Source organism: Pseudoalteromonas phenolica (assembly GCF_005886345.1).
GTDB classification, from domain to species: domain Bacteria; phylum Pseudomonadota; class Gammaproteobacteria; order Enterobacterales; family Alteromonadaceae; genus Pseudoalteromonas; species Pseudoalteromonas phenolica_A.
This window is the reverse complement of record NZ_PNEC01000008.1, coordinates 1-57,671: the sequence shown is the minus strand read 5'-3', so window position 1 is coordinate 57,671 and position 57,671 is coordinate 1. Positions and strand designations below refer to the sequence as shown.

The window sequence follows — 57,671 nt, the reverse complement described above, 5'->3', positions numbered from 1 at the left end:
TCTAAAACACCGGGCCACCCAGAGTACGGCTATGCACCAGGTGTAGAAACAACAACAGGCCCACTAGGCCAGGGTATCACTAACGCGGTAGGTATGGCGATTGCTGAGAAAGCACTTGCAGCGCAATTCAACCGTGACGAATTTGATATTGTAAACCACTTCACTTACACCTTCTTAGGCGATGGCTGTTTAATGGAAGGTATTTCACATGAAGCTTGTTCATTAGCCGGTACACTAGGTCTTGGTAAGCTTATCGCATTCTGGGATGACAACGGCATCTCAATCGATGGTGAAGTAGAAGGCTGGTTCAGCGATGATACACCGAAACGTTTTGAATCTTACGGCTGGCATGTAATTGCTGATGTAGACGGTCACGATAGCGATGCAATTAAAGCGGCAATCGAAGCGGCTCGTGCAGAAACTGACAAGCCAACACTTATTTGCTGTAAGACAGTAATTGGTTATGGCTCACCAAACAAATCAGGTAGCCACGATTGTCACGGTGCACCATTAGGTGATGAAGAAATTAAAGCAGCACGTGAATTCCTTGGTTGGGATCACGATGCGTTTGAAATCCCTGAAGACATCTACGCGAAGTGGGATGCCTCTTCTCGTGGTCAACAAGCACAAAGCCACTGGTTAGTGAAATTCACAGAGTACCAAATGGCGTACCCTGAACTTGCGGCTGAGTTTGAGCGTCGAATGAAAGGCGAACTACCTACAAACTGGCAAGCTGAAACTGAAAAATACATTGCAGAGCTTCAAGCAAACCCAGCTAATCCTGCGACACGTAAAGCGTCACAAAATGCACTGAATGCATTTGGTCCAATTCTTCCTGAATTTATGGGCGGCTCAGCTGATCTTGCAGGCTCTAACCTGACTCTATGGGAAGGCTCAAAAGGCTTAACGGCTGATGATGCTTCAGGTAACTACATTTTCTACGGTGTACGTGAATTTGGTATGTCAGCAATCATGAACGGTATTGCACTACACAAAGGCTTCGTACCTTATGGTGCAACTTTTTTAATGTTCATGGAGTACGCGCGCAACGCGGTACGTATGGCAGCATTAATGAAGCAGCCAAGCATCTTTGTTTATACTCACGATTCAATTGGTCTGGGTGAAGATGGTCCGACGCACCAACCGGTTGAGCAAATTGCCAGCATGCGCTTAACACCTAACCTAGTAAACTGGCGTCCATGTGACCAAGTTGAGTCTGCAGTTGCTTGGCAGCAAGCGATTGAACGCAAAGATGGCCCAACATCACTTATCTTTACTCGCCAAGGTTTAGAGCAACAAGCACGTGACGAAGCACAAGTTGCTGCAATTAAGCAAGGTGGTTATGTGCTTAGCTGTGACGGTAACCCTGAGCTTATTTTGATTGCTACAGGTTCAGAAGTACAGTTAGCAGTAGATGCTGCGAAAGAGTTACGCTTACAAGGCAAGAAAGTACGTGTTGTGTCTATGCCTTCAACTGATGTATTTGATGCACAGTCAGCTGAATATAAAGAAAGCGTTTTACCAGCTGCAGTAACACGTCGTGTTGCCGTTGAAGCGGGTATTGCTGACTACTGGTTCAAGTATGTTGGCTTAAACGGCGCAGTGGTTGGTATGTCAACATTTGGTGAGTCAGCACCTGCAGGTGAGCTTTTTGAACACTTCGGCTTCACAGTTGACAATGTGGTAGCACAAGCTAACCGTTTATTTGCTTAATCCATAACTAAATTAAATGATTTTAAACCCGCACTTGCTGCGGGTTTTTTTATACCAATCCTCTTAATAGAGAGAGCTATTTTGAGGCAAGGAAAACTAGTCGATAGCGAGGCTAAAATTTTGCAATTTAGTTGTTCTAAATAAGAAATTTTTAACGAAGCTAGCATCAGTTTTAGTCCTTCAAAATGATTTTAGTATTATTGGGGATTGGTATTTAGGAAAAATGATGTCAAAGCTGTACATAAAACTTTTTGCTACTCATGAAGCGCATTTAGATGATTTGGTGACGTGGGAGCAGCAGTCTGACGTGAGTGAATATATCTTAGCCAATTCCAAAGAGCTGCACTTGGTCAGTATGCAAGACCCTGCAATTCAATACTTGTCAGTTTTTCAAAGTGAACAGTTGGTGGGTTTTATTATCCTTGCTTTGGAGCCCAATAACACTATTGAGTTTAGGCGCATAGTGATAGGTCATCGCGGTGCTGGAATAGGGCAGTTGGCTATTCAAGCGATGGAGCAATATTGCCTTGAGCACTTCGCTTGCCAGCGAATTTGGCTAGATGTGTTTGACTTTAATGAAAGAGGGCAACACATCTACCGTAAACTTGGCTACCAAGAGTTTAAGCGCTGTCAGCATGGTGAGCATCAGCTGCTACTCTTCGAAAAGCATTTTTAATTCGCTTTGGCATAATCACTCGGTGATAGACCAAAGTAACGTGTAAATTCGCGACTAAACTGGGTAGCACTTTCATAGCCAACTTGTGCCGCGGCCTGTTTTACTTTGAGCCCTTGATCTTGCAACAACTCTTTGGCTTTAGATAATCTGAGCTTCTTTACGTATTGGATGGGTGAAGATGCGGTTATCTGTTTAAAGTTTCTGTGAAAAGTCGAGGGGCTCATATTTGCCATACTAGCGAGTTGTTCAACATCAAGCTTGTCATCATAGTGATTATGCAGATGCTTGAGTATGCGCTCCATTTTAGACATATGCGTATTATGTGAGACGAGATCAAATAAAGGCGATGCTTGTGGGCCTTGCAATACATAATAAAAGACTTCCCTTATCAAGCCCTTACCAATAACGTCAGATTGTAACTTTGAGCTTAAACAATCAACTAATCGAGTGAGCGTGCAAGATAAAGCGTCGGTATTTTCACTGACGAATAGGCCTTTTGCATTGTTAATTTTATCGCTGCTATTTAGTTTTCCATGTTCATCAAATACCCTTACTAACTCCCCAAGTAAAGGCATATCAAAGTCGATGATTAATGACAGTAACGGTTTGTTGTTTATAAGTTGTGTTTCACACTCTGCAGGTAAAGGCACGGTGAGGACCAAATAATTATCTGGGTTATAAGTATAAATTTGCTCATCGAAAAAGACCCGTTTTTGCCCTTGTAGAACAAAAATAATGCCTTGGCTGTAACACAGTGGCGTTTTTTGTGCGCTTTCACTGCTTTTATAGATACCAACGCCGTTAATAAATGTCTGGTTATAACCTTCAGAGGGTGCTAATAGTTCTAGTTGTGTAATGAGTGATTGCATCGTTCGTTACCAAGTTATTTGATGGATTTATTATACCAAGAGGGAAAGTACTTTTAACTGGATTTATTAAGAGTGAGAGTTTTAGGCATGATATTGATGGTTTAAGTCATTTTAATAAACCTATGAATTGCTATTCTGTACTTAACAAAATACATAGGGGCACATTATGCAAAACTTTGATTTTTACAATCCGACTCGAATCGTATTTGGTCAAGATAGACTGGGCGAACTAGATAAGCTTATTCCAGCATCGGCAAAAGTAATGGTTTTATATGGTGGTGGTAGCGTTAAGCGCTTTGGCACCCTAGAAAAAGTGGTTAGCAATTTAGGTGATCGCGAAGTAATTGAATTTGGTGGTATTGAGCCAAATCCGCAATTTGAGACTTTAATGAAAGCGGTAAAAGTGGTGAAAGAGAACGACATCGACTTTTTACTTGCTGTTGGCGGTGGCTCAGTGATGGATGGCACAAAATTTATCGCTTTAGCAGCGAATGCTGATAAAGATCATCATACATTATTGTTCCACGGCTTTAATCCTGTGCCAGTTGAAAAAGCGGTACCGCTTGGTTGTATTGCGACTTTACCTGCGACTGGCTCTGAAATGAATGCCTTTTCTGTGGTGACCTACAATGAGCAAAAATACCCAATTACATCGCCACTAGTGTATCCACAGTTTTCAGTGCTAGATCCAGACTTTACTTTCTCTTTACCAAAAGAGCAGGTGGCGAATGGCGTAGCAGATGCGTTTGTGCACGTAGTTGAGCAATACCTGACTCAGCCTGTCGGTGCAAAAGTGCAAGACAGATTCTCTGAAGGAATTTTAAGAACCTTAATTGAAGATGGCCCGGTTACTTATCAAAGTGATGATTTAGCGGCTCGTAAGAACTTTATGTGGTCAGCTACATCTGCTCTGAATGGCATTATCGGTGTTGGTGTACCACAGGATTGGTCAACTCACATGATTGGTCATGAACTGACAGCGATGTTCGGTATTGCGCACGGTCGTACACTCGCCATTGTTCTTCCTAGCTTATTAAGAGTACGTAAAGCACATAAACATGACAAGCTAGTACAATTTGCTGAGCGTGTATGGGACATTACAGACGGCACTGAAGACGAGAAGATTAATCAGGCAATAGATAAGACTGAAGCGTTTTTCAACTCATTAGATATTGTTACTGCACTGTCTCACTATGGTATCGATGATGAAGGCATTGATACGGTAGTAGCTAATATGGAAAAAATGGGATTAACTCAATTAAGTGAAACTGGTGATCTAACGTTAGATATCGTTAAAGAGATACTGTTAGCAGCCAAGTAAATTCATTTAATTTAACCTAAGCTTAGGTTAATCCATCTTATAAAAAAGGAGCCGTTTGGCTCCTTTCTAGTTTAAGTATTCATTTTGTACTTTGAATAAAAGATTAAGCTAAATCTTCTTTATCACCTAACCCAGAAGTGAGTTCTTCAAGTAGCTCTTTAATTTCTTCTGTGATTAAGATGAAATCGGCATCTAACTTAATGGCCATATCTTCTTTTGGAATATCTGCATTTTGCTCTTTTAGCGCATCGGCATAGCTTAAGCGTTTTAATGTACCGTCATTTTGCAAAATGAACTTCACACGTTCACGCCAATCAAGCGCTAGTTTAGTAACACGCTTACCATTTTCTAAGTGAGTTTTGATCTCTTCGCTGGCTAAATCATGCTGCTTTAATTTAACTTGCGCACCGTTGTCATCAGGCTCTTGCAGTTCTGCATCTGAGCCAATCGCGAAACCATCAGGGGCATTAAAGTGAGTTAGCCAGTCAGTTAAGAATACATCTAAATCATAGTTAGCAAACGCAGGTACCACAGGCAGTGTGCCTAATGACTTTCTAAGTAGTGCGAGTAACTCTTCGGCTTTATTAAAGCTCGCACTGTTCACAATAACCCAGCCATTTACTTGATCTATAAAAGCAAATTGTAGGCTCGATTTTTTGAACGCTTGAGGAAGCAATGTGCTTAAGATGTTCTCCTTAAGCTCATCTTTTTCTTTTTTCTTAACTGGACGGTTTTCTTCGCGTTCAATTAATTCAATTTTTTCAGCTAGCATATCGTTGATAACTGAAGCAGGAAGCACCTTCTCTTCACGTTTTGCACACACTAAAATACTTTTTTCAGAGAAGTGCGATAAAATTTGCCCGTGTTTGCCAAATGCTTTTGTCCAGCCAAATGTATTCATTTCTTGGCTACCACAAGGGCGGAATACGTCTTGCTCTAAGGCTTTTTCAAAGTCTTCTTGGTTATATGAAACGTCTTGTTTGAATCTGTAACAGATCAGGTTGCTGAACCACATATTGTTATTATCCACTGATTTTAATGTTGGCTATGATAGCAATATTTATTTTGCTTGGGGGATAAAATTAAGCCCCGAATAATCAGGGCTTAAATCAGTTAAAGAAAGCTGTATTTTAATCGAACATACTTGTCGGTTGTTGTAGTGTCTTAGGGAATCGGATCAAATAACTCAAGCCTTTTCCTTCCTCACTGTTTACTTCTATTTCTCCGTTTAATGTCTGTTTTACCAGGTTCAACGTTATATGTGTGCCTAAACCACTACCACCTTGGTCGCGTTTAGTTGTAAAGAAAGGGTCGAATAACTTTTCAAGTTGCGTTTGGCTCACACCACGGCCATTGTCCTTGTAATGAATAACTACATCCTCGTTATCATTTTTAATCTCTATATTAATCTCACCCTGATCAATACCTTCAAATCCATGAATAAGTGAGTTCATAATCAAGTTGGTAAAAATCTGGCTAATTGCACCTGCAGGTAAATTCAATTGAAGGTCTTCAGGACATTCAATATTAATCGCATGCTTGGTTTTCTTTAATTTGGGATGCAACGAGCGAATAACCTCAGCAAGATATTGCTTCAAATTGATATTGCGGACAGCCTCACTGGCTTGGTCTACCGCAATCTGCTTAAAGCTAGCAACCAGCTCAGAGGCTCTATCTAAGTTTGTAGTCAGTAAACTGGTGCTTTGCTTAGCGTCGTTAATAAACTCTTCAAGCGCTTTTGGAGAAAGTGTTTTGTCTTTATAAGCTGCTTCAATTTGCTCCAAACGTTCTTGCAAAAATGAGGTTGCTGTAACACCAATGCCAACAGGGGTGTTGATATCGTGCGTTATACCCGCTACTAAACCACCTAATGCCGCCATTTTTTCAGACCCAACAAGGCGTTCTTGGGCCATGTTTAATTCATCTAAATAACGCTCAAGTTCTTTTTGTTTAGTCAGCAATTCTTGTTCAGTTTGACGACGTAAGTCGATTTCTTCTGTAAGTGTAAGTTTTTGTTTTTCAAGTTCGTATTTTTGCTGCTGTAAGTCCATCATGGCTTGGCTGAGGTTTGATGTTTTTCGAGCAACTTCTTGCTCTAGCTGCAAATTGTGTTGGTCTAACTTCTCATTACTGATTAATAGTTCTTTTTGCGTGTCATCGAGTTGGTTGCGATAGTCACTGACTTTGTCTATCAGTTTATTGAAAGCCTCCTCCATCACTTTTAACTCATTGCGTTCCGTTGTGCCAATGTCAATGCGCTGTCCATCGATGTCATCATTTAACTCAAATGCTTCAATCTGTTCAGTTAAGTCAGTTAATGGTTCTGTTAGCAGCTTTCTGAAAGCAATTAAAAATAAAATGATTAGGAAAGTGGTCTTTACGACTGCGTTACCAAGTAAGAAATATATAGATAACATAATACGGCTAAGCACAACTTCCCGGCTTGAGAAGAGTGTGACATCACCAACTTGTGTCGCTCGACCTGAAAACTCGAAAATGAGTGGAAAGGTATATCCAAAGAGGCCAGAAGGTGTATCTTCGATGATTGCTTCTTCTTGAACAAGTTGTTGGCTATACAGCTCATGAATATCAAGAGAGCGACCTAGTTGAGAGATAATTTCACCACTATCGTCACGTACGATAATGCCTTCAATCATAGGGATTGCCAGCAGGCCTTCTGCAGTAGTAACGGTTTGCTTGGTGTTTAATTCCCAAATAGCACGCGTTAAACTTCGGCTAAAAGTTTTTTGCAGCATGGTTAACTCGTTCTGAATATAATTTTTAGTATTGATATACTCAGTAACGACCTGACCACATGTGACAAGGAAAGTTAACAAAAAGTAAACCGATAGCACATTCGTAAGTAGCTTTTTTGATAGGCTTTTTTGTAGCATGAATGAAGCTAGGCTCCCTGATTTTGTACAAATAGATATGTCTGTTGTTAAACTTAGCTAATAAAGACGTAAAAATAAATATTTATCTGGCATTATTGTTTACAATGCCATTGTCTGGTTAGATATTATATCGGTCTGATTTAGTGCTTTAAGTATGTCTTAAGATTAATATGTTATAAATAATTTTAAATAAGGTACTATTAGTTGGTTAATTTCGAGTGAATGAGTTTAAAAGATGAGCTTTACTATTTTGGTCTGTGATGATTCAGTAGTTGCCCGTAAACAAGTGGTTCGTTGCTTGTCATCCGCGTTTGATGCAACAATCTTGCAAGCAAAAAATGGTGTTGAAGCATTAGAAGTTTTAAGTAACCACCAAGTTGATTTACTTTGCCTTGATTTAACGATGCCCGAACTCGATGGAGTAGGAGTTTTACAGGCCGTTAAATCTCAAGTTATCGAAACTTTTGTTGTAGTCATATCTGCGGATATTCAACCAGAAATGAAAGCGCGAGTTGAGCAACTCGGTGCAATTTCATTTATAGAAAAACCAGTTAAATCTGATATTTTATTAAACGTCTTACACACTTATGGCCTCAGATAGCTCGTTTTTTTAGCCTAGTCTTTTTACTCCCTCGTTTTCTCTATTTAACTTATAAAAGTTATACTAATGTCTAATTTTTCCTTTCTTTAAATTAAACTTGAGTTTTTTGCATAATAATTTCATGGAAAGACGGTTGCATGGTGTCTGATTTTCGGGCAGTCTAATAATTATGAAAACAATGAATTTAATTACGACCATTATTACAACCACCATCCTAACTGGATAGTGGCATAGGTCGTTGCGCATTAGAAAAAGGCCTGTGTTCACTACGAACACAGGCCTTTTTTCGTTTTTGGAATGAGGAAAAATTATGCGAGTTTTAAAATTTGGCGGCTCTTCGCTCGCCGACTTTGATTGTCTCAAACGGGTCAAGCAATTGATCGAGTCTCAAGCAGGCGAGCAAGCCTTAGTTGTGCTTTCGGCCCCAGGCGGTATGACTGACCAACTTGTTGAGTTAGCTAAGCTTGCTGAGCAAGGTGTTGACTACAGTGTTCAGTGGCAGGCTTTGCTGAATCGCGCAGACAGCTTGAAGCGTGAAGTCGAGCAGTTAGACTCTGTTGTCGCTCATTGGCCAAGCTTTGCTGAGCTAAGTGATAAGCTAGCAGGGGTTAAATTACTTAAGCATTGCCCAGAGCAAGTTAATGCCTTTGTGATCAGCTTTGGGGAACGAGTGAGTGTTGCACTTATGGTTGCCATGCTAGGTCAAAGGGCTACATACCTAGAAGCATTGCAATGTATTGAGACTCAGGGCGGGTATCTTGATGCTGAGGTAAACCTAGTCGCGAGTGAACAGCGTTTTGCTGAAGTTTTAAAGTCGCAACCAGCTGACTTTTATATTATGCCGGGTTTTTCTGGGGTAAATAATCAAGGCGAACTAACAACCCTAGGCCGCAATGGTTCAGACTATTCTGCAGCTGTAGCTGCTGCCTGTTTAAAAGCCGAAGTCTGTCAAATTTGGACAGATGTTGATGGCGTTTATAATGCCGATCCGCGTTTTATTAAAAAAGCCAGCAAGGTAGATAGCTTATCTTATAAAGAGGCGATGGAGCTGTCATATTTTGGCGCTAAAGTTTTGCATCCAAAAACGATCTTACCGTGCGCGAAAGTTGGCGTGCCATGTGAAATTAAAAATACCCATAATCCTGATGCGCCAGGTTCTGTGATCTCAAATGAATGCCTGAGCGACGAAACTGTTAAAGCCATTTCATCGCTAGAGAATTTGGCGATGTTGACGGTGTCAGGCCCCGGCATGAAAGGCAAAGTTGGTATGGCTGCACGTGTTTTTAGTGCGCTTGCCAATGATAATGTTTCTATTGTTTTGATCACGCAGTCATCGTGCGAGTTCAGCATTAGTTTCTGTGTGCATGAAGAAGATTTAAATTTAGCTTTAAGTGCCCTAGAGCAAGCATTTGAACTTGAGTCGCAAGCTGGATTAATTGAACCTGTACAAGTGCAACGTGAACTTGCCATAGTGACTTTGGTAGGTGATAACATGAGAGCACATAAAGGACTTGCTGCTAAGTTCTTTGATTCACTGGCACAAGCTCAAGTTAATATAGTAGCCATTGCTCAAGACTCTACTGAAAGTGCGATTTCTGCGGTGGTCGATGGTGCTCTGTGCAATGACGCAGTGAAAGTCTGTCACGAAAACTTCTTCACTCATGTGCCTTCAATTGATGTGTTTTTATTAGGCTGTGGCTTAGTCGGTCAAGAACTGGTTAAGCAACTTGAAAAACAACAAGATTGGCTGGCAAAGCGCAATGTGAAGCTGAACCTTTATGGTGTGGCTAATTCACGAAAGCTTTTACTAGATGCAAACGGCATCGAATTTGGTGCATGGCAAGCTCAATTGGAGCAACAAACATCAGGTTTCGAACTGGCTAAAGTAGAGCAGTTTGTCAGAGAAAATCACCTTATTAACCCTGTGCTGGTGGATTGTAGCTCGTCACAACAACTAGCAGATCAATATTATGACTTTTTAGATGCGGGTTTCCATGTGGTTGCTGCAAATAAAAAAGCCAATACAGGTAGTTTTGAATACTATCAGTCTTTAAAAAGCTCAGCGCAAAAACGTCAGCGCAAATTCTTATATGAAACAAATGTAGGTGCAGGTCTGCCGGTACTAGACAACTTGCAGCTACTTTTTGGTGCCGGAGACGAGTTATTGTCATTTAACGGTATTCTTTCTGGTTCACTCTCATACATGTTTGGTGTACTTGAAGATGGCTTAAGTTTGTCAGAAGCGACTGCAAAGGCGAAAGCGAATGGCTTTACAGAACCCGATCCGCGAGATGATTTATCAGGAACAGATGTCGCGCGTAAGCTTTTGATCATCGCCCGTGAATCAGGCCTTGAATTAGAGTTATCTGATATTGAAGTTGAAGCGGTTGTTCCTGAGTCATTTGCGCCAGGTACAAGTGTTGATGAGTTTATGGCTAAGCTACCTGAACTTGATGCGCCATTTGCTGACAAGATTCAAAGTGCTGCGAGTGAAGCCAAGGTGTTGCGCTATGTCGGTAGCATCGAAAACGGTAAATGTAAAGTGGGTATAGAAGCGGTTGATAAGCAGCATGCACTTTATGATATTCGTGATGGTGAAAATGCTTTGGCAATTTTAAGTCAATACTATCAACCACGCCCATTTGTTATTCGCGGATATGGCGCGGGTGCTGAGGTGACATCGGCGGGTGTATTTGCAGATATCTTAAAAACACAGTCGCGTTAAGGAGACGTTATGATCAGTTTTTATGCACCCGCGTCTATCGGCAACTTTTGTGTTGGCTTTGACTCTTTAGGCGCTGCGCTTGCGCCAATAAACGGTGAGCTACTGGGTGATGTAGTGAATGTTAAAGCGGCAGAGCAAGACACGTTTATTTGCTCTGGTCCTTATGCCGATAAATTACCGGGGGAGGCCCACGAAAACTTGGCCTATCAGTGCTTAGTGCACTTTCGTGAACATGTTGCACCTAGTATGCCGGCGGTCTATCTCGAGCTTGAGAAGCGGTTACCAATTGGTTCAGGTCTAGGTTCGAGCGCCTGCTCTGTAGTGGCAACTTTTGCTGCTTTGAATGAGTTTGCAAAAACGAATCTTAGTCAAATCGAGCTGATTGAATTAATGGCAGATTTTGAAGCTAAGGTGAGCGGCGCTCGTCACTATGACAACATCACACCTTGTTATTTAGGCGGTTTACAATTGACCGCTGATCTTGTGCCTAACAAAGCCTTATCTGTGCCTGTTAACTCTGAGTGGTACTATGTCGCGGCATACCCGGGCTTTGCGTTAAATACAGCAAAAGCACGTGCAGTACTGCCAAAGCAAAGAAGCACCTCAGAAGCCATTGAATTTGCGCAGCGTTTGTCGAGCTTTTGCCTTCTGATGCAAACTGAGCAATTCGATTTAGCGCTCTCTCTGATGAAAGATGATATGGCAGAGCCGTATCGACACGCTTTAATCGCTGGGTTTGCACAAGCTAAAACAGCGCTATCTGAACTTGGCGCTGAGCTGGTAAGTATTTCAGGTGCAGGTCCCACACTCTTTACTATTTGTAAAACAAAACAAGCGGCAGAGCAGTGTCAAGCTTGGTTAAACGAACACTACATTAATGAACACGGTTTTAGCCATATTTGTAAGCTAGACCAACAAGGCACGCGTGCCATTTCACAAGGAGAATAATCAATGCAACTTGTAAACTTAAAAGATGTCACGCAGCAAGTGTCTTTCACAACCGCTGTTAAAACAGGTCTTGGTCGTAACCAAGGGGTATTTTTTCCAGAGCAACTGAGCAAATTAGAAAATATCGATGCTTTACTTGCAAAGCCATTTGTTGAAAGAAGTGTCGAAGTATTGAGCCACTTAATTGGTGATGAACTACCAAAAGATACGTTAGCCGAGATGGTCGCGCGTGCTTTTAATTTTCCGGCGCCGCTTAAGCAAATTGGCGATAAGCAATATTGCTTAGAATTGTTCCATGGTCCAACCTTGGCGTTTAAAGATTTTGGCGGACGCTTTATGGCTGAATGTATTGGTTTATTTAATCAAGGTGAGCGAGTCACAATTTTAACTGCGACCAGTGGTGACACAGGTGCAGCGGTAGCACATGCTTTTTATAACAAGCCAAATGTTGATGTAGTTATACTTTATCCAGAAGGCAAGATCTCGCTCGCTCAACAAAAGCTATTCACGACTTTAGGTGGAAATATTCACTGTTACGCCGTTGCAGGCAGCTTCGATGATTGCCAAGCATTGGTTAAGCAGGCGTTCTTAGATGATGAAATGAAAGAAAAGCTGGGTTTAAACTCCGCCAACTCTATCAATATCAGCCGTCTAGTTGCACAAGTGTGTTATTACTTTGAAGCAGTTGCTCAATTACCTGCAGAGCAAAGAGGTAAAGTGCATGTTTCTGTACCAAGTGGTAACTTTGGTAATGTGTGTGCAGCTATGATAGCAGCAGCGCTGGGCTTACCTATTGCAAACTTGTCTGCAACTACTAATCAAAATGACACTGTACCTCGTTATATGGCGTCGGGTGAGTGGTCGCCAAATGCCACATTAGAGTCGTTATCAAATGCAATGGATGTGAGTAAACCTAATAACTGGCCTCGCGTTGAGACAATGCTAGAACGCGGTGATTTCGATAAACATGAGTTTTATTCAAGAGGCGTCTCAGAAAGTCGCACGCAAGCGGTAATGAAAGAGATTGCTGCAACGGGTTACGTGATGGAACCGCATACCGCCATTGCACTTGAAGGTCTGACTTTAGATAAAGCGGAGGATGCTGTGGGGATCTGTTTGGCTACGGCTCACCCTGCAAAGTTTAAATCTTCAGTAGAAGAGGTACTTGAGCAAGAGGTTGCAATGCCTAGCGTGCTGCAAGATGCCTTAGATAAAAAGTGTTTAGCTGAGCCTATGCAAGCCGATTATACACAATTAAAAGCGGCCGTTTTTGCTAAATTACTGTAATTATTAATCGCTAAGGGTGAGCCTTTGTAGACTTAAAAAGTTTACCAAACTCACCCTATATAAATAACGCTTATTTATTCCCTTCTTATTTATTTGTTTTTTTAATGTTTAAATAAAAAAATATCATTACATAAACACTGTGAAATAATTTCAATCCCTGTTTAAATATGCTCAAGCCGAAATTATAGGCATCAGACGCATAACTGCGTACAATACAGCTTTTACTACCCTAAACGTGTACCTAGGAGACCCCATGTTAGAACGTAACATGAACATTGCAGATTTTGATCCTGAATTAGCAAATGCGATTGCACTTGAAACGACTCGTCAAGAAGAGCACATCGAGCTTATCGCTTCTGAAAACTACTGTAGCCCACGTGTTTTAGAAGCTCAGGGTTCTCAATTAACTAACAAATATGCTGAAGGTTACCCAGGTAAGCGTTACTACGGTGGTTGTGAGCACGTTGACGTTGTTGAGCAACTGGCTATTGACCGTGCTAACGAGCTTTTCGGTTCTACTTATGCAAACGTACAACCACATGCTGGTTCACAAGCAAACGCGGCAGTATTCCAAGCGCTTCTTCAGCCACACGACACTGTATTAGGTATGAGCCTTGCGCACGGTGGTCACTTAACACATGGTTCTCACGTAAACTTCTCTGGTAAAACGTACAACGCTATCCAGTACGGTCTAAACGAAGAAACGGGTGAGATTGATTACGCACAGGTTGAAGCGTTAGCACTTGAGCACAAGCCAAAAATGATCATCGGTGGTTTCTCAGCATACTCAGGTATCGTTGACTGGGCTAAATTCCGTGAAATCGCTGACAAAGTAGGTGCTTACCTATTAGTTGATATGGCACACGTTGCAGGTCTTGTTGCTGCAGGTGTTTACCCAAGCCCTGTACCACATGCACACGTTGTAACTACGACGACGCACAAAACGCTTGCGGGTCCTCGTGGTGGTCTTATCATCTCAGCTTGTGATGATGAAGACATCTACAAGAAGCTAAACAGCGCAGTATTCCCAGGTGGTCAAGGTGGTCCTCTATGCCACGTTATCGCTGGTAAAGCGGTTGCTTTCAAAGAAGCATTACAGCCAGAATTCAAAACTTACCAAGAGCAAGTTGTTAAGAATGCACAGGCAATGGTTGCTGTTCTACAAGAGCGTGGCTATAAAGTTGTTTCTGGTAAAACAGACAACCACTTATTCTTATTAGACCTAATCGACAAAGTCATCACAGGTAAAGATGCTGATGCGGCACTTGGTCGTGCTAACATCACTGTGAACAAAAACTCAGTACCAAACGACCCACGCTCACCGTTTGTAACGTCTGGTCTTCGTATTGGTTCTCCAGCTATCACGCGTCGTGGCTTCAAAGAAGCTGAGTCAGCAGAGCTTGCTGGTTGGATCTGTGACGTACTAGACAACATCAACGATGAGTCAGTACAAGCAGAAGTAAAAGAGAAAGTAAAAGCTATCTGCGCTAAATTACCAGTTTACGCGTAATTTCGCTCACAAAATCAAAGAATTTTGTTATGATTAAGGCCGCATTTGCGGCCTTTTTTATATTTTTTCACAAGTGATTATCTATGCATTGTCCATTTTGCACCGCTAAAGAAACAAAAGTCATTGATTCCCGTTTAGTCGGCTCAGGCCATCAAGTCCGTCGCCGTAGAGAGTGTGTGTTATGTCATGAGCGCTTTACGACGTTTGAAGGTGCCGAATTAGTCATGCCGCGGGTAATTAAACAAGATGGTTCTCGAGAGCCATTCAATGAAGACAAACTATTAAATGGTCTGCACCGCGCGTTAGAGAAACGCCCAGTGAGTACTGAGCAAATTGAAGAAGTCGTACATCAAATTAAATCGCAAATTCGCGCTACGGGTGAGCGTGAAGTGGCAAGCCATATGATTGGTGAATGCATTATGGAAGCGCTGAAAAAGCTCGATAAAGTGGCCTATGTCCGCTTTGCATCCGTATACCGCTCATTTGAAGATATTAGAGAGTTTGGCGAGGAAATCGCGAGGCTTGGAGATTGATGTTTAGCGAGCAAGATAAAGAATTTATGCAGCAGGCCATCGCGCTTGCTGCTAAAGGTCGTTTTACCACTTCACCTAACCCTAATGTGGGCTGTGTCATCGTAAAAGACGGCGATATAGTAGGTCAGGGTTATCACCAAAAAGCGGGTGAAAGTCATGCCGAAGTACACGCATTAAAGATGGCTGGGGACAAGGCAAGAGGCGCAACCGCTTATGTTACCTTGGAGCCATGTAGCCATTATGGTAGAACCCCGCCCTGCGCAAAAGGTCTAATCGATGCTGGAGTTAGCCGCGTTGTTGCCGCCATGGTCGATCCTAACCCAGAAGTTGCAGGTCGCGGCTTACGTATGTTAGAAGAAGCAGGCATTGAAACCGCATCAAGTTTATTTGAGCAAGAATCAAGAGCACTGAACCCAGGTTTTCTAACTCGAATGGAAACGGGCTTACCTTATATAAGTTGTAAATTGGCTGCGAGTCTAGATGGCAAAACCGCATTAAAAAATGGTGAGAGTAAGTGGATCACCTCAAGTGCAGCCCGTCAAGATGTACAGTTGTTACGTGCTGAGCACTGTGCCGTGTTATCGGGTGCTGATACTGTGCTGTTTGATGATGCCAAATTAAATGTACGACTTTCAGTAGAGCAGCTTAAGCTTGCGGAAGGGTTGTCAGTTCGCCAGCCTATTCGAGTGATCATTGATTCTCAAAACCGTTTGTCTCCAGACTTAGCATTATTCTCAATTAATAGTCCTATTATAATTCTAAGAACAAAAGCAGACACAACACACCAATGGCCTGAACATGTCACAGAGCTGGTGGTTGACTCTATGAATGGTAAGGTTGATATCAAAAAAGCGTTAATGCAATTAACTGCGCATGGTATCAACAGTGTATTCGTTGAAGCTGGCGCGACGCTTGCGGGTAAGTTTCACGAATTAAATCTTATCGATAATTATATTCTTTATTTAGCACCTAAAATCATGGGTCAAGACGCGCGAGGTTTATTTAACGTGTCAGAGTTGACGCAGATGGCAGATGTACAGAGCCTACAATGGCACGATATTAAGCAAATTGGCGATGATATTCGTTTAACAGCACGTAAAGTAGCGCAAAAAGGTTAAGTTTTATGTTTACAGGTATCATTGAAGCAACCGGTAAGTTGACTGAGTTGAAACAAAATCAAGGCGACCTAACGGTTCGTGTAAGTAGCCCAAATTTAGACATAGGCGATGTACAGTTAGGCGATAGCATTGCTACAAATGGCGTGTGTTTAACGGTTGTTGAAAAATTTTCTGATGGTTTTCGTGCCGATGTTTCAAATGAGACCTTGAAATTGACGCAATTTGCTCAATATAAGCTAGGGCAAACAGTTAATTTAGAAAAAGCATTACAGCCTGTTTCACGATTAGGCGGCCACTTAGTCTCAGGTCACATTGATGGCATTGCGACAGTCGTGGCGATTTCACCCAATGCCCGTGCAACCGAATATTGGTTAGAAGCGCCCAGTGAACTGATGAAATATATTCCATACAAAGGTTCAGTAGCCATTGATGGTATCAGCTTAACTGTAAATGAAATTAAAGATTGTCAGTTTAAGCTGACAATTGTGCCGCATACAGCACAAGAGACAACCATTGCTGAATTTAAAGTGGGCAGTAAAATTAACTTAGAAGTGGATCAAATTGCACGTTATTTGGAACGCCTAGTACTTGGAGCTCAAGAACCTGCACCAAGCTCTACTCTCACAATGAACTTATTGGCAAACGCAGGCTTTATTAAGTAGCGAATTAATTAAACAGGTAAATTATGAACTTGAACAGCGCACAAGAGATCATCGAAGACATTAAAGCCGGTAAAATGGTTATCTTGATGGATGATGAAGACCGAGAAAATGAAGGTGACTTAATCATCGCAGCCGAGCATATTTCAGCGGACGCCATAAACTTCATGGCAACCCACGGCCGTGGTTTAATTTGTTTAACTATGACTCAAGAGCGTTGTCAGCAAATTGATTTACCATTAATGGTGAGAAATAACGGCGCGCAATTCTCAACTAACTTCACAATGTCTATCGAGGCGGCAAAAGGCGTCACTACTGGCATTTCTGCCGCTGATCGTGCTCGTACAGTACAGGCAGCAGTGGCTAAAGGTGCAGTGCCAACAGACATCGTGCAGCCAGGTCATATTTTCCCAATTATGGCACAACCTGGTGGGGTATTAACTCGTGCTGGTCATACAGAAGCAGGCTGTGATTTAGCGCGTTTAGCTGGTTTAGAACCCGCTTCAGTCATTGTTGAGATCTTAAACCCAGACGGTACTATGGCGCGTCGTCCTCAGTTAGAAGTGTTTGCCAAAGAGCATGGTTTAAAAATTGGTACTATCGCTGACCTAATTGAATATCGTAATTTAAACGAAACAACTATCGAAAAAGTTGCGCAGTGTAAATTGCCAACTGAGTATGGTGAGTTCGACTTAGTCACTTACAAAGACACCATTGATAACCAGCTTCATTATGCTTTACTCAAAGGTGAAGTTTCAGAAAGTGATGCAACGCTAGTTCGTGTTCACTTACAAAGCACCTTTAATGATGTCTTACTATCAGACAGAGGCGCTGATCGTAGCTGGAGCTTGCATGGTGCGATGAAGCACATCAGCGAAAATAACGGTGTGCTAGTTATTCTAGGTAAACAGGAACAAACTGAAGACATCGAGCACATGGTAAAAGCATTTGCTGCGCAAGATGCGGGCGAAACTGTGAATCAGCGTAAATTCCAAGGTACATCTCGTACCGTTGGTGTTGGCTCGCAGATTTTAGCTGATTTAGGTATTCAAAAAATGCGCCTAATGAGTATGCCGAAAAAATATCATGCACTTTCAGGTTTCCACCTAGAAGTCATTGAATACGTAGAGCCTAAATAATTGAATGAAAAAGCCCGTTGATGACAGCGGGTTTTGTTATTTGGGGTTAACCAAAACTGTGCTATTATGCGCGCCAATTTGGCAATTGCTTATTGCGTATTCGGCGCACTTTGATTGCAAAGTACGAAACATTAAGAAGATTAGGACCATCTAATGAAGATTATTGAAGGTAACAAATACGCTCCTGGCAAAAAATTTGCCATTGTTATTTCACGTTTTAATGATTTTATCGGTAGTAGCTTACTTGAAGGTGCTGTTGACGAGCTAAAGCGTGTTGGTGGTGTTAAAGAAGAAGACATCACTGTGGTATATGTACCAGGTGCCGTTGAGTTACCATTAGCAGCTAAGCGTTTAGCGATGAAAAAAGAGCACGATGCAATCATTGCATTAGGCGTTATCATCCGTGGTGGTACTCCACATTTCGACCTAGTTGCTAACGAGTCAAACAAAGGACTTGCAAGCGTTTCATTAGACTATGATATTCCGGTAGCATTTGGTGTATTAACCACGGAAAGCATTGAGCAAGCCATTGAACGTGCGGGCACTAAAATGGGCAACAAAGGCGGCGAAGCAGCCCTTGGTGCACTAGAAATGGTGAACGTGCTAGAGCAAATTTAAGAGGATCCTCAGTGAAACCAGCAGCAAGACGTAAAGCACGTATATTAGCGCTTCAAGCCGTATACTCTTGGCAATTAAGTGGCAACCCGATTGCCGATATTGAGCAACAAATGTTGATCGAGAATGATGTATCTAAAGTAGACGTAGAATACTTTAAAGATCTTGCTCGCGGTGTTGCAGTAAACGTAAAACAATTAGATGAGCTTGTTAAGCCACATCTTTCTCGCCCGTTTGAAGACTTAGATGAAGTTGAGCGTGCAGTATTACGCTTAAGTGCATACGAACTTAAGTTCCGTGAAGATGTACCTTACAAAGTAGCAATCAATGAAGGCATTGAGCTTGCGAAAATCTTTGGTGCAGAAGACAGCCATAAGTTTGTGAACGGTGTTTTAGACAAAGCAGTTAAAGCAGTTCGCAAATAAAGGCAAACAATTTGGAGAGCCGGCTTAGGCCGGCTTTTTTATGTATGAAGGAATTTGAGTTAATCAATCGATTTTTCACCGGCCGTGGCATTACTCGACGTGATGTAGACTTAGGCATAGGTGATGATTGCGCCCTAGTTACTATCCCCGAAGGCTGCCAATTAGCGGTCACCACAGATACGCTGGTTGAAGGCGTCCATTTCTTTTCTGATATTTCTCCTAAAGCCTTAGGACACCGAATTTTAGCGGTAAACTTAAGTGATTTAGCTGCAATGGGGGCAGAGCCTGCTTGGATATCCATCGGATTGACGCTACCTAATGTTGATGAAACTTGGCTGGAACAGTTCACAGAAGGTATGCACGATATTGCCGAATACTATAACGTGCAACTGATTGGTGGTGACACCACACAAGGTCCATTAACGATTACTGTGTGCGCTAAAGGCATTGTGCCAAAAGGCAAAGCGTTGACGCGAAGTGGTGCTAAAGTAGGTGATTGGTTATATGTGACTGGCGACCTTGGAGATGCTGCTTTGGCAATCGAAGCACGTAAACAAGGGTGGGATCTCAGTGATGAAGACCGCAGTTATGCTCAGAAAAAGTTTGATTATCCAGCCCCCCAAGTTGCAGCAGGCCAGGTTTTACGTGGTTTGGCGAATTCAGCCATTGATATTTCTGACGGTTTGCTGGCTGATTTGAATCATATTCTGACCCACTCAGGTGTTGGTGCGACAATCCATGCTGATAAAGTGCCGCTTTCAACAGCGCTGAAAAATTTACCAGATGAAGAAGTACGTTTAATGCTGGCAATGGCCTATGGCGATGATTATCAGTTGTTGTTTACTGTGCCTGATAGTAATAGAGTAGCAGTAGAAAAGCGCTTGGCAGAATATGGTGTGACACCAACCTGTATCGGGCAAATTAACGCAAATGCAGGCGATGTATCGCTACTTTATAAAGATAAACCTTGGCCATTTCCCGCAACTGGCTTTGAACATTTTAGTTAGGAGTCGGTTTGGCTAAGCAGTACAAATTTGATATTCGTAAACCCCATCAATTTTTTGGTTTGGGTTTTGGTTTAGGACTTGCCCCATTTGCCCCGGGTACATTTGGTACTTTAGGTGCATTACCACTTATTTTCATTACAGCAAGTTATCCATTATGGCTGCAATGTGTTTTTGCAGTTGTGATCAGTGTATTCGGTATTTGGGTTTGCGGACAAACGGCTAAAGATGTTCAAGTTCATGATCATCCTGCAATTGTTTGGGATGAAGTGGCTGGTTTTTACATTACCATGATAGGCGCAGCATTATCTTGGAAAGCACTTTTAGTTGGCTTTATATTATTCAGATTTTTCGATATTGCCAAACCAGGCCCCATTAGAATGTTAGACAAAAAGCTGCATGGTGGCTTCGGGATCATGGCTGATGACATTTTAGCGGGTATTTTTTCGTTGATTTGTGTACAAGCTTTGTTTAAAACTGGGTTCTTAGTAGCTTAATCAATAAAAGATTGTGAGTGTATGATCAAAAAAACCTTGCTAGTGTCTTGGCTGTTTATACTGATGAGTTTTTCAGTATCGGCTGCCATCAATGACTATATTGTGAAGCAATGGAATGTACAAAATGGCTTACCCTCACAATCAATAAAAAGTTTGGTGCAAGACCAACAAGGCTATGTATGGCTTGGCACTCAATTTGGTCTCAGTCGTTTTGATGGTTATCAGTTTCGCAATTTCACAACCCAAAACACACAATTCTTGCAAACCAATGCCATTCATAAGTTACTGTTAGATAGACATGGTAAGTTATGGATTGGAACGAAACGTGGATTACACCGTCTGGATCCTCATACATTAAAAGTGCATTCTTTTAATATCAAAGGGCCAATTTTAGATATTGTTGAGGATAGTCAAGGTGACATCTGGGTTGCAGGTAATGGCTTATTTTACATTGGCAATGACCAACAAGCACAACGTGCATTTGATTCAGCAGAAGACAATAAAAAGTTTCCTGTTAACCGCATTAATCAGATTGTAGGTAGTGTGTCTAAAATCGCCCAAGGTACCGATGGTTTATGGTTGGTAAATGAGCGTAATCTTTTAAAAATTACCAAATCAGCCACCAATCGCAGAGATGTGTTTCGTCTAGAGCTTGGCTTTCGTTTATCTCTCCCAGAACAATTAGCACAGACTATTATTCATGATTTAGCATGGATTGAGGGGCGTTTGTATTTAGCCTCTGAATTAGGTGCTTACTTCTTAGATATCGATCAGGTACTTAGAAAATATACTGAGCTCGGTAACGGTGCTGTCTATAAATTTATGTACGACTCAGATACAGGGTTATGGGTATCTACCTCTAGCAGACTTATGTTCAGAGAAGGTGTGTCTGACTGGCGTTATGTGGAGCCTATTCATGCCGATCAAGCAATTTGGTTTTCTGATATGTTTAAAGACGGCGAAGGGAATATTTGGTTTGCCAGTTTAAACGAAGGCTTGTGGTTTGCACATACTGGCAATATAGCCCGTCATATGATTGACGGGAATAGTCAGCAAGGGATCACTGCAATGACAACAGACAATCAGGGTAGAACTTGGATAGCCGCTAGAAGTGGTGTTGGCTATTTAAATAACCAAGATGCATTTCAGGTTGTTATTGACTCAGAAGAACTCAATAACAGTGCGGTTTATGAGCTTGAGTTTAGCGGTAACAGCCTTTTCATAGGTACTGAGCGTGGGACATTAATTTACGAGCAAGGTGTATTACAGCTATTGCCGTTTCGAGAGCTTCGACAAACTCCTGTATTGGCCATTACACCATCTCAGCGAGGGGGAATTTGGATTGGTACAGGTAGTGGTATATATCGTCTTGAATACTCTGGACTAACTCCTTTTGCCTATAACGATTATTTAGGCAGTCTAGGCAGTAGGTTTGTCACGTATATCAATGATCAGCCAAATGTCGGGTTTATAGGCACCAACAAAGGAGCTTATCAATTTAATCAAAAAGGCATTGAAAAGCTCGGTGGTCAAACGTCTTTAGAGTCCGCTTATGTTACCAGTATTTTATATATTCAAGGTGTGGCGACTTTAGTTGGCTCTTGGAATGATGGGTTATTTTATCGAACTGCAAAGGGCGATTGGTATCAGCTTGATGCCTCAAATGGCTTACCTCATGGTTCAATATCCTCGCTCTATTATGATGAGCAACAGGCATTAATTTGGGTCAGTACCAGAAAAGGGGTATATCGTCTTCCTGCCGCGCAGTTTGCGCATCCTATTTCGAATTTGAAAGTTGAACAGGTGATCAGTCAATTCGATCGTCAGCTAGATGGTAAAGTAGGGCGGTGTTGTTCTGGGTTTGGTGGTGATGCTGTTTTAGAGCAACAAAATTCTATTTGGTATCCAAGCTCACAGGGAATGGTTGAGATCCCGAAGAACGTTGAACTATTCGGTTCTAAAGAGCTAACACCTAAATTAGAAGCAGTACTAACGCAAAATAGAGAACTGATTGCTAGTGAGTTCACCGATTTACTGAATTTAGATACCAGTGAACGCGATATTACCATTAACTACACAGCAATTGACTTTTATGCTCCCACAGGGATTGAGTTTAGATATAGACTGACAGGGAAAGAACAAAGTGAATGGCGTGAAGTGTTTAATCGTCGTGAGGCGATTTACACTAACTTAGCACCGGGAGTTTATAGTTTTGAACTACAAGTAAAACGAAAAGGTGAAGGGTGGCAACAAGCGCGTAGTGTCTCACAACGAATTGAAATCCCTAGGCGATTTGACGAAACAATTTATTTTAGGTTATTGATTGCCTTGGGCTTTGTTTTGCTGTTTTACGTATTCTTTTGGATATTCAGAGCTCAAGAACGCCGCAAACAGCAAGCGCTAGAAAGCTTAGTCGCTGAGCGAACTATGGCATTAAGGCAAGCTAACGATAAGCTTAATGAAGTGAATACGCAAATGAAGTTAGTGAGTCATACAGATGAGTTAACAGGACTGAAAAGCCGTCGTTTCTTGTTTGATCAGTTGCCAAAAGATGTCGAACACTATCAGCGTAATGCACAGTCGCTTCAGCAGCAAAATAAGCGTCTAGTACTACTTATCATAAATGTCGATAACTTTAGTAAAGTGAATGATGCCTATGGCCCTATAGGGGGAGATAGCTGTTTGCAACAGCTTTCAACGTTGCTCAATACTCGGACACAAGGCTCTGATTATGTGGCACGTTGGAGTGGTGATGAGTTTTTATTATTGCTCAGAGATTTTAAACGTGACGCGATTGAAAGCTATATAAAAGAGCTATGCCGTGCTATTGCTGAATGTGATTTCCAATTACCGAATGGTAAGTCAATCAATATGACGGTTTCTATGGGCTGGTCATTTTATCCTCTGCCTTTATTAGGTGGGCAAGTTATCAGTTGGGAGGCCTCTGTTAATTTAGCCGATGTTGCACTTCATCAAGTAAAACAACGTGGTGGCGATGGTGCTGCAACGATTACATTTGATGAACAGTTGGATGCATTTGAGTTTGAGCAAACAAGTAATGTGGAGTCTCAACTACAAACCTTACAGGCTAATGGGCTCGCAGATGTGAAAATTTGGATGCGTTAATTCTAAGTGGTAAGTTTCATTTCATTAAAGATTTTAAAGCATAAAAAAAGGAGCTAAGGCTCCTTTTTTTATGCTTCAGTGTTTATTAAAGTAGCGCCCTAATACGCTGCTCGATTGAATCAGCACATAAGCCCATTTCTGCATGCATTTCGTCTTGCGTACCGTGCTTGATAAATTCATCTGGAATACCAAATAATGACACCGGTGTGTGAATACCTTGTGCGCCGAGGAATTCCATAACAGCACTGCCAGCACCACCGGCTATGGCGTTATCTTCAAGACATACAAAGCGATCATGGGTTTTGCTCAGTTCAACGAGGAGGGCTTCATCAAGCGGTTTTACAAATCGCATATCAACGAGAGTTGCATTTAACTTTTCAGCAGCTTGTTTGGCATTATGAAGTAGTGTGCCAAAACTTAAGATGGCCACTTTCTCACCTTCACGGATCACGTTGCCCTTACCAATTTCAAACGCTTGCATCTGCGTTTCTACATCATTATCACCGGCACTACCACGAGGGTAACGCACCGCAACAGGTTGGTTACACTGGTAGCCAGTGTAAAGCATCTGACGACATTCGTTGGTATCACTTGGTGCCATGATGATCATGTTTGGAATACAGCGCATAAAGCTTAAGTCATATGCACCTTGGTGAGTTTCACCATCAGCGCCAACAATACCTGCACGGTCAATTGCAAATAGCACAGGTAAGTTTTGTAGCGCGACATCGTGAATAAGTTGGTCGTAAGCACGTTGTAAGAAGCTTGAGTAGATAGCAACTACGGGTTTAAGGCCTTCACATGCGAAACCTGCACCTAGGGTAACAGCGTGTTGCTCAGCAATGGCAACATCAAAGTACTGTTCAGGAAACTCTTTTGAGAAACGCACCATACCTGAACCTTCACGCATCGCTGGTGTAATCGCCATAAGCTTAGGATCTTGTGCTGCCATATCACATAACCAATCACCAAATACTTTTGAAAAAGTAGGGGCGCTAGGTTTCGATTTTGGCAAGCTATGCACGCTTGGATCGAACTTTGGCACACCGTGGTAGCCGATAGGGTCGGCTTCAGCTGGTTTGTAACCTTTACCTTTTTGCGTTTTGATGTGCAAAATCTGTGGCCCTTTAAGGTTACGCATATTTCTTAGCGTATCAACGAGCATATTAACGTCGTGACCATCAATTGGACCAATGTAATTTAAACCAAGCTCTTCGAAGAAAGTGCCAGGAATGACCATGCCCTTTAAGTGCTCTTCCATACGACTTGCAAGCTCTTTGACCGTCGGTACACCAGAGAGAATTTTCTTACTGCCTTCACGAATATTGGTATAGAAGCTACCTGAAAGAATACGTGCAAAGTGGTTGTTTAGCGCACCTACATTTTCAGAGATAGACATCTCATTATCATTTAAGATAATTAGCATGTCAGACTTGATATCTCCAGCGTGGTTCATCGCTTCGAATGCCATACCTGCAGTGATCGCACCATCACCTATAACGGCGACAGTTTTACGGCCTTTCCCTTCTTTCTGAGCAGCAATAGACATACCTAATGCCGCTGAAATTGAGGTACTTGAATGGCCCACACTGAAGGTGTCATATTGACTTTCTTCACGAAAAGGAAATGGATGCAACCCATCTTTTTGACGGATCGTATGCATGGCATCGCGACGACCCGTTAAGATTTTGTGTGGGTAAGCTTGATGACCCACATCCCAAATTAATCTATCTTCAGGTGTGTCATATACGTAATGTAAAGCCACTGTCAGCTCGACGGTGCCTAAGCCTGAAGCCAAGTGGCCACTGCTCTGAGAAACCGAATTAAGTAAGTAATCTCTTAATTCGTCGCTCAGCTTACCCAGTTGGGGCTGTGGTAATTGACGTAATTGCGCCGGTTCATCAACCAAGGCGAGTAATGGGTACTTGCTACTGTCCAGTTTCATTCTTTCAACATGTGTCCTACACAAACCTTATTCAATTATATACAAAGGTTTACTTAATTTTTATAAATTTTATTCTGCTCGTCATCAATACGTCATGGTAGAGTATTAGTGATCACGCTCAATTATATATTTTGCCAGTTCTGCTAATACATCGGTATTATGAGGTATTGCATCAAGTGCAAGCAGCGCATCTTCCACTAATTGATGTGCTTTATTCTTTGCACCATCAAGCCCAAGTAATGCAGGGTAGGTTGACTTGTGATTATCTAAGTCAGAGCCTTGAGGTTTACCGAGCACGGCAGTGTCGCCTTCAATATCAAGGATATCGTCTTGAACTTGAAATGCTAACCCTAGTTTTTGCCCATAGGTATCTAAAGCGCTCATTACTTCTTCATCAATATTTGGCGCACAATATGCGCCAAGTTTAATGGCACAATTTAAAAGAGCCCCTGTTTTTAAGCGATGTATACGTTCCAGCTCATCTAAGGTTACACTCATATCGGTCGCTGCAATATCAAGGGCTTGTCCACCCACCATTCCTTGAATACCAGAGGCTTTGGCCAATGTATTTATCATAGCTAACTGCTGCTGGGCAGATACTTGGAAGGTGTGTTCACTTAATAGCTCAAATGCTAAAGTTTGTAGTGCATCACCGGCTAAAATCGCTTGTGCTTCATCAAATGCTATATGACAGGTCGGCTTACCTCTACGTAAATCATCGTCATCCATAGCAGGAAGATCGTCATGTACTAAAGAGTAACTATGAATACACTCAATGGCGGCAGCTGCTACATCTAGGTCAGCTTCATTGGCACCAAATAGGTTACCCACACTATACACAAGAAATGGCCTAAGACGTTTGCCACCATTATTTATACTATAATAAGTGGCCTCTTTTACCGTATTATCCGTGTCTAACGGCTTCGAAAAGTATTCACCTATATAGGTATCTAGCCGACTTTGTGCTGCTCTAATTTGTTCTAATAAATTCACTGTTAGATCTTAATCTAGCTGGTTAGGCATTGCAGTAACGGGTGCTTCAGGGTCATTGCCCATAAGAATCGAAACTTTTTGCTCTGCGTTGCTCAGCTTTTCATTTGAAGCATTGGCAAGTTGTACACCACGTTCAAATTGTTTGAGTGACTGTTCTAAAGTAAGGCTACCTTGTTCCATTGCTTGAACTATGTCTTCAAGTTCTGCCATTGCTTCTTCAAAACTTAAATTTTCAGGTTTTTTTGCAGCCATATTACTTCTTGTTCAGCGATTATTTGTAAGATGGCAATTTTAGGGGGATTACGGACTCAGGTCAAAACTTGTTGTAGAGTTTGTGAGACAATAAAGTTATTTCGAGCAAATTATTCGTTAAGCTCAATTAATTAAGGTGATAATTGAGTTAAGATATTCAATATTTTGCCGATAAAAGTCTTACTGAAAGCTAGACCTTTCAATGTAACATAGGCACAAGGTTTGCAAATATTCGAATTAAGCATGATATTTGTAGTTGCCACTCAAAAAATTGACTTCGAGTGTCATAATAAAAAAGTAATGATAAGTATTCTCTGGAGGGGATAGTGGATTTAGCAACCGTTATCGGAATAGTAGGTGCAATAGGTTTGGTCATCATGGCGATGTTCATGAGTAGTAATGGTGACTTGGCCATGTTTGGTGATGGCCCATCTACCGTCATTGTATTCGGTGGCTCTATTTTCATCGTACTCTCGAACTTTACTATGAGCCAGTTCTTAGGCATAGGTAAAGTCGTTGGTAAGGCCTTCATGTTTAAAATTGAGACTCCGGAAGAGTTGATTGAAAAAGCGGTAGAGCTTGCAGATTCAGCTCGAAAGGGCGGTTTTTTAGCGCTTGAAGAAGCAGAAATCCCTAACGCATTTATGCGTAAAGGAGTTGATATGCTTGTTGATGGTCACGATGCTGATGTTGTTCGCGCGACATTACTTAAAGATATTTCTTTGACAACAACGCGCCATGAATTAGGTGCTAACTTATTTAAATCTTTGGCGGATATCGCACCAGCTATGGGTATGATAGGCACGCTAATTGGTCTTGTTGCTATGTTATCAAACATGGATGACCCAAAAGCGATTGGTCCGGCGATGGCGGTAGCGCTTCTCACAACCTTATACGGAGCATTCCTTGCCAATGTAGTTGCTATTCCAATCCAAGCTAAACTTGAACTTCGTAAAGATGAAGAAGAACAAAACCAACGTTTAATTCTAGATGCTATCTTGGGTATTCAAGATGGTCAAAACCCGAAAGTAATTGAAGGTATTCTTAAAAACTACCTCCCAGAATCAAAACGCGGTAGCGATAAGGAGGAGTAGATGTCAGATGAACAAGAATGTAAATGTCCTCCCCCGGGTTTACCTGCTTGGATGGGAACATTTGCTGACTTAATGTCGTTATTGATGTGTTTCTTCGTACTGCTGCTGGCTTTCTCAGAGATGGATGTATTGAAGTTTAAACAGATTGCTGGTTCTATGAAGTTTGCTTTCGGTGTGCAAAACAAAATTGAAGTAAAAGATATTCCAAAAGGGACAAGCGTCATTGCAATGGAGTTTACTCCAGGTAAACCTGAGCCCACTCCTATTGAGACAATTCAACAGCAAACTGTTGAAATGACACAACAAATGTTGGAGTTCCAAGCTGGTGATGAAGCCTCTGCAGGGGGACGTCAAGAGCAGAGAGGCAATAAGCGGGGTGGCGAATCACAAAGTACCTCGCAAGAGCAATCGATGGAGCAAGCTATTTCAGCTGCAGATCAAGAGCAAGTAAATGAGCTTGTGAAAAAGATCGCTCAGCAAATGGAAAAGCAGATTATGGATGGTGCGATTGAACTTGAGTCATTAGGTCAGCAAATTATTATTCGGATCCAAGAAAATGGTGCTTTCCCCTCTGGTAGCGCATTTCTTCAACCTAAATTCAAACCTATCATTCGTGAAATCGCAGATTTACTCAAAGATGTTCCCGGTGAAATAACCGTTTCAGGCCATACTGATGATTTTCAAGTGACTAACGAGCTTTACTCGAATAATTGGGACTTATCGGCAACACGTGCCGTAGCTGTTGCCAGTGAAATGGTTAAAGCTCAAGGGTTTGATAAGAATCGTATGGTAGTAGTGGGTCACGCGGATACTAGGCCATTGGTTCCGAATGAGAATGATAATGATAGGCGCCGAAACCGCCGTGTCGAAATTTCTATTTTGCAAGGTAAGGCAAAAGAATCCGATCCTATAGAATTGCGTGGTAATTAATTTTGTAGCGCTTTAGTATTATCTTTCTTGATAGATGGTTCATTTTACGCTAATTTGAACTTGGACCAACTATCAAGGAGATACACATATGTCTATGTTAAGTAAATACGCTTATATTCCAGGTAATAATGGCGATGGTGCTGATGATAATGATGAGCCACCTAAGGTGTCATTAGTTTAATCATCCGGACTAGAATGCACTCTTATGTCCTTCGATTTAAACAGCACTTACTTCAATCAGTTTCTTCTATTGATCAGAGATCATGCAACATTATTAACTTTTATTGCTGTGGTGTTGTTTTTAGTTTTAAGAGATGAGAAAGCATTAAGATATGCGGCATTATGTGCCGCATTTTACGTTTTAGGATATTTTTCTTTTCCGGTCGTGAAGCAAGTAGATGCCGATCTCTATGTTATTCGCTACATCTATTGGGCATTCAGTGATCTGGTTTTTATGGCTATTTTAGCTATCTGGGCTCTCAAAGATAAAGCATACTTATGGCAAAGTGTGCTTGCGCAATTGATCATTTTGCCTGCACCAATTATGCAGCTGTTTAGATTAGTAGACAGACACTATCTAGATTTAAGCTACTCAACCTATTTGTATAAAACAATATTACCACTGGTAAATATTTGTACTGTGATACTGTGTTTTCTGCCAGTATTTTTTGTGATTAAAACAAAATTCAAGACACGCTCAACTGCGACTTAATAGCTACAACATTGAAATCTTAGCTATGGGTTAATTTATATCAATACCATCGACGTTAAGTATCACACCTGAGTCAGTCGCAGCGCTCACTTTTCCAGCCAATTTAACAGCCGTTTTATTGCCTTGACTATCAGGTATATATACATCGGTTAGAGCAAACTGGCATTGTTCAATTGCAACCGTTTCTGCCAAACTAACATTCAAACAAGACGTTTTCGTAATATTTCCATTTCTACTTTCTTCACAATAAGCAGGGTTTAGATTCGCACTAAATTGTGAGTCAATTTCGCTTAGCAATACCGTTAATTGAAAGGCATTGTTTTCACAATTAAGCGGTAGTTCTTTTTGATTGTTTACTAACTCGCCTTGTAAAAAACGTTGATCTTCATTGTTTTCATACCAAACAGTTAAGGTGCTTTTAGCAAGCTGTGTCGTCACCGAGCGGGGACTGCCTTGAGCTCGCCAATCGGCTAAAGATGCGAAGTTAGGTAGAGAGAATGATAAGCTTAATTCAGGTGTATATTTTAATTGCTGTCCTGGCTTGATAGAGCTTGTTTCAGCACCTTGCCAAGTTTCTCTGATATCTGCACCGAATATATTGGCTACTTGTTCACATAGAGTTTCTGAGCCTCGATAAGAAGTCTCTGCAAGGCTACTAGAGCGAGTTGTAAAGAAGTTTACTTGTGGTTTTGTCTGAAGCTGTTCACCTTCTATTTGCCAATAAGCTGTATTTATTTCTTGCTTATTTAAATTCCGCTGAGCAGAGAAACTATCACCGCATTGGGCTGTTTGAGTAATGGAGGGAGTAGTTGTGTTGTCTTTTCTTAGAGGCTCACTGCCACCGCCACTACAAGCACTTAAAAAAGACAGCGAAAGTAAAACCAAGTGAGATCTCATAGTCGTCCTTGTGAAGGGTTATCAGGTTTGCGGGATAACCCCAAAAAGTCGTAATTAGCCTAGTGCTGGAATAACACCAAACATCTGCAAACCTTGAGCTGCTATTATGACAACTCCACAGCAAGCCGCAAGACTCAATCCTAAACGGCCGCCTTTAACTTGATAGCCCTCTATTTCTTGTTGCTGTGCGCGCTGTACCCAAACCATCGCAACAGGTAAAAATATCGCCAAAATTACCAGCGCAATTGCGGCATAGCCTAGCGCTGTTATAAACCCTTGAGGATAAAAAAGGGCAAAGCCTAGAGGTGGTAAGAAAGTAATAAATGCTGTTTTTAATCGGGCACTTTTGTTGTCGCCCTGTTTAAAGGTATCGGCAAAAAAGTCAAATAAGCCTAAGCTCACACCCAAGAAAGAAGTAGCAAGAGCAAGATCTGCAAAGATAGTAATAGAAGTACTTACTTGTGGGCTTTGTACTAATTGCGTGACATTACCGATAAAGCCTTGTAACCCCTCGGCTTGTAATAGTTGAGACTGACTCATCATACCTTGGCTGATCAATTGCCAAAATACATAAATAATAAGAGGCACAGACGCACCGAATATCATTACTTTTTTAAGAGAACGAATATCAACACCGACATATTTAACAATAGAAGGAATTGAACCATGAAAACCAAAAGACGTGAATATAACAGGGATTGCTGATATGAGTAAGCCTTGTTCAAGCGGCATTTCAAGAAGGTGTTGGCCTTGCACATAGGGCGTCAATACAAAGAAGAGACTTGCTAATACAAGTACCTTAACTGTAAATAAAACTCGGTTTAATTTATCTACCGTTGACGTGCCCATGGTTACAATCGTTGCAACCAGAATTGCAATTAGAATCGAACCGACTTGAGGAGCAACATTAGTGTCAAAGGCTGCATTTATTTTGCTTTGTAACTGTGAACCCCCTCCAGCTATATATGCTGCACATAAGGCATAGAATAAAAACACCATCGCAAAGTTGGCAACATATTGCCCGCGTTTGCCAAGCAATGTTTTAGCTAGGGTATTTAAGGTTGCATCTGGGTTAGCATATTGATGAAGCTCAAGCATTAAAAGTGCTGTGTAAGTCATCAGAAACCAGGTAAATAAAATTAAAATTAATGACGCGCTAAAACCGATACCTGCTGAAGCAATTGGTAAGGCCAACATACCTGCACCAATTGTCGTTCCTGCGACAATCAGCATACTGCCGATGGTTTTATTCTTAATCACATTTTGCCCCTTTATGTGTGAGAGAGCAGGCAAGATATAACGCAGAGCGAAAAATTGAAACTACTTTGTTATAAATCAAGATACGTGTTTGTAATATATGTTTTACATTACGCTGCAGAGAGCTGAAATTTAGGCATAAAAAACGCGATGTCTCGACATCGCGTTTTTTCTAAAAGTAGTGATTATTTAACTTCTTTACCTGCTGCTTGCTGATCTGCATGATAGCTAGAGCGAACAAACGGGCCACATGCAGCATGTGTAAAGCCAATCTCGTCGGCATAGTCTTTTAATGCATCAAATTCAACTGGTGGCACATAACGCTTTACAGGTAAATGGTGCTTAGAAGGCTGTAAATATTGGCCAACAGTTAACATGTCAACATTGTGCTCACGAAGGTCACGCAACACTTCTTCGATTTCAGAAATCTCTTCACCTAAACCAACCATAAGACCTGATTTGGTTTTAACATTCGGGTGAGCTTCTTTGAAACGACGAAGTAATTCTAAAGACCACTTATAATCGGCACCTGGACGCGCTAGCTTATAAAGGCGTGGTGCAGTTTCTAAGTTATGGTTGAACACATCTGGTGGCGTTTCAGTTAATATTTCTAATGCTTTTTCCATACGGCCACGGAAATCAGGTACTAGGATTTCAATGGTGATTTCAGGATTGTGCTTACGGATTGCCTTAATACAATCAGCAAAGTGTTGTGCGCCACCATCACGTAAATCATCACGATCTACAGAAGTGATAACTACGTACTTCAGCTTCATATCTTTGATGGTTAAAGCCAGTTTTTCCGGCTCTTCAGCATCTGGTTTTAATGGGCGGCCGTGTGCAACATCACAGAAAGGACAACGGCGTGTACAAATTGCACCTAAGATCATGAACGTGGCGGTACCATGATTAAAGCACTCAGATAAGTTAGGGCAAGACGCCTCTTCACATACAGAGTGTAATCCGTGATTGCGCATGGCTTGCTTGATGCCCTCAATACGTTCACTTGATTTCGGTAAACGGATCTTAAGCCACTCGGGTTTTCTAAGCATTTCATCACGCTCAGTTGGCATAACCTTAACTGGGATCAATGCCATTTTTTCAGCATCGCGAAGCTTTACCCCGGGCTCCATTTTTACTGGTTTACTCATTCGTTCTCAAACCCTTTTTTGTGTTCAACATGCTCTGCTTTTAAGCGTTTTTGCATATGTTTAACAAGACCTTGCGCAACTTCATCGAGCTGCGACGGGCCATTTAATTCGCTTGTTTGTACCATGTTCATGCCTGCATAACCGCAAGGGTTGATACGCATGAATGGACTCATGTCCATGTTTACGTTTAATGCAAGTCCATGAAATGAGCAGCCGCGACGAACGCGAAGGCCCAGTGATGCAATTTTACTGTCGTTGACATAAACACCGGGGGCGTCGGCTTTTGCATAAGCATTGATGTCGTACTCTTTGAGTAGGTCGACAATGCACTCTTCAAGCCAAGTAACGAGTTCTCTGACTCCGATTTTTAGACGGCGGAGGTTGAAAAGTACATACATCATTTGCTGACCCGGACCGTGATAAGTGACTTGACCACCTCGGTCAACTTGAATAACAGGTATATCGCCCGGTGCTAATACATGTTCAGCTTTACCTGCTTGCCCTTGAGTAAATACAGGCTCATGCTCAACAAACCAGATTTCATCAGCGCTGTTATCATCGCGGGTGTCAGTGAAGTCTTGCATCTTTTGCCAAATAGGTTCGTAACTACGTAAACCTAATTGACGAACTATCACGGTACTTTGTGTCATTAGTGTCCCTTAAAGTACGTAACGCACGTCTTCAATATTACCAATTTCGGTATAGATTTGCTCGATGTGCTCTTTTGACGTCACTGTTGCTACCAAAGTAACTGACTCATAAGTGCCTTTGCTACTTGGCTTTACTTTAGGCGCATAGTCGCCAGGAGCAATTGTTTGCAGTTTTGCAAGGATCTGATCAGTCAGATTTACATTTGCTAGACCCATAATTTTGAATGTAAATGGGCAAGGGAACTCTAAGTATTCGTCAAACTTAGTATTTTTAACAGGTTGAACCATGAAGGTGTCCTCATTGCAAATGGTGTGTAGCGTTTTTATTTTACACACGCTCAATAATGGCGGGCATTCTATCATTTTTACGGCAAAAAAAAACGCCTCACAAAGGAGGCGTTGCACAGTGTTAAATCAGTTATTGCATAATCTGTAAACGTAAATAGTCATAGATCTTGCTGAAGAAGCTACCCTCTTCAATTTCTTCAAGTGTGACAAGTGGGTATTGAGCAATTTCTTCACCTTCTAACTGCAAGAATAATTTACCAACAGTGGTGCCTTTCGCAAGTGGCGCTTCAAGTGTCTTGTCTAATTCAAAATTAGCCTTTAAGTTTTTACGCTGGCCACGAGGAATTGTAATTGGGGTGTCTTCTAAAATACCCAATGAAACAGTTTCTTTATTACCCATCCAAATACGTTGCTCAGCAAAGCTATCACCTGCTTTATATGGAGTAATTGTTTCAAAGAAACGGAAGCCATAATTTAGTAATTTTTTGCTTTCAACTTTACGTGCACGTTCACTATCAGTGCCCATCACAACAGCAATTAAACGCATATCGTCTTTGGTGGCTGAAGTTACTAGACTGTAGCCAGCTTCTGACGTGTGACCTGTTTTAATACCATCAACGTCAAGACTTGCATCCCATAAAAGAGAGTTACGGTTATATTGTTTTATACCGTTGTAGGTAAAAGACTTTTCTTTGTAAAGCGCATACTCTTCTGGCACGTCACGAATAAGTGCTGCACCTAAAGTCGCCATATCACGAGGTGTGGTGTAGTGTTCGTCAGTATCTAGACCATGACTATTAATAAAGTGCGTGTTAGACATACCTAGCTTCTCGGCATGTGCATTCATTAAATCTGCAAATGCACTTTCACTACCAGCAATATGCTCGGCCATAGCAACACACGCATCATTACCCGATTGAATAATGATACCGTGGTTAAGGTCGTCTACAGTGACTTGTTTACCAACTTCGATAAACATCACTGATGAACCTGGGAAGTTTTTTGCCCACGCTTTTTCACTAATCGTGACTTTATCATCTGGTGAAATATTACCGGCTTCAATTTCGACACCGATCACATAGCTAGTCATCATCTTGGTTAAGCTAGCTGGAGCGAGTTTAGTGTCTGGTTCACCTTCGGCAATGACTTTACCTGTGGTGTAGTCAACTAAGAAATAACCTTTCGCATTGATCTGCGGGGTAGAAGGAAGAATTTGTGCAGAAGCTGAAAACAGTGTAGCAGAGCACACAAGGCCACAAATTTTGGTGAGTAGTTTGGTTTTTAATAAAGTCATTATGTTCTTTTGTCGGTAAAATTAAAATTAGTCAGCTCTTTTCTATTCTAAAGTCGTTGCTCACTGTAAAGCAAGAAGGCGTGGCGAAATTCCCCCGCTTGCAAACTTTTCAGAAGTGTTTGAGCGTGCTCGTCACTCTCTAATGGTCCGAGCCTTAATTTATGAAGCCCACCCTCTTGTGCAATGTTGGTATTGATCTCTAGTTGGGTACCTAATTTGTTCGCTAATTTTTGAATATTGTTTTTATTACTACTAGCAACGACCTGAATATAAGTTAATCTTGGTGCAACTCTATCAAGTGTAATGGCTTCAATCTGAACCTTAGCTGTACCCTGGTTATGATAACCTAGCTTATAGGCTGCGGCATAAGATAAGTCTATGATGCGATCATCGTGAAATGGTCCGCGGTCATTGACTCTGACAATGGCAGATTTACCATTTTCTAAATTGGTTACTTTGACAAAACTGGGTAGTGGCAGTGTTTTGTGCGCTGCGGTCATGTCATACATGTTAAAGATTTCACCGTTTGAGGTATAGTAACCGTGAAACTTTTGTCCATACCACGACGCAATCCCTTCTGCGGTGTAGCCTTTTTCGTCAGACATGGGGTGGTATTGTTTGCCTCTCACCACATAGGGTCTTCCTGCACTAACACTTTTAGGTTCAGCTTTGACTTTGGCATCACGCATTTCGTGCTCAGTTGGAGTACGAACAGGCGCTGTGTCTTGGCGTGTATGATAGCGTGAACTACAGCCAATGATAAAAATGACAAAAAGTGCAAGTAAACCTGCCTTATACAACCTAGTCATGATTTTAATAACATCCTCTTATCTGTCGCTATAGACATTATGATACCGAACCCTGCCATGAGCGTAACCATTGAAGTACCACCGTAACTGATAAGAGGTAAAGGAACGCCAACAACAGGTAATAGCCCTGATACCATGCCGATATTGACAAATACATAAACAAAGAAAGTCAATGTTAAGGCACCTGCGAGTAGTTTGCTGAATGCATCTTGTGCTTTTACAGCAATCAGTAAGCCTCGGCCAATAATAAATAAATAAACACTTAGCAGCAGAACAACACCCATTAAACCAAATTCTTCACTCAATACCGAGAAGATAAAATCTGTGTGTCGCTCAGGTAAAAACTCAAGTTGTGATTGGGTTCCGTGTAACCAGCCTTTACCCTCAACACCGCCAGAGCCAATGGCAATCTTTGATTGGATAATATGATAACCGGCTCCGAGTGGGTCGCTTTCTGGGTCGAGTAAAGTCATCACGCGTTGCTTTTGGTAAGCGCGCATTCCGTAATGCCAAAAAGCAAATACCGCAGGGATCATTAATAACACAGCACCACCAATGAGTCGCCAACTCAAACCCGCGAGAAACAGCACAAAAATACCTGAGCTTGCTATTAATAAAGATGTGCCTAAATCAGGTTGTTCTTTAATTAAAAAAGTCGGTACACACAACAAAACAAAGCCGATAAAGAGATTGAGTAACTTAGGAGGCATACGATGTTGAGAAATATACCAAGCAACCATCATTGGCACTGCAAGTTTCATGACTTCAGATGGTTGAAAGTTAGTGACGCCTAAGTTTAACCAGCGTTTAGCACCATTTATGGTAATGCCAAAGAAAAACACTGCGACCAACATGGCGAGACCAATTAAATACAAGGGAATAACAAGGCGTTTTAATGTAATAGGGGGGATTTGTGCAAATACCAGTAGCGCGACTATGGCACCACCCATGCGGATGGAATGCCTGAGTATCATATCCATATTTTGCCCGCTTGCGCTATAAACTATGGCTAAGCTGCCCAACATCATGCAACATAATGCAATTAATAAAGGTAAATCTAAGTGGACTTTTTGCCAAAAAGTACGCTTGTGACTCAGCACCATTAGTTTGTTCCTTTTTGAAGCGGATTGGCAGTGAAATAGTAATCCATTAGCTGACGTGCAATGGGGGCTGCAATTTTACTGCCGCCACCTTGGTTTTCTACCACGACAGTCACAACGACTCTTGGGTCATTATAAGGCGCAAAACCGGTGTAAATAGCATTATCGCGATGGCGCTCTTTTAGCTTTTCAGCATCGTACTTTTCACCTTGTGCAATGCTAACTATCTGGGCTGTGCCTGTTTTACCTGCAGGATCGTAGTCTGCACCTTTAAAAGCTTTGTGAGCAGTCCCAGTTACTTTGGTTACCGTATTATGCATGGCTTCTAATGCGATACGCCAATGATCTTCATTGTTAAGAATAATAGGTGGACGCTCTTCGGTATACATTGGTGTAATGTCATCATACTGCTTTTTAACTTGTACAAGGTGAGGTTGATAATGCTCTCCTTTGTTAACCATGATGGTAACAGCATTGGCAATTTGCATAGGCGTCGCAGTCCAGTAACCTTGGCCTATACCTACAGAGATGGTGTCCCCTGTCCACCAGTTTTCTTTAAAGCGCTCTTTTTTCCAAGCTACTGTAGGTAATATGGCTGCAGTCTCTTCATGAATATCGATACCAGATAAATCACCAAAGCCAAATTTATTCATAAAGTCACTGATTTTGGTGATCCCCATTTCATTAGCTATATGGTAATAAAAAGTGTCACAAGATTCTTCAATGGCTTTGTATACATCAACATGGCCATGCCCCCAGCGTTGCCAGTCTCGCCATTTATGCTCAACATTAGGTAATTGGAAGAAGCCAGGGTCCCAGATTCGAGTATCTTCTTTTATCACCTCTTCTTCTAATCCTAGAATAGCTAAATGTGGCTTGACCGTTGAAGCAGGTGCATAGCGACCTTGAGTTGTTCTATTGATCAAAGGTCGGTCAGGGTTTAATAAAGCGCGATAGTCTTTACCACTAATGCCATGAACAAACAGATTAGGGTCATAACTTGGGTTAGAATACAGCGCGAGAATACCACCATCTTTTGGATCCATGACCACAATTGCGCCACGCATACCTTCAAGCGCCTTTTTGGCAACTTGTTGCAAACCGATGTCTAATGTTAAAACTAAATCTTGTCCTGGCGTTGGGGCGTCAACACTCAAAGTGCGGATCACTCTGCCTCGGTTATTCACTTCAACACGTTGTGAACCAACAATGCCGTGCAACTCTCTTTCGTAAAATTTCTCGATCCCCAGTTTGCCAATATCATGGGTTGCTCGGTAATTCGTAGCTTCGTCATTGAGTTCAAGTTCAGCCAGTTCTTTTCTGTTTAGTTTGGCGACATAACCCAGAGCGTGGGTGAGGGTGTCAGCATAAGGATAATATCTAGCAAGGCGGGCTTCTATGCTGAAACCAGGAAACTTATGTTGATTAACCGAAAATAAGGCAACTTCCTGTTCATTTAGTCGAGCTTTAATTACACGACTCTTAAAGCGTTGTTTACGGCGAATGTTTTTTAAAAAGGTATTCTGATCTTCTATCGAAATATTGAGTAGCGTACCAATGTCAGCAAGTTGTTCAGCAATATTATCAACTTGCTCAGGGATCACTTCAAGGTTATAAACTGGGCGGTTTTCGGCCAGTAAAACACCATTACGGTCGTAAATTAAACCTCGGTTAGGGGCGACAGGGATAACTTTAATGCGGTTATCATTAGAGCGAGTTTTATATGTATCATGCTCTTTAACTTGAAGGTTATAGGCGTTGCTGAGCAATATTCCGATAAGAATGGTGACAAATACAAAACCAACAAAAGCGCGACGTGCAAACAAGTTTGCCTCAGCAGAATGGTCACGTATTGTTGGTCTTTTATAGATCATTTATTTGGCATTATTCTCTGTGATAGGGATGGTTGTTATTTAAACTCCAACCTCTATACAAACTTTCAGCAACAATAATACGTACCAGAGGATGAGGCAAGGTGAGTGCTGATAATGACCACTTTTGCTCAGAAGCTGCAATACATTCAGGTGCAAGCCCTTCAGGGCCACCAATTAATAAGCTGACATCGCGACCATCTAGCTGCCACTTTTGCATATTGTTGGCTAATTGATGCGTATCCCAAGCTTTACCTGTGACTTCTAGCGTGACAATACGATTACCTTTAGGGATGGCTGCGAGTGTTTTCTCACCTTCTTGCTGCAAAATGCGTTTAATATCTGCATTTTTGCCTCGTTTACCTGCTGGAATTTCAAGTAACTCTAATGCCATATCTTTAGGAAATCGGCGTTGATATTCTTTAAATCCAGTTTCAACCCAAGCTGGCATTTTTGTGCCAACGGCAATCAATTGAATCTTCAAAGTTAGCCCCAAAGTTTCTCTAAGTCATACAAGTCACGAGTTTGATCTTGCATAACATGAACAACCACATCACCCAAATCAACCAATACCCACTCACCCACATCTTGTCCTTCAATGCCTAATAGGTCTTCACCAGCATGACGCGTTTCTTTAGCAACGTGTTCAGCAATAGACTGTACGTGACGTTTTGAGTTACCTGAGCAAATGACCAAATAATCCGTTACAGAGCTCACTTCTTTTACATCTAACTTAACAATGTCACGGGCTTTCATGTCGTCAACTTTGTCTAATGCAAAGTCTAATAATTGTTCAGAATTCAAATCTTGTATCTCTATGCTTAAAAAATAAGGCGCGTATGGTAGCACAGTACATTGGTTTATTCAGCATAGAGCTGATGAGTACGAATGTAATCTATGACCGAAGACGCGAGAAATTGTTCCATAGGTTTTTGATTATTTATTAGTTTTCTGATATCGCTAGATGCGGCATCAAAACTTGGACCGGTTAAAAAATGACAATGACCTGCTTTTTTCGTGAGTAACAGCTCACTTGTCTCAACTTGAGCTTGTTCCACGTAGTTGGCAAGAGCTGGGTTTGGTTTGTAAGCCTCGCCTGGTCGCTGATATACCACGATGTGGCAAAGCTGTGTAATGGCTTGCCATTCATACCAAGACGTTAAACTATTGAATGAGTCCATACCCATCAAAAAAATGATGGATGAATTAGGCTGCTCGCCTCGGTATTCCTGCAGTGTTAACAGTGAATAAGAAGGTCCTTGTCGCTCAAGCTCTCTTTTATCAATAGTGAATGCTCTCTTACCTTGAGTTGCTAACTCGAGCATGTTGAGACGGTGTGTGTCAGTAATCTTAGGCTGTGCTTTGTGTACAGGTATGGCGCATGGTAAGAATCGTAATTCAGACAGCCCTAGCTCTGTAACGCATTGCTCGGCCATGTTTAGATGTCCTAAATGGACGGGATCAAAAGTACCACCGAAAAGTGCAATCATATTGTTTAATCAGTGTGATTTATGGGTAGACCAATTGGAATGTGATAGCAAAAGCTTAGTGCGCAATGAAGTAGTGCTTGATAAGGCGCTGTGAGTTCTCCGCGTTTATAGCCACTGTCTATTTGTGCCAATAACAGACCGATTTGCTCAAGTTGATGCAAAGGTAATCTATCAAGTGCTTGTTGAGTTAAAGGCTGCTGGTTTTTCCAAATATTGTGCTGTTTATAGAGCGCAGTAATATTTTGACCTTGTTGTAAGCCTTGCTTAATTGATACTAAGGTCTGCTGCTGCTTATTCAGCGCCCAAACTAGGGTATTCGGCTCGGTGTTATCTTCAGCTAACTTAACCATCACTTTAGTGATTTTTTTTGCCTGACCAGCAAGGGTTGCATTAGTCAGGTCAAAAATATCAAATTTACTTTGATTAAGCAGGCCCGCCAGGATTTGTTCATCATTGATGGTTTGAGCGGGGTACAGCAGCGCTAATTTTTCTAGCTCTTGATGTGTCGCGAGTAAATTGCCTTCTGTAGCAAGTAAAAGTTGCTTTTTAGCATCTTGTGTTAGCGCGACTTTCAACTGCTTGGCTTGCGAATCAAGCCATCGCTGCAAGTGTTGGCCAGTCAATTCATAACAAGGCACATATACGCCTTGCTTTTCTAAGCCTTTAAACCATGCGCCACGTTGGATTTCTTGACTTGCCTTTTGACCTTTGACTATTAAAACCACATCAGGGTTTGGTTGAGCAGTTAGCTGCTTAAATGCATCACTACCTGCAGTACCGGGTTTTTGCTGGTTCAAGTCAAACTCAATTAGTGTGCGTGCACTAAACAGTGACATACTATTGTATTGTGCAAGTAATTCTTGCCAATCAAAGCCTGGTAACAAACTAAATTTAATGACTTCGTCGAAGCCTTGTTGTTTTGCCGCTTGCTTTATTTGCTGCACACATTGTGCTTCTTGAAAAGGTTCTTCACCTAACACCAAATAGAATGGGGCTAGGCCTTTGCGCAAAGTATCGGGAAGTTGATTAGCGTAACAGCGCATTAGAGTTGTGATAGCTCTCGAATAATTCGTTTGCTCGCCTGATGGCGAAGTTCATCCAGAATAATATCTAACTCTTTTGCTTTAGCTAGAGCATTGTCAGGGTCATCTTGATAGTTGCGATAGATTTCGAAGCCTTTTTCAACTGGGTCGCTACCAGGGCGAGTAACACGGTATGACACTGAATAAGCCAACTCATACTGCGCAACTTGACCATTTTTGAATAAGCTCAAAGTTTGACGAGTTAAAGAGTCTCGATAGAGATGTAATTCTGGTAGCTTTTTTTGGTTGCTACCTAGGTTAATTAAAACTTGTGAGTTAACAAGATCTTTTCTTAACACGGTGAATAGATCTGACTTACTATCATCTGCACTAAGGTGAAGCGCACGAAGTTCAGGTGGTAAGTAAGACGCTTGCTTTAAATGAAAGCCACAGCCAGATAACAAAACACAGGCTAGCAAAAATGCTAGCCCATGCTTAATTGAATGCGTTAAACGCATCTTAGTTTGCAACCACATTAAGTAGTTTACCAGGTACGTAAATCACTTTACGGATCTCTTTGCCTTCGATGAACTTAGACACGTTCTCTTCAGCAAATGCCAGTGCTTCAACTTGTTCTTTCGTTGAGCCGGCAGCAACTGTTAGCTTAGCACGCAGTTTACCATTTACTTGCACAACGATAAGTTTTTCGTCTTCAACAAGTGCAGCTTGGTCAACTTCAGGCCATGTTGCATCTAACACGTCACCTTCGTGACCAAGGTCTTGCCATAATTGATGACACATATGCGGTGCAATCGGTGCAAGCATAATCACGATGGCATTAAGTGCTTCGTTTGCTAACGCAATATCTTGTGCATCTTTAAGCGGTGCTTTTGCAAGCTTGTTAGATAGCTCCATGATAGCAGCAATCGCAGTATTGAACGTTTGACGACGCTTAACATCATCAGTCACTTTTGCAATGGTTTTGTGGATTTCACGACGTAGCACTTTCTGGTTGCTATTAAGTGCCGCAAGGTCAAGCTCAGCAGTGCCTGCAGCATTGACGTCTACTGCGTATTTCCAAACACGTTTAAGGAAACGAAGTGACCCTTCAACACCCGAGTCAGACCATTCTAGAGTTTGCTCTGGTGGCGCTGTGAACATCATGAATAAACGAACTGTATCTGCGCCGTACTGCTTGATAACAGTTTGTGGATCAATACCATTGTTCTTTGATTTAGACATTTTAGACATACCAGCAGACTCTACTGGTTGACCGTCGTCTTTGTGCCACGCTTTAGTGATACGACCTTTATCGTCAGTTTCAGTTTCAACGTCAGTTGGTGAAATCCAAACATCACCGCCTTTTTCGTCTTTACGGAAATAAGTTTCAGCTAATACCATGCCCTGACATAGTAGCCGCTCGAACGGCTCATCTGAGTTCACTAAACCACAGTCACGTAAGAGTTTGTGGAAGAAACGCGAGTAAAGTAGGTGAAGGATCGCGTGCTCGATACCACCAATATATTGGTTTACCGGTAGCCAGTAATTCGCTGCACCAGGCTCTAACATACCTTCGTCATAACGTGGGCTACAGTAACGTGCGTAGTACCATGAAGATTCCATGAAAGTATCGAACGTATCTGTTTCGTGGAATGCAGGTTCTCCGTTCACTGTGGTTTTAGCCCACTCAGGATCTGCTTTAATTGGTGAAGTTACACCGTTCATTACCACGTCTTCTGGTAGACGAACCGGTAGCATATCTTCAGTCGCTGCAAGCTCAGAACCGTCTTCTTTATTTAGCATTGGGATTGGTGAGCCCCAGTAACGCTGGCGGCTAACACCCCAGTCACGAAGACGGAAGTTAACTTTACGCTTACCTGCACCCATGCCTTCTAGTTTGTCAGCAATGGCGTTGAATGCTGCTTTAAATTCAAGACCGTCAAATTCGCCAGAATTAATCAGCGTGCCTTTTTCAGTAAATGCTTCTTTTGAAAGGTCAGCTACAAGTTCAGAACCTTCAGCAGGCGCAATAACTTGTTTGATATCAAGACCGTAAGCTGTCGCAAACTCGTAGTCACGTTGGTCATGACCTGGTACTGCCATAACCGCACCTGAACCATAGTCCATAAGTACAAAGTTTGCGGCCCATACAGGCACTTCTTCACCAGTCAATGGGTGAATGGCTTTAAAGCCTGTGTCGATGCCTTTTTTCTCCATCGTTGCCATATCAGCTTCAGCAACTTTGGTGTTCTTACATTCTTCAACAAATGCAGCAACTTCAGGGTTATTCTTAGCAGCTTCTAACGCAATCGGGTGACCAGCAGCAACACCAACGTAAGTCACACCCATGAAGGTGTCAGGGCGAGTAGTGTAAACAGTGAAAGTTTCACCATTATCAGCACGTTTGAAGTCAATCTCTAAACCTTCAGAGCGACCAATCCAGTTACGCTGCATGGTTTTAACTTGCTCAGGCCAGTGCTCAAGCTTGTCTAAATCATCTAGTAGCTCTTGAGCGTAATCAGTAATCTTGATGAACCACTGAGGAATTTCTTTTTGCTCTACAAGCGCACCTGAACGCCAGCCGCGACCGTCGATAACCTGCTCGTTAGCCAGAACTGTTTGGTCAACTGGATCCCAGTTGACGGTAGACATTTTTTTGTAAACTAAGCCTTTCTCGTAAAGCTTAGTGAAGAACCACTGTTCCCATTTGTAATATTCTGGGTGACATGTTGCAATTTCACGATCCCAGTCGTAACCAAAGCCAAGTTGTTTTAGCTGACCACGCATGTAATCAATGTTTTCGTAAGTCCACTTAGCTGGGGCTGTGTTGTTTTTAATTGCCGCGTTTTCTGCTGGTAGACCAAACGCATCCCAACCCATAGGTTGCATCACGTTTTTACCTTGTAAGCGCTGGAAACGAGATACCACATCACCAATGGTGTAGTTACGCACGTGACCCATATGCAGTCGACCACTTGGGTAAGGGAACATAGAGAGACAGTAGTACTTCTCTTTGTTCTCGTCTTCTACGACTTTAAACGTCTTGTTTTCTTCCCAATATTGTTGGACTTTTGACTCAATGTCTTGCGGGTTATATTGCTCTTGCATCTATGTTTCCAGACTTCTTGCAAATTAATAAAAAATTGTTCGATAGCATACCCCAAAAACTGAGTGAATCACAGCCATAGAGGTGCATTTTGTGGAGCTTAAAAGGCAGCAAAATATCACTTTTTTGCCACTGGACTATAGTTATAGAAAGTTTACTGAAAAATGGAGTCTGCCATGGCGGAGTATAAAAAGTGGTTAGATGATTTTGCTCATTGGCTGAAAGATATAAAAGAGCATGAACTTGAAGACTTAATTAATAAATTTATCGAAAGCCAAGGTAAGCTAAAGGAGCTTGGTGAAGAGAAGGTTAAAAACTATAGTCACTATCTCAAGCGTGATTTACAACATTTAGAAGATGACTATAAAGACACTGGTGATATTGCTTGGCAAGAATTAAAGGCGGGTGTGCTATTTGAGTTGGCACAACTTGAAGACCGCACACAGTTAGAATGGCAGGCACTATTAAAAGATTTTGAGCATGATGGGGTTTACAAAGCAGGTGAATGGATAGCCATGGGGCAATTAGTATGTAAAAATTGTAATCATACTACAGATGTACTTTATGCCTCTGAAATTAAAGCATGTAGCCAATGTGAGCACCAAGAGTTCAGCCGAAAAGCATTGTCTCCATAGTCTAGCCAATTGGGTTAGATAATAAAAAGAAGTTAGGAATGACGAATAAGATAGCACCTTTACCTATTGAGGCCTTAGCGCCAACTGTTTCTCTTGCGCATGTTGAGTCATGCATGCGCAATCCTTATCCTGAAGCGTTGACATTTATTGGTCAGCAACGCGCTCAAAGTGCTTTAGATTTCTCACTGGGTATGGATTTGCCTGGTTATAACACTTTTGTAATGGGCGAAGCGGCATTAGGCCGTTTTACCATGGTAAAAGACAAGTTAGAAGCACACAGTAAAACTAAATCAACGCCAAATGAGTGGTTGTACGTCAATAACTACGACGATCACCGTAAACCTATCGCGCTATTCATGCAGCCAGGTCAGAGCAAAGAGCTTGCTGATGACATGGATGAGTTTTTAGATGAAGTAGCTGATACTTTTCCTGCAGCATTTGATAACCCGGGTTATCAACGCAAAAAAAAGTCCATCGATAAAGAGTTCGATAACAAATATGACGCTGCCATTACCGCAGTGGCAGAGCTTGCCGCTAAAAAAAGTGTGGCATTGATAGAAGAAAGTAATCAGGTGGCCTTTGCGCCTGTGATCGATGGTAAACAATTAGATGATGCAGAATTTGCTGCACTTGATGAGAAGGTGCAAGAACACTTTTTTGATGCCATTGATAAGTTAGAAGATGACCTAATTGAAGCCTTAATTGAGCTACCACGTTGGAAACGTGAGTCATCTGAAAAGCTGAGAAACTTAAAGAAGCAAACGGTTGAAACTGCCACTAAACCTTTACTGAAGAAACTAGAGCTCAAGTATGCCAGCCACATTGGTGTCATTCGTTATCTGAAAGATGTCCGCATTGAAATTGTCGATGCGGTGCTAGAGTGGCTTGATGACAGCAGCAGCGAGGAAAACAAAGATGAGTTTGATCACCGCGGTATGTTAAATGACTTCTTTGCGCCTAATATTCTGGTTGAATATAAAGATGGAGAGGCTGCACCTGTGGTGTACGAACCAAACCCAACTTTTGGCAATATATTTGGCAAGGTTGAATACGCCACTTCACAAGGCAACTTAATCACCAGTTATCGCTCAATCCAACCGGGTGCGCTACATAAGGCCAATGGTGGTTATCTGATCATGGATGCTGATAAAGTCTTGGCTAACTCGCAAGTGTGGGATGGTCTAAAGTTGTCTCTTAAAACCCACCAAATAAAGAATGATTTGCCATATCAAGATAGCTCAGTAGGCAGCAGCTTCACGCTCCGCCCTCAGTTAATTCCACTAGATGTGAAGATTATTCTGTTGGGTTCACGTGATTTATATTATGCCATCAGTGATTACGATGAGGAGTTTGCAGAGCTATTTAGGGTATTGGCTGATTTTGACTATTACTTGCCAAGTAGCGATAAACTTCAATATCAGTTTATAACTAAAGTACTTGAGTACTGCGATAAAACTTTAAACTGCGGTATTTCAGCGTGTGGCCTTGCGCGTTTGCTCAAGTTTAGTTATCGCCAAGCAGAGCACCATACCAAGCTGTCAGCACGATTTGCAGATGTGCTCGAGTTAGTCGCAGAAGCAAGCTTTTATGCGAAACAGGATAATGTGACAGAGGTTACCGCAGAGCATATTGATGAAGCCATTGCCGGTAAGCAGTATCGCACCGGTCAACTTAGTGAGAATATGCTAAGCGATATTAAAGAAGGCCACACACTGATAGAAACTGACGGTGAAGCAATTGCTAAAATCAATGGTCTGACGGTATTGCATATAGGTGATACAGCATTTGGTACGCCAGCGCGTATTACGGCTACGGTTTACGCAGGCTCTGATGGCGTTATTGACGTCGAGCGAGAAGCAGACTTAGGTAAGTCAATTCATTCTAAAGGCGTTATGCTATTAACGGGTTATCTAGGTAACAAGTATGCACAAAACTTTAGCTTGACACTCAGTGCCAATATCGCGATTGAACAAAGTTATGGATATATTGATGGCGATAGTGCCTCGCTTGCTGAATTATGCGGGTTAATCTCAGCTATCACTCAACTACCCATTAACCAGTCATTAGCGCTTACAGGTTCTATTAACCAACATGGTGAAGTGCAGGCGATTGGTGGCGTAAACGAAAAAATTGAAGGCTTCTTTAAGCTTTGTAAAATGCGTGGTTTAACCGGTCAGCAGGGTGTGATCATTCCTCAGTCTAACCGCGTTAATTTAGTCTTAGATGACGAAGTTTTACAAGAAGTAGAGCGTGGCCGTTTCCATATTTATGCAGTTTCAAACGTAGATGAAGCATTGAGCTTATTGATGAATCGTGACGCCGGAGAGCTAGTCGAGGGTGAATACCCAAGGGGCTCTATTAATGCGCTAACACTGGCTCGACTGCAGCAAATTGCAGATGTGGTCAGTGGTGATAATGAAAAAGAAGAAACAGAACAAGATAAGGAGTAAGTAGCGTGTCTACAACCAATGTAATTTTAGTGATTGTCATCGTGATTTTGGTGGCACTATTTTCTCGCGCATCGCAAAAGAACAAAGCTGCTGCAGGAGAGAACCGTATTAAAGCAGCTGAGTTTTTGGCAGAAAATGCAAAAAAAGACACAGTGGTCACAACTGATTCTGGCTTACAGTATGAAGTGCTTACGCAGGGGGAGGGGGATGTAAAACCTTCTGCCACCAGTAAAGTAAAAGTACATTACCATGGCACACTTGCGGATGGCACCGTATTTGATAGCTCTGTAGAGCGAAATAGCCCGATCAGCTTTGGCTTAAACCAGGTTATTCCAGGTTGGACTGAAGGTGTACAGCTAATGACTGAAGGCAGTAAGTTCAAGTTTTATATCAGTCCTGAGTTAGGTTACGGAGACCGCGCCGCAGGTAAAATTCCTGCCGGCTCATTGCTGATTTTTGAAGTAGAGCTTTTAAAGATAGAATCATAAATTTAGAAACATGAAAGGGGGGCTTAACCTCCTTTTTTATACATAATGTAAGGAGAGAATATGTATATGGGTCTTGTTATCACTACATTAATGGTACTTTTTGTTTATTTCAGAGCCAAGCATGTTAATGAAATAAAAGCACATGTTGCAGAGACATACCCTGAAGTATTTACCCGTTTATCAAAAGACAAAATGAAAGTAGGGGTTAATAACGTGTTTGTGCTGGCCCTTGAAGAGTCTTTAAAGTGTGGAGAGTTAAGTAAAACGCAGGATAAGCGTTTGCATCTATTAACAAAAAGAATGCGTGATTTTGATACACGTTTTATGGCGGTCTCTGTGATCGTAATGATCAGTTATGCTTTTTTCTAGTGTCAGTTCAATATGACTAAATGAAAATCTATCATGCACTGCACTGTGTATTGACTGAAGGAGAAGATAGATATCATTTTTCTTCATAAGAAAATGAGATTTATCTTTATTTATTAAGTCATATCCTATCTTTTACTTTACTCAAGCGATTATTGGTTAAGTTTTCCGTTAATGTGTCACTTACTTTCCATAGGTACTTGAAAAGCCTTCAACTAATTTATCAAACGATTCATTATTTTCAGCTGATTTTACCCGCGATTTATAGTGTTTAATTGCAGCTTTGTGTTGCTTTCGGTAGCTTTGAGCAGCTATTGATAAGAGAGAAATAAATGACTGAGCACAGCTTACCTAGCCGTCGCATTCTGGCTATCGATGTTTTCCGTGGTTTGACGATCCTCACCATGGTATTTGTGAACGAACTTGCCGCAATTAAAAATATTCCTGCTTGGATGACGCATATGCCTGCCGATGCGAACGCCATGACTTTTGTAGATTTAGTATTCCCAGCATTCTTATTTATTGTGGGAATGTCTATTCCATTTTCAACACAAGCAAAAGTTGCAAAAGGGGCGAGCTCAAAACATTTATTGATTGATGCAGCCTTCAGAGCACTCGGCTTAATCGTAATCGGCTTGTTTATGGTAAACACCATATATGGTTATGACGAAAGCAAAATGCCGATACCTATCCCGCTTTGGACTTTGTTGATGTATGCCTGTGTACTACTCATATGGAGTTATTATCCAAAACATCTTTCAAGTGTATTGGTCAAAGGCTGCAAATATTTAGGCATACTTGGCCTTATTGTACTGGCATATTTTTATGACGGCCCTTACGGTGGTATGACGCTTCAATGGTGGGGGATCCTAGGCCTAATCGGATGGGCGTTTATTTTCAGCGTGGCAGTTTATTTATTTACTAAGCAAGATGTCATTAAATTAATTGCGGCCAGTCTTGCTTTTGTCGCGCTATTTTTTGTTGTAGAGCACTTAAGTGGTATTAACGGTGTGCTTGACCGACTTGTCGAAGATAATCGAAACCATACTCATGCGACGATAGTGTTAGCAGGTGTGGTGATGAGTTTAATTTTTTATCACGATAAATTAACTTCCAAAAAAAGGTTCAACTATTTTGCTTTTGTATTTGTTAGTGGCGCACTTACCTTATTGAGCTGGTGGCATTGGCCAGTTTCTAAGATATGGGCAACGCCAAGTTGGGCATTCATGAGTATCTTCTTCTGTGCACTGATCTTTGGTGCTATTTATTACATCGTTGAGTTAAAGGCACAGACTGATTGGTGCAAGGTATTTGAACCGGCAGCAAATAACCCATTATTAATTTATATCTTGCCTTATATTTTAATTGCAGCCTTACAGCTACTATCAATTCCAGCAAGACCTGAGTTTATGAGTAGTGGCGTTATGGGGATTCTATGGAGCCTAGGGTTTGCAGTGATGATGATGTTTGCTGTGACTGGCTTAAACAAGCTTGGTGTGAGATTAAAGCTTTAAAGCTCTTGCAAAGCCCTAACGCAAAGGCGGCTCATTAGCCGCCTTTATTATGTGATACTAACCCTCTTCATTGAGTGATCTATTTTGAGGAATGGTATGATGTACTTTAGAAAAAATTCCTTTCAAGTTTGTTTGCTATGCTTGTTTTCAAACGTGGTAAAAAGACACAAATAGATAAAAACCCGACCAAAATCCAGATGGGTAAATGACCATATTTACTAAAAGGGCTCAATCCTTTAATCAGCTGTAAGTCAGTTTTGAGTACTGTCGCTTCAAATTGCGGTATTGTTTGCTCATTTTGAGAGATGGGGTCATAGACGCCCGTAATACCGTTATTGGTGACTCGAACAAGCGGTCTTTGCAGTTCTAGGGCGCGCATTCTAGCAATTTGCATATGCTGATGAGGGCCGTGAGAGTCTCCAAACCAAGCATCATTACTCACTGTGAACAATATATCTGACTGCTCAGTAAAGTTGTCTCTGACTAATTCGCTAAATACAATTTCATAGCAGATGGCGGGTAAAATATATAAGCCGTTAGCAATGAGGTTGTCTTGTACTCTCTCACCACGAGAAAAAGAGGACATGGCAAGGTTAAACAGTGGTGCCAAAGGTCTTAGTATATTCTCAAAGGGAACAAATTCACCGATAGGAAGTAATTGATGTTTTTGATAACGGTTTGAATGTAAGTAATTATAATGCCCTTGGTTTGACTCAGGATATTTTTTACCAAGTACAATTAAGGTGTTATAAACCGCTTTGGTATCAAATTGATAATCAGGAATGCCAGTAATAACAGCTGTATTGTTAAATGCAGCAGCAGCATCTAGCCCTTCCAGAAAGGGCGAGGCCATATCTTCTATTTCGGGAATTGCAGCCTCAGGCCAAACTACTAGGTCTGTTTCTGCCCACTCTACTCGAGTCATATCTCTATATTTAGACATGGTAGGCCAAAATTGTTCTGGCTCCCAGCGTAAACTCTGTTGAATATTGCCTTGTACAAGCAAAGTTGAGATGTGCTTATCAGAGTGCGAAGTAGAAACTGTGAAGCTACTAATAAGATATAAACAGATCAAAGTGGCAATTGCTGAAAGCGAAAAAGAAGCATGTTTTGCTTTAATGCTGTAATAAATGCTACTAGCAAAAAATACTGCCAGTAAAGTTAAGCCAAACTCGCCAATTAAAGACGCAAAGATATTAAGTGGTGAATCAGTAAAGGCATAACCAAAGCTGAGCCATGGAAAGCCAGTTAATAACTTACCACGTAAAAATTCTGTAATAGCAAAACCAACTATTAACAATGCGATCCTTTGCCACGCGCTTTGGCTGAACCTAGCTGCAAATGCAAAGGCCAGCGCAGGGTAAATTGCTAAATAGGCACAGAGTAAGCCCATCAGTAATAAAGAAACTGGTAAAGGTAATCCACCGAACTGAGCTATAGAGACATGCACCCAGCTTATACCAAGTGCAAACCAGCCAAAACCAAAAGCAAAGCCATATTTAGCCGCGCTTCGGGCTGACTGTTTATCTGTTACGAAGCAAGCCGCAACGAGTGCAAAAATAGCTATGGGCCATAGGCTAAATGGTGCATAGCTAAAAGTCATGGCAAGGCCTGCAAAAAATGCAAGCCAAGCATGTTTGTTAGAAAAGAGGGAAAACAGCTTACTCAACGTGATCTTCGGTAGTTTCAGTCTTTGGTACTGTTACTTGAAGTTGAATAATACGACGATTATCAGAGTTAGTCACTTTAAACTGTAGCGGTTCGATGTCGATTATTTCACCACGACTCGGCATGTGACCAAAGGCATGAAGAATAATACCACCGATAGTATCAGCTTCCTGAGTATCGTATTCGGTATTAAAAAACTCGTTAAATTCTTCTAATGGTGTCAGCGCCTGAACAGTAAATACATGCTTCGATAGTTGACGAATATCATTGTGCTCGTCTTCATCATCATGTTCGTCTTCTATTTCACCGACAATTGTTTCAAGGATATCTTCGATGGTTACTAGGCCTGATACACCACCATACTCATCAATAACAATCGCCATGTGGTAACGCTTTTGACGGAACTCATTTAGTAAGGTGTCAACACGCTTACTCTCTGGTACCACGATAGCAGGGCGAAGATATTCTCTTAATGCCGGTAGGGCATCAGATTTATCCAAAATCAGCGGCAGTAAGTCTTTAGCCAGTAAAATACCTTCAACATGGTCTTTGTCTTCACAGATCACAGGAAAGCGAGAGTGTGATGATTCAACCATAATCGGTAGTTGATTTTCTAGAGACTCATCTACATCTAAAGTAATCATTTGAGAGCGAGGGATCATGATATCGCGAACTTTAAGTTCAGAAACGCTTAATACGCCTTCCATCATGTCTTTGGTCTCAGGATCGATGAGTGCACGCTCTTGCGCATCAGCGATGACTTCAACCAGCTCTTCTTTATTTTGGGGTTCTCCTTGCAGCATCTGGGTAATGCGTCCTAGCCAGCTTTTGCCAGCAGAACCCTGACTACTTTGCGAGTTATCGTCGCTCATTTCTTTTTATATCTCCAATTAAATAAAATTCTGTTAGCCGAACTTAGTAAGCATCATCACGATATGGATCGTCTATGCCCAATTCGGCTAATAATGTTTTTTCGATGCCTTCCATCTCAATGGCGTCTTGTTCATTTATATGGTCAAATCCAAGTAAATGCAAGCAGCCATGAATCGTCATATGAGCGAAGTGCTCATGAAAGTTTTTTTCTTGCTCAATAGACTCTGCTTTTACAACTTGTGGGCAAATAATTAAGTCGCCAACAAGAGGGAGTTCGATGCCTGGTGGCGCATCAAATGGAAAAGACAGCACGTTAGTTGGCTTATCTTTGCCACGATACTGGCTGTTAAGCTCTTGGCTTTCAGCTTCATCAGCAATACGGATCGTTAATTCTGCATGTTCACGATACGCAGATAGGGCCTTGTCAGCCCATAATTCAAACTGTTCATGTGAAGGTAAATCTTCAAATTCACAGACAATTTGTAAATCTAATTCAACGCTCATGTTCGTTACTCAGCTTGATTTGCTTTCGCTTCTTTACGAAGGCGTTCTTTTTCGGTCTTTTCTTTTCGCTCAGACTCTTCTTTCTTCTCGTATGCTTCAACAATACGTGCCACAACTGGGTGACGAACAACATCATGTGACTTGAAGAAATTAAATGAAATCTCATCGACATCACTCAGTACTTCAATGGCATGACGAAGACCTGAGCGCGCACCACGAGGCAAATCAACTTGCGTAATGTCACCTGTGATCACTGCCTTTGAATTAAAGCCGATACGCGTTAAGAACATTTTCATTTGCTCTGTGGTGGTATTTTGGCTTTCATCCAGAATGATGAAGGCGTCATTAAGCGTTCGGCCACGCATATAGGCAAGCGGTGCAACTTCTATGACATTCTTTTCAATTAAACGTTCAACCTTCTCAAAGCCAAGCATTTCAAATAATGCGTCGTAGAGTGGTCGCAGGTATGGGTCGATTTTTTGTGTTAAATCACCAGGTAAGAAGCCAAGTTTTTCACCTGCTTCAACCGCAGGGCGAGTTAATAAAATGCGACGAATTTCTTGACGTTCTAGTGCATCAACAGCAGCAGCAACTGCAAGGTAGGTTTTACCAGTACCTGCAGGACCAATACCAAAACTGATATCATGACGAAGAATATTAGCCACATACTGACTCTGATTCGGATTTCGAGGCTTAATCACACCACGGCGGGTTTTAATATAAACTTCTTCGTTCCAAACACTCGGTGAATCTTGCTCAAGGCAATTCGCTTCAGTGATCGCTAAGTGCACGTTATCAGGTTCAATTTCACTTACTTCGCCACGAACAGGCTGAGTATCAATGTATAAACCTTTTATGATATCGGTAGCGGCTTTAGCTTGAACAGGTTGTCCAGTCACTTTAAACCAGTTGTCTCTGTGCGTGATTTCAACCCCAAGGCGACGTTCTATTTGTTTTAAATTCTCGTCAAAAGGGCCGCAAAGTGATGAAAGGCGAACGTTGTCGGCGGGCTCTAAATAAAACTCAATATTCTTTAGTTGACTGCTCAAAATTGCTTCCTGTAACAACCGCGCCAGCAAAAGTGCTGGCGCAATCTGTATTTAACTAAGGTGTAAAGGTTGCAACACCTAACTCATCGGCTTCGGGTTCCGACGGCGCACGATTTAAAATATCGGCAGGTGCAACATCTTTCCTTAAATTCATTTCTGATTCTGTACGAATTAGCTCACCACGTAAAGAGTTAGGTAAAGCTTCGGTAATACGTACATCAACGAACTGACCGATCACTGAATGCGGACCTTCAAAGTTCACAACACGGTTGTTTTCGGTACGACCTCGCAGTTCCATTGGGTTTTTCTTCGATGGACCTTCAACCAAAATACGTTGCTCAGTATCAAACATCTTACGACTGATGTCTTGAGACATCTGGTTGATACGGTTTTGAAGAATGTATAGACGCTCTTTCTTCTCTTGCTCTGAAACATCATCAGGCAAATCAGCCGCAGGCGTACCAGGGCGCGCTGAATAGATAAAGCTGAAGCTCATATCAAAACCAATGTCATTGATCAGATTCATTGTTGCTTCAAAGTCAGCGTTTGTTTCACCAGGGAAACCAATGATGAAGTCTGAAGACATTGACAGGTTAGGGCGGATCTTACGTAGCTTACGAATAGTTGACTTGTACTCTAACGCTGTATGACCTCGTTTCATAAGGTTAAGAACACGGTCAGAACCGCTTTGTACCGGTAAGTGTAAGTGATCTACAAGCTCAGGCACATCCGCGTACGCTTCAATGATGTCAGGCGTGAATTCAACTGGGTGAGATGTGGTGTATCGAATACGGTCAATACCATCAATGGCAGCAACGTAACGTAGTAGATCTGAGAAGTAGCAAATTTCACCATCGTGCATTTCACCGCGGAATGCATTTACGTTTTGGCCAAGTAGGTTAACTTCACGAACACCTTGCTCAGCAAGTTGTGCAACTTCTAGTAATACGTCATCTAACGGACGGCTTACTTCTTCACCACGTGTGTAAGGTACAACACAGAAAGTACAGTATTTAGAACAGCCTTCCATAATTGAAACGAATGCCGTAGGGCCTTCTGCTTTAGGCTCTGGTAGACGGTCAAACTTTTCAATTTCAGGGAATGAAATATCAACAACCGCACCTTGCTTGCTTTGTACTTGCTTGATCATCTCAGGTAAACGGTGCAATGTTTGCGGGCCGAATACGATATCAACAAATGGTGCGCGCTGACGAATAGTGTCGCCTTCTTGTGAAGCTACACAACCACCCACACCAATAACAAGATCTGGGTTGTCATCTTTTAATAACTTCCAGCGACCCAGTTGATGGAACACTTTTTCTTGTGCTTTTTCACGAATTGAACAGGTGTTGAGTAAGATAACATCGGCTTGTTCAGCTTCTTCGGTTACTTCATAACCATTGGTTGCATCTAACAGGTCAGCCATCTTCTGCGAGTCGTACTCGTTCATCTGACAACCCCAGGTTTTAATATGCAATTTTTTACTCATTGAAATATTGCCTCGTTTTCAATTCGGACTCTGATTTAGGCCACTTGCTTAGACCTAAAAAGTATACGCACAACTTAAAGGACGCGTATTTTATATGACCAAGCACATCTAGCCAAGTATAGTTTTTAACTTTGCAAAGCGTGATCAAATTGAAACGTATTTTGCGCATTACAGTCAGACAAATTAGCGTGGCTTGCGGTACAATGTTGACATTGTTTTTAAGAGGCAAAATAGATGAAAAACAAGGTGGTTATAGTCGGTGGCGGCATGGTCGGTGCAGCTACAGCAATTAAGCTAGCAAAACAGGGCGCGTCGGTAACAGTTTTAGAGCAACAGTGTATCGACTCTCATGCGGTGCTTGCGAGTGAAAAAATTGATATTCGAATCTCTGCCATCAACCGCTTTTCAGAAGCTTTACTTGATGACTTAGGCGCAATGCCTTTACTCAGAGAAGCTAGAATTGCCCCTTATACCCAACTAGAAGCCTATGAGTCAGCACAAAACTCATTGTTATTTGATAGTGAAGAAGTGGGCACGAGTCACCTTGGGCATCTTATCGAAAACAGCTTAACGCAAGCCAGTTTATGGACGCAATTTGAGCAATGGCAAATACAAGTTGAGCAAGTTGATGGTTTACCAGTGAGCATAGAGCAATCTGATGATAACGTTATACTGCACTATAAAAACAAAAGTTATACCGCCGATTTACTTGTTGCCGCTGATGGTGGTCGCTCACAGGTAAGACATTTAGTTGGAATAGGTGTTACAGGCTGGCAATATCAACAAAGTTGTATGGGTGTATTAATCAAAATTGATGCTCCGCAGCAAACAAAAACATGGCAGCAATTTAAACAAACTGGCCCAATTGCGTTTCTGCCTATGCACGCACCGTATGCCAATTTAATTTGGTATCACGATAGCGCTGAGCTTGCTCGATTGAAACAATTATCGAATGAGCAATTAAAAGCTGAAATTCAGTCAAACTTCTTTGCGTTGCCTGGAGATTTTAGTGTTCAAGAAAAGGCGGTGTTTCCGCTTGCCAGACAACATGCCAATACTTATTCACAAGGTAGAGTTGTACTTGTGGGAGATTCAGCCCATACGATCAACCCTTTAGCAGGTCAGGGGGTTAACCTAGGCTTTAAAGACGTCGCTGCCCTAGCCGATGCATTAGAATCGACAGACGATTTTGGCTGCCCTTTAGCTTTGCATAAATATGAGAAAAAACGTCGTTTAGATAATTTGGCGATGATGAGTATGATGGACGCGTGTTACTTTGGTTTCTCTAATGACATAAAACCATTGAAGCACCTTCGTAATGTAGCACTAAAAGTGGCTGACAATGCTGGTGTGCTGAAGAAGCAAGTATTAAAGCATGCCATGGGCGGTGATTTTTAGAGTAGAGAAGAAACTTTGACTGAAGCGGACTGAGGTTCGCTTTTTTATGAGTGCAAAAATATATAGATTATAAAATAGAATATGAGTGATTTAACTATGAGTGAAGGTGATTAGATGAGATTTTGAAAACATGGTGCGGAAGGAGAGACTTGAACTCTCACATCCGAAGATACTGGAACCTAAATCCAGCGCGTCTACCAATTCCGCCACTTCCGCAATGTTTTATCTCTAGAAGAGATTGGCTGGAGTATCAGGATTTGAACCTGAGAATGGCGGGATCAAAACCCGCTGCCTTACCGCTTGGCGATACTCCAACAGAAAATATACAAATCATCGTTGGTCTCAGGATTTGAATCTGAGGGCGAATGAGTGAGAGGAAAAAACCTCTCTCTTCTGACCTTACCGCTTGGCGATACTCCAACTTCAAGAGTAAGTTAAGTTGTTTTAGTTCTAACTTAAAGAACATGGTGCGGAAGGAGAGACTTGAACTCTCACATCCGAAGATACTGGAACCTAAATCCAGCGCGTCTACCAATTCCGCCACTTCCGCAATGTTGGCTGGAGTATCAGGATTTGAACCTGAGAATGGCGGGATCAAAACCCGCTGCCTTACCGCTTGGCGATACTCCAACTAAAGGTAGTAAAAGCTTTTTTAGTTCAAACTTTAAGAACATGGTGCGGAAGGAGAGACTTGAACTCTCACATCCGAAGATACG

General features: G+C 41.7%; 52 protein-coding genes and 4 tRNA genes (1 of these 56 running past the window's edge). 26 read left to right on the top strand and 30 right to left on the bottom strand.

Going from position 1 to position 57,671, the window contains the following annotated elements; genetic code table 11:
* Both tkt and CWB72_RS04230 read left to right on the top strand, forming a co-directional pair.
* On the top strand, positions 1-1,713 hold the 3' portion of the coding sequence (gene tkt / locus CWB72_RS04235) for a transketolase (RefSeq protein ID WP_138629492.1). 282 nt of this gene lie to the left of the window's left edge; only the last 1,713 of its 1,995 coding nucleotides appear in the window; the start codon falls outside the window, past its left edge; its stop codon occupies positions 1,711-1,713.
* 226 nt (positions 1,714-1,939) lie between these two features.
* The gene (locus tag CWB72_RS04230; RefSeq protein WP_171037219.1) at positions 1,940-2,389 is read left to right on the top strand and encodes a GNAT family N-acetyltransferase; all 450 of its coding nucleotides are present in this window, start codon (positions 1,940-1,942) and stop codon (positions 2,387-2,389) included.
* On the opposite strand, the gene CWB72_RS04225 is transcribed toward CWB72_RS04230, so the two are convergent.
* Positions 2,386-3,258 carry an AraC family transcriptional regulator gene (locus CWB72_RS04225; RefSeq protein WP_138629488.1) on the bottom strand — a complete coding sequence of 291 codons (873 nt, stop codon included), beginning with the start codon at positions 3,256-3,258 and terminating at the stop codon, positions 2,386-2,388. The genes CWB72_RS04230 and CWB72_RS04225 overlap by 4 nt on opposite strands.
* A 166-nt stretch (positions 3,259-3,424) precedes the next feature.
* Between CWB72_RS04225 and CWB72_RS04220 the strand changes: the two genes are divergently transcribed.
* The gene (locus CWB72_RS04220; protein WP_138629486.1) at positions 3,425-4,579 is read left to right on the top strand and encodes an iron-containing alcohol dehydrogenase; all 1,155 of its coding nucleotides are present in this window, start codon (positions 3,425-3,427) and stop codon (positions 4,577-4,579) included.
* A gap of 103 nt (positions 4,580-4,682) precedes the next feature.
* Here CWB72_RS04220 and rdgC read toward each other — a convergent pair whose 3' ends face one another.
* Positions 4,683-5,594, bottom strand: coding sequence for a recombination-associated protein RdgC (rdgC, locus tag CWB72_RS04215; RefSeq protein ID WP_138629484.1), 912 nt, complete (start codon positions 5,592-5,594; stop codon positions 4,683-4,685).
* Positions 5,595-5,709: 115 nt separating this feature from the next.
* Complete coding sequence (locus CWB72_RS04210; RefSeq protein WP_130254952.1) at positions 5,710-7,473, bottom strand: sensor histidine kinase; 1,764 nt, start codon at positions 7,471-7,473, stop codon at positions 5,710-5,712.
* Positions 7,474-7,708: 235 nt separating this feature from the next.
* Here CWB72_RS04210 and CWB72_RS04205 point away from each other — a divergent pair, with 235 nt between their 5' ends.
* The 14 genes from CWB72_RS04205 to CWB72_RS04140 all read left to right on the top strand — a co-directional run bounded on the left by CWB72_RS04205 (position 7,709) and on the right by CWB72_RS04140 (position 23,660).
* Entirely contained in the window at positions 7,709-8,074 is a 366-nt protein-coding gene (locus tag CWB72_RS04205; protein ID WP_138566955.1) for a response regulator, read from the top strand.
* A gap of 310 nt (positions 8,075-8,384) precedes the next feature.
* Complete coding sequence (gene thrA, locus CWB72_RS04200; protein WP_138629482.1) at positions 8,385-10,799, top strand: bifunctional aspartate kinase/homoserine dehydrogenase I; 2,415 nt, start codon at positions 8,385-8,387, stop codon at positions 10,797-10,799.
* A gap of 9 nt (positions 10,800-10,808) precedes the next feature.
* Positions 10,809-11,747 (top strand): homoserine kinase, encoded by a 939-nt coding sequence (thrB, locus tag CWB72_RS04195; RefSeq protein ID WP_138629480.1) that lies wholly within the window; start codon positions 10,809-10,811, stop codon positions 11,745-11,747.
* Positions 11,748-11,750: 3 nt separating this feature from the next.
* Positions 11,751-13,034 carry a threonine synthase gene (thrC, locus tag CWB72_RS04190; protein ID WP_138629478.1) on the top strand — a complete coding sequence of 428 codons (1,284 nt, stop codon included), beginning with the start codon at positions 11,751-11,753 and terminating at the stop codon, positions 13,032-13,034.
* Between the two features lie 253 nt (positions 13,035-13,287).
* On the top strand, positions 13,288-14,544 hold the full coding sequence (gene glyA / locus CWB72_RS04185) for a serine hydroxymethyltransferase (protein WP_138629476.1): 1,257 nt from the start codon (positions 13,288-13,290) through the stop codon (positions 14,542-14,544).
* An 83-nt stretch (positions 14,545-14,627) separates the two neighbouring features.
* On the top strand, positions 14,628-15,077 hold the full coding sequence (gene nrdR / locus CWB72_RS04180) for a transcriptional regulator NrdR (protein WP_058030850.1): 450 nt from the start codon (positions 14,628-14,630) through the stop codon (positions 15,075-15,077).
* Complete coding sequence (gene ribD, locus CWB72_RS04175) at positions 15,077-16,195, top strand: bifunctional diaminohydroxyphosphoribosylaminopyrimidine deaminase/5-amino-6-(5-phosphoribosylamino)uracil reductase RibD (protein ID WP_138629474.1); 1,119 nt, start codon at positions 15,077-15,079, stop codon at positions 16,193-16,195. The genes nrdR and ribD overlap by 1 nt, the downstream gene beginning before the upstream one ends.
* 5 nt (positions 16,196-16,200) lie before the next feature.
* Positions 16,201-16,857, top strand: coding sequence for a riboflavin synthase (locus CWB72_RS04170; RefSeq protein ID WP_138629472.1), 657 nt, complete (start codon positions 16,201-16,203; stop codon positions 16,855-16,857).
* A 23-nt stretch (positions 16,858-16,880) separates the two neighbouring features.
* The gene (ribBA, locus tag CWB72_RS04165; protein ID WP_138629470.1) at positions 16,881-17,993 is read left to right on the top strand and encodes a bifunctional 3,4-dihydroxy-2-butanone-4-phosphate synthase/GTP cyclohydrolase II; all 1,113 of its coding nucleotides are present in this window, start codon (positions 16,881-16,883) and stop codon (positions 17,991-17,993) included.
* Positions 17,994-18,146: 153 nt separating this feature from the next.
* Positions 18,147-18,611 (top strand): 6,7-dimethyl-8-ribityllumazine synthase, encoded by a 465-nt coding sequence (gene ribH / locus CWB72_RS04160; RefSeq protein ID WP_138480280.1) that lies wholly within the window; start codon positions 18,147-18,149, stop codon positions 18,609-18,611.
* A gap of 11 nt (positions 18,612-18,622) precedes the next feature.
* Positions 18,623-19,033, top strand: a complete 411-nt coding sequence (gene nusB, locus CWB72_RS04155; RefSeq protein WP_058030845.1) for a transcription antitermination factor NusB — start codon at positions 18,623-18,625, stop codon at positions 19,031-19,033.
* A gap of 44 nt (positions 19,034-19,077) precedes the next feature.
* On the top strand, positions 19,078-20,040 hold the full coding sequence (gene thiL, locus CWB72_RS04150; protein ID WP_138629468.1) for a thiamine-phosphate kinase: 963 nt from the start codon (positions 19,078-19,080) through the stop codon (positions 20,038-20,040).
* Between the two features lie 8 nt (positions 20,041-20,048).
* Positions 20,049-20,534: a phosphatidylglycerophosphatase A family protein gene (locus CWB72_RS04145; protein WP_130254963.1), complete on the top strand. Its 486-nt coding sequence runs from the start codon at positions 20,049-20,051 to the stop codon at positions 20,532-20,534.
* Positions 20,535-20,558: 24 nt separating this feature from the next.
* Positions 20,559-23,660: a two-component regulator propeller domain-containing protein gene (locus CWB72_RS04140; RefSeq protein ID WP_436409844.1), complete on the top strand. Its 3,102-nt coding sequence runs from the start codon at positions 20,559-20,561 to the stop codon at positions 23,658-23,660.
* Between the two features lie 85 nt (positions 23,661-23,745).
* Here CWB72_RS04140 and dxs read toward each other — a convergent pair whose 3' ends face one another.
* From dxs to CWB72_RS04125, 3 genes are all read right to left on the bottom strand, one after another.
* The gene (gene dxs / locus CWB72_RS04135) at positions 23,746-25,605 is read right to left on the bottom strand and encodes a 1-deoxy-D-xylulose-5-phosphate synthase (RefSeq protein WP_130254965.1); all 1,860 of its coding nucleotides are present in this window, start codon (positions 25,603-25,605) and stop codon (positions 23,746-23,748) included.
* 105 nt (positions 25,606-25,710) lie between these two features.
* Positions 25,711-26,598 carry a (2E,6E)-farnesyl diphosphate synthase gene (ispA, locus tag CWB72_RS04130; protein WP_130254966.1) on the bottom strand — a complete coding sequence of 296 codons (888 nt, stop codon included), beginning with the start codon at positions 26,596-26,598 and terminating at the stop codon, positions 25,711-25,713.
* 9 nt (positions 26,599-26,607) lie between these two features.
* Positions 26,608-26,850: an exodeoxyribonuclease VII small subunit gene (locus CWB72_RS04125; RefSeq protein ID WP_130254967.1), complete on the bottom strand. Its 243-nt coding sequence runs from the start codon at positions 26,848-26,850 to the stop codon at positions 26,608-26,610.
* A 326-nt stretch (positions 26,851-27,176) separates the two neighbouring features.
* On the opposite strand from CWB72_RS04125, the gene pomA reads away from it, so the two are divergent.
* The 3 genes from pomA to CWB72_RS04110 all read left to right on the top strand — a co-directional run bounded on the left by pomA (position 27,177) and on the right by CWB72_RS04110 (position 29,586).
* Positions 27,177-27,944, top strand: a complete 768-nt coding sequence (pomA, locus tag CWB72_RS04120) for a flagellar motor protein PomA (RefSeq protein ID WP_138629464.1) — start codon at positions 27,177-27,179, stop codon at positions 27,942-27,944.
* Positions 27,945-28,874, top strand: a complete 930-nt coding sequence (locus CWB72_RS04115) for a flagellar motor protein MotB (protein ID WP_130254969.1) — start codon at positions 27,945-27,947, stop codon at positions 28,872-28,874. It abuts the gene before it with no gap.
* Positions 28,875-29,079: 205 nt separating this feature from the next.
* Positions 29,080-29,586 (top strand): hypothetical protein, encoded by a 507-nt coding sequence (locus CWB72_RS04110; protein ID WP_138629462.1) that lies wholly within the window; start codon positions 29,080-29,082, stop codon positions 29,584-29,586.
* Between the two features lie 30 nt (positions 29,587-29,616).
* On the opposite strand, the gene CWB72_RS04105 is transcribed toward CWB72_RS04110, so the two are convergent.
* The 15 genes from CWB72_RS04105 to leuS all read right to left on the bottom strand — a co-directional run bounded on the left by CWB72_RS04105 (position 29,617) and on the right by leuS (position 44,523).
* Complete coding sequence (locus CWB72_RS04105; protein ID WP_138629460.1) at positions 29,617-30,483, bottom strand: hypothetical protein; 867 nt, start codon at positions 30,481-30,483, stop codon at positions 29,617-29,619.
* Between the two features lie 54 nt (positions 30,484-30,537).
* The gene (locus tag CWB72_RS04100; RefSeq protein ID WP_130254972.1) at positions 30,538-31,743 is read right to left on the bottom strand and encodes an aromatic amino acid transport family protein; all 1,206 of its coding nucleotides are present in this window, start codon (positions 31,741-31,743) and stop codon (positions 30,538-30,540) included.
* Positions 31,744-31,925: 182 nt separating this feature from the next.
* On the bottom strand, positions 31,926-32,891 hold the full coding sequence (gene lipA, locus CWB72_RS04095) for a lipoyl synthase (protein WP_130254973.1): 966 nt from the start codon (positions 32,889-32,891) through the stop codon (positions 31,926-31,928).
* On the bottom strand, positions 32,888-33,541 hold the full coding sequence (gene lipB, locus CWB72_RS04090) for a lipoyl(octanoyl) transferase LipB (protein WP_138566970.1): 654 nt from the start codon (positions 33,539-33,541) through the stop codon (positions 32,888-32,890). Before lipB ends, lipA begins: the two co-directional genes overlap by 4 nt.
* Positions 33,542-33,550: 9 nt before the next feature.
* Positions 33,551-33,829 (bottom strand): DUF493 family protein YbeD, encoded by a 279-nt coding sequence (gene ybeD, locus CWB72_RS04085; RefSeq protein WP_058030832.1) that lies wholly within the window; start codon positions 33,827-33,829, stop codon positions 33,551-33,553.
* Positions 33,830-33,959: 130 nt separating this feature from the next.
* On the bottom strand, positions 33,960-35,123 hold the full coding sequence (locus tag CWB72_RS04080; RefSeq protein WP_138629458.1) for a serine hydrolase: 1,164 nt from the start codon (positions 35,121-35,123) through the stop codon (positions 33,960-33,962).
* Between the two features lie 47 nt (positions 35,124-35,170).
* Positions 35,171-35,932 (bottom strand): septal ring lytic transglycosylase RlpA family protein, encoded by a 762-nt coding sequence (locus CWB72_RS04075; RefSeq protein WP_138629456.1) that lies wholly within the window; start codon positions 35,930-35,932, stop codon positions 35,171-35,173.
* Positions 35,929-37,035, bottom strand: a complete 1,107-nt coding sequence (rodA, locus tag CWB72_RS04070; RefSeq protein WP_138629454.1) for a rod shape-determining protein RodA — start codon at positions 37,033-37,035, stop codon at positions 35,929-35,931. Before rodA ends, CWB72_RS04075 begins: the two co-directional genes overlap by 4 nt.
* Positions 37,035-38,906 (bottom strand): penicillin-binding protein 2, encoded by a 1,872-nt coding sequence (gene mrdA / locus CWB72_RS04065; RefSeq protein WP_130254978.1) that lies wholly within the window; start codon positions 38,904-38,906, stop codon positions 37,035-37,037. The genes rodA and mrdA overlap by 1 nt, the downstream gene beginning before the upstream one ends.
* Positions 38,907-38,916: 10 nt before the next feature.
* Positions 38,917-39,387: a 23S rRNA (pseudouridine(1915)-N(3))-methyltransferase RlmH gene (gene rlmH, locus CWB72_RS04060; RefSeq protein WP_138629452.1), complete on the bottom strand. Its 471-nt coding sequence runs from the start codon at positions 39,385-39,387 to the stop codon at positions 38,917-38,919.
* Positions 39,388-39,389: 2 nt separating this feature from the next.
* Positions 39,390-39,707, bottom strand: coding sequence for a ribosome silencing factor (gene rsfS / locus CWB72_RS04055; RefSeq protein WP_058031648.1), 318 nt, complete (start codon positions 39,705-39,707; stop codon positions 39,390-39,392).
* A 56-nt stretch (positions 39,708-39,763) separates the two neighbouring features.
* Positions 39,764-40,393, bottom strand: a complete 630-nt coding sequence (gene nadD / locus CWB72_RS04050; RefSeq protein WP_138629450.1) for a nicotinate-nucleotide adenylyltransferase — start codon at positions 40,391-40,393, stop codon at positions 39,764-39,766.
* Positions 40,394-40,398: 5 nt separating this feature from the next.
* Positions 40,399-41,436, bottom strand: coding sequence for a DNA polymerase III subunit delta (gene holA / locus CWB72_RS04045; RefSeq protein WP_138629448.1), 1,038 nt, complete (start codon positions 41,434-41,436; stop codon positions 40,399-40,401).
* Positions 41,436-41,933, bottom strand: a complete 498-nt coding sequence (gene lptE / locus CWB72_RS04040; RefSeq protein WP_138629446.1) for an LPS assembly lipoprotein LptE — start codon at positions 41,931-41,933, stop codon at positions 41,436-41,438. The genes holA and lptE overlap by 1 nt, the downstream gene beginning before the upstream one ends.
* Position 41,934: 1 nt before the next feature.
* On the bottom strand, positions 41,935-44,523 hold the full coding sequence (gene leuS / locus CWB72_RS04035) for a leucine--tRNA ligase (protein ID WP_138629444.1): 2,589 nt from the start codon (positions 44,521-44,523) through the stop codon (positions 41,935-41,937).
* A 174-nt stretch (positions 44,524-44,697) separates the two neighbouring features.
* Here leuS and CWB72_RS04030 point away from each other — a divergent pair, with 174 nt between their 5' ends.
* The 5 genes from CWB72_RS04030 (at position 44,698) to CWB72_RS04010 (ending at position 49,974) form a co-directional block, all read left to right on the top strand.
* Positions 44,698-45,156 (top strand): zinc ribbon-containing protein, encoded by a 459-nt coding sequence (locus CWB72_RS04030; RefSeq protein ID WP_138629442.1) that lies wholly within the window; start codon positions 44,698-44,700, stop codon positions 45,154-45,156.
* 38 nt (positions 45,157-45,194) lie between these two features.
* Positions 45,195-47,606: a Lon protease family protein gene (locus CWB72_RS04025; protein ID WP_138629440.1), complete on the top strand. Its 2,412-nt coding sequence runs from the start codon at positions 45,195-45,197 to the stop codon at positions 47,604-47,606.
* A gap of 5 nt (positions 47,607-47,611) precedes the next feature.
* On the top strand, positions 47,612-48,094 hold the full coding sequence (locus tag CWB72_RS04020; RefSeq protein ID WP_138629439.1) for an FKBP-type peptidyl-prolyl cis-trans isomerase: 483 nt from the start codon (positions 47,612-47,614) through the stop codon (positions 48,092-48,094).
* Between the two features lie 60 nt (positions 48,095-48,154).
* Positions 48,155-48,463 (top strand): hypothetical protein, encoded by a 309-nt coding sequence (locus CWB72_RS04015; protein WP_138566980.1) that lies wholly within the window; start codon positions 48,155-48,157, stop codon positions 48,461-48,463.
* A gap of 329 nt (positions 48,464-48,792) precedes the next feature.
* The gene (locus tag CWB72_RS04010; RefSeq protein WP_138629437.1) at positions 48,793-49,974 is read left to right on the top strand and encodes a DUF5009 domain-containing protein; all 1,182 of its coding nucleotides are present in this window, start codon (positions 48,793-48,795) and stop codon (positions 49,972-49,974) included.
* A 106-nt stretch (positions 49,975-50,080) separates the two neighbouring features.
* Here the strand turns inward: CWB72_RS04010 and lnt are convergent, their stop codons facing one another.
* Genes lnt through miaB form a run of 5 tightly spaced genes read right to left on the bottom strand, consistent with a single transcriptional unit; the run spans position 50,081 to position 55,557 of the window.
* On the bottom strand, positions 50,081-51,577 hold the full coding sequence (gene lnt / locus CWB72_RS04005) for an apolipoprotein N-acyltransferase (protein WP_138629435.1): 1,497 nt from the start codon (positions 51,575-51,577) through the stop codon (positions 50,081-50,083).
* Positions 51,578-51,635: 58 nt separating this feature from the next.
* Positions 51,636-52,514 (bottom strand): CNNM family magnesium/cobalt transport protein CorC, encoded by an 879-nt coding sequence (gene corC, locus CWB72_RS04000; protein WP_138629433.1) that lies wholly within the window; start codon positions 52,512-52,514, stop codon positions 51,636-51,638.
* Between the two features lie 43 nt (positions 52,515-52,557).
* A complete protein-coding gene (ybeY, locus tag CWB72_RS03995) occupies positions 52,558-53,019 on the bottom strand; it encodes an rRNA maturation RNase YbeY (protein ID WP_138629431.1) in 462 nt (153 codons plus the stop codon).
* 5 nt (positions 53,020-53,024) lie between these two features.
* Positions 53,025-54,068, bottom strand: a complete 1,044-nt coding sequence (locus tag CWB72_RS03990; protein WP_138629429.1) for a PhoH family protein — start codon at positions 54,066-54,068, stop codon at positions 53,025-53,027.
* A 55-nt stretch (positions 54,069-54,123) separates the two neighbouring features.
* On the bottom strand, positions 54,124-55,557 hold the full coding sequence (miaB, locus tag CWB72_RS03985; protein WP_138480342.1) for a tRNA (N6-isopentenyl adenosine(37)-C2)-methylthiotransferase MiaB: 1,434 nt from the start codon (positions 55,555-55,557) through the stop codon (positions 54,124-54,126).
* A 234-nt stretch (positions 55,558-55,791) separates the two neighbouring features.
* On the opposite strand from miaB, the gene CWB72_RS03980 reads away from it, so the two are divergent.
* Positions 55,792-56,955, top strand: coding sequence for an FAD-dependent oxidoreductase (locus CWB72_RS03980; RefSeq protein ID WP_138629427.1), 1,164 nt, complete (start codon positions 55,792-55,794; stop codon positions 56,953-56,955).
* A gap of 131 nt (positions 56,956-57,086) precedes the next feature.
* Here the strand turns inward: CWB72_RS03980 and CWB72_RS03975 are convergent.
* The 4 genes from CWB72_RS03975 to CWB72_RS03960 form a co-directional block, all read right to left on the bottom strand.
* Positions 57,087-57,171: transfer RNA gene (locus tag CWB72_RS03975), tRNA-Leu, on the bottom strand.
* A 23-nt stretch (positions 57,172-57,194) separates the two neighbouring features.
* A tRNA-Gln gene (locus CWB72_RS03970) sits at positions 57,195-57,269 on the bottom strand.
* 151 nt (positions 57,270-57,420) lie between these two features.
* Positions 57,421-57,505: transfer RNA gene (locus tag CWB72_RS03965), tRNA-Leu, on the bottom strand.
* A gap of 5 nt (positions 57,506-57,510) precedes the next feature.
* Positions 57,511-57,585 (bottom strand) — tRNA-Gln (locus tag CWB72_RS03960).
* Positions 57,586-57,671: the final 86 nt, after the last annotated feature.

Excerpts from the sequence above, each read along its gene's own strand:
- thrB (WP_138629480.1), top strand. The coding sequence starts at position 10,809 with ATGATCAGTTTTTATGCACCCGCGTCTATCGGCAACTTTTGTGTTGGC.
- ribBA (WP_138629470.1), top strand. The coding sequence starts at position 16,881 with ATGAACTTGAACAGCGCACAAGAGATCATCGAAGACATTAAAGCCGGT.
- dxs (WP_130254965.1), bottom strand. The coding sequence starts at position 25,605 with ATGAAACTGGACAGTAGCAAGTACCCATTACTCGCCTTGGTTGATGAA.
- CWB72_RS04015 (WP_138566980.1), top strand. The coding sequence starts at position 48,155 with ATGTATATGGGTCTTGTTATCACTACATTAATGGTACTTTTTGTTTAT.
- CWB72_RS04220 (WP_138629486.1), top strand. The coding sequence starts at position 3,425 with ATGCAAAACTTTGATTTTTACAATCCGACTCGAATCGTATTTGGTCAA.
- ybeD (WP_058030832.1), bottom strand. The coding sequence starts at position 33,829 with ATGGTTCAACCTGTTAAAAATACTAAGTTTGACGAATACTTAGAGTTC.
- CWB72_RS04170 (WP_138629472.1), top strand. The coding sequence starts at position 16,201 with ATGTTTACAGGTATCATTGAAGCAACCGGTAAGTTGACTGAGTTGAAA.
- lnt (WP_138629435.1), bottom strand. The coding sequence starts at position 51,577 with ATGACTTTTAGCTATGCACCATTTAGCCTATGGCCCATAGCTATTTTT.
- CWB72_RS04030 (WP_138629442.1), top strand. The coding sequence starts at position 44,698 with ATGGCGGAGTATAAAAAGTGGTTAGATGATTTTGCTCATTGGCTGAAA.
- lptE (WP_138629446.1), bottom strand. The coding sequence starts at position 41,933 with ATGCGTTTAACGCATTCAATTAAGCATGGGCTAGCATTTTTGCTAGCC.
- lipA (WP_130254973.1), bottom strand. The coding sequence starts at position 32,891 with ATGAGTAAACCAGTAAAAATGGAGCCCGGGGTAAAGCTTCGCGATGCT.
- miaB (WP_138480342.1), bottom strand. The coding sequence starts at position 55,557 with ATGAGTAAAAAATTGCATATTAAAACCTGGGGTTGTCAGATGAACGAG.
- CWB72_RS04205 (WP_138566955.1), top strand. The coding sequence starts at position 7,709 with ATGAGCTTTACTATTTTGGTCTGTGATGATTCAGTAGTTGCCCGTAAA.
- CWB72_RS04115 (WP_130254969.1), top strand. The coding sequence starts at position 27,945 with ATGTCAGATGAACAAGAATGTAAATGTCCTCCCCCGGGTTTACCTGCT.
- glyA (WP_138629476.1), top strand. The coding sequence starts at position 13,288 with ATGTTAGAACGTAACATGAACATTGCAGATTTTGATCCTGAATTAGCA.
- mrdA (WP_130254978.1), bottom strand. The coding sequence starts at position 38,906 with ATGATCTATAAAAGACCAACAATACGTGACCATTCTGCTGAGGCAAAC.
- CWB72_RS04075 (WP_138629456.1), bottom strand. The coding sequence starts at position 35,932 with ATGACTAGGTTGTATAAGGCAGGTTTACTTGCACTTTTTGTCATTTTT.
- thiL (WP_138629468.1), top strand. The coding sequence starts at position 19,078 with ATGAAGGAATTTGAGTTAATCAATCGATTTTTCACCGGCCGTGGCATT.
- ybeY (WP_138629431.1), bottom strand. The coding sequence starts at position 53,019 with ATGAGCGTTGAATTAGATTTACAAATTGTCTGTGAATTTGAAGATTTA.
- CWB72_RS03980 (WP_138629427.1), top strand. The coding sequence starts at position 55,792 with ATGAAAAACAAGGTGGTTATAGTCGGTGGCGGCATGGTCGGTGCAGCT.
- CWB72_RS04080 (WP_138629458.1), bottom strand. The coding sequence starts at position 35,123 with ATGACTTTATTAAAAACCAAACTACTCACCAAAATTTGTGGCCTTGTG.
- thrA (WP_138629482.1), top strand. The coding sequence starts at position 8,385 with ATGCGAGTTTTAAAATTTGGCGGCTCTTCGCTCGCCGACTTTGATTGT.
- nrdR (WP_058030850.1), top strand. The coding sequence starts at position 14,628 with ATGCATTGTCCATTTTGCACCGCTAAAGAAACAAAAGTCATTGATTCC.
- rdgC (WP_138629484.1), bottom strand. The coding sequence starts at position 5,594 with ATGTGGTTCAGCAACCTGATCTGTTACAGATTCAAACAAGACGTTTCA.
- CWB72_RS04210 (WP_130254952.1), bottom strand. The coding sequence starts at position 7,473 with ATGCTACAAAAAAGCCTATCAAAAAAGCTACTTACGAATGTGCTATCG.
- rodA (WP_138629454.1), bottom strand. The coding sequence starts at position 37,035 with ATGGTGCTGAGTCACAAGCGTACTTTTTGGCAAAAAGTCCACTTAGAT.
- ribH (WP_138480280.1), top strand. The coding sequence starts at position 18,147 with ATGAAGATTATTGAAGGTAACAAATACGCTCCTGGCAAAAAATTTGCC.
- nadD (WP_138629450.1), bottom strand. The coding sequence starts at position 40,393 with ATGATTGCACTTTTCGGTGGTACTTTTGATCCCGTCCATTTAGGACAT.
- CWB72_RS04225 (WP_138629488.1), bottom strand. The coding sequence starts at position 3,258 with ATGCAATCACTCATTACACAACTAGAACTATTAGCACCCTCTGAAGGT.
- CWB72_RS04105 (WP_138629460.1), bottom strand. The coding sequence starts at position 30,483 with ATGAGATCTCACTTGGTTTTACTTTCGCTGTCTTTTTTAAGTGCTTGT.
- thrC (WP_138629478.1), top strand. The coding sequence starts at position 11,751 with ATGCAACTTGTAAACTTAAAAGATGTCACGCAGCAAGTGTCTTTCACA.
- CWB72_RS04025 (WP_138629440.1), top strand. The coding sequence starts at position 45,195 with ATGACGAATAAGATAGCACCTTTACCTATTGAGGCCTTAGCGCCAACT.
- leuS (WP_138629444.1), bottom strand. The coding sequence starts at position 44,523 with ATGCAAGAGCAATATAACCCGCAAGACATTGAGTCAAAAGTCCAACAA.
- corC (WP_138629433.1), bottom strand. The coding sequence starts at position 52,514 with ATGAGCGACGATAACTCGCAAAGTAGTCAGGGTTCTGCTGGCAAAAGC.
- CWB72_RS04125 (WP_130254967.1), bottom strand. The coding sequence starts at position 26,850 with ATGGCTGCAAAAAAACCTGAAAATTTAAGTTTTGAAGAAGCAATGGCA.
- CWB72_RS04230 (WP_171037219.1), top strand. The coding sequence starts at position 1,940 with ATGTCAAAGCTGTACATAAAACTTTTTGCTACTCATGAAGCGCATTTA.
- holA (WP_138629448.1), bottom strand. The coding sequence starts at position 41,436 with ATGCGCTGTTACGCTAATCAACTTCCCGATACTTTGCGCAAAGGCCTA.
- CWB72_RS04010 (WP_138629437.1), top strand. The coding sequence starts at position 48,793 with ATGACTGAGCACAGCTTACCTAGCCGTCGCATTCTGGCTATCGATGTT.
- lipB (WP_138566970.1), bottom strand. The coding sequence starts at position 33,541 with ATGACACAAAGTACCGTGATAGTTCGTCAATTAGGTTTACGTAGTTAC.
- CWB72_RS04110 (WP_138629462.1), top strand. The coding sequence starts at position 29,080 with ATGTCCTTCGATTTAAACAGCACTTACTTCAATCAGTTTCTTCTATTG.
- ribD (WP_138629474.1), top strand. The coding sequence starts at position 15,077 with ATGTTTAGCGAGCAAGATAAAGAATTTATGCAGCAGGCCATCGCGCTT.